The following is a 56,195-nucleotide window of genomic DNA, read 5'->3' on the forward strand; positions in this document are numbered from 1 at the left end:
CGCCAACGAGATCAGCTCCGCCAGCGAGGAACTGGCGCGCCTGGCCACAGAACTGCAGGGCCGGGTGTCGGGTTATCGGGTCTGAGGGGACTGCGGGGTATCCGCCGCGTCCATGAGCGCGGCGGTGAGTTCCCCCAGGGCCAGGGCCCGGGCCCGGGACTCCAGCCCGCCGGCCCCCGGCGTCAGGCGGGACCAGTCCGGATGCAGCCGGGCGCGGCGCAGGGGGGGCGGAAGCCGGCCGCGGCGCCAGGCATCGTCGGTGGGGGTGTCCAGCTCCAGGGCCTTTTCCGTGCCGTGCCCGCGGCGGGACAGGGCCCGGGCCAGTTGGCGGCCGCGCAGGGCCAATAGGCGCAGGGTGGCCTCGCCGGGACGCAGCTCCCGCCGCCCCCGCAGGCGCTGGGCCAGGCGCCGGCCGAGTCCCGGGGTGTGCCCCGCCAGGGCCCCGGCCGTGGCCCCGGTGGCGGTGCCCGCCCCCAGGGTCGTGCCCAGGGCCAGGATGTCCACCGCCAGCCCCACGGCCGCCCCCACCGCCGCACCCTCGCCGGTGCGCAGGCCGTAATGGCCCAGGGCCTCGGGGGTGAACAGGTCCAGCCCCCAGCACCCGTCCTCCAGGGGGAGCTGCCGCGCCGCGTAGTCGCCGGCGCGGAAGCGGTACAGGGCCAGCAGGGCCTGGGCGCATTCCTGTTCCCGCCGGCGGATGCGGGCCTGCAGGTCGGTCAGGGCACTGCCGTCCTGCACCGCCTGCACCGGTACCACCAGGGTGCAGGCGGCGGCGTCCATGAGCAGGTCGGCGACCAGTTCCGCCGCCGCCCGTTCCAGCCATTGGGCCTCCCGGGCCCGTGCCTCCATGAGCCGGGTGAGGGGATCCCGGAAGCGGTCCAGCAGGCTGCGCAGCTTCTCGTACAGGCGCAGTTCTTCCTGCAGGTCGTAGACCACCGAGTCGAAGCCGATCACGGCGTGCAGCCCCAGGCGCGCCAGGGCCTCCCGCCATTCGGCCTCGCGGGTGTCCGGGCCGGCCACGAAGTTGAGCACCGGCACCAGGGGGCGGGCGCATAGCCCGAGCACGCTCAGTTCATCGCGGTATTTGCCCAGCACCGGTTCGCGGGCGTCGATGACGTAGAGCCCCACGTGGCTGGCGCGCAATTGGCGCAGCACCTTGCCCTCCTGTTCGAAGCGCCGGATCGCCTCACCGGATTCCAGGAAGGCTTCCAGGGTCTCCGCCCCCGGGGCACGGGGGCCGCGCCGGGCCTCCATCCAGTCCAGGATCCCGGGGGCATCCTCCAGCCCCGGGGTGTCGTAGAGGGCCATCACCGCCTCGCCGTCCACCAGGATGCGGGTGCTCTCCACATGGCGGGTGGTGGCGGGTGCATCGCACACCTCGCCGAAGTCCGTGTCCCGGGAGAGGGTGCGCAGCAGGGAGGTCTTGCCGGTATTGGTGTGGCCCACCACGGCCACCTGAAGCAGTTCTTCGCTCATGGCTGGGGTTCCTCCGGCTGTTCCAGTGCCTCGAGCAGGGTCCCGGCGTCTTGCAAGTCCTTCTCGGGTGTCCGCTGCGGCAGACAGCGTTCGGCCCCGGCCCGCAGGGCCAGATCCCGCCAGACGGCGTGACGCGCCTGGGGGTCGATGCCCCGTTCCCGGGCCGTGCCCGCCTGGTCCAGCAGCACCCAGAGGGGCACCCCCGCCCGGGCCTTCAGGTCCGACAGGAAGCTCTCGGCGCCGCGGTCGGGGGTGCGGGCCAGGGAGCAGACCGCCACCACGGCCGCGGGGGCCGGGTCCAGGGCATCCAGGGCCGCCAGCACGTCCCGCCGGCTGGCACGGTCGTCCACCTGCCCCAGGGGCAGGCAGCGGCTGCCGTCGGCCCGCTGCAGCCAGTGATCCGGGGCATGCTCCAGTTCGTAGCCCACCAGGGCCAGCGGGGCGCCCCGCCCCGGGGGAGGGCGGGGGCGGCGCCTTTGGGGTAGGGCGGGGGGGTCCACGGGCCGCGGGTCGATGATGCCGATGCGCTGATGGTCCTCCTGCAGCCTCGGCACCAGGCGGGCGTAGCCCGGGGCGGTGAGATCCAGGGGCAGGCGCGCCGCCAGGCGGCGGGAGATCCCGGCGCAGAGCAGGGCCAGGAGCAGGCGCGGGATCACGCCGTAGATCAGCAGGCAGCCCAGCAGGAAGCCGGACCACTGGATGCGGCCCTCGGCCGGCAGGGGGTCCCCCAGACGGCTGGCCCGGATGAGGGCGTCGTCGGGCACCGGGATGCCGAGTGCGGCGGGTAGGCTGCCCAGGGCGGTGACCAGGGAGACGAAGTCGGCCTCGGACAGGAGCGTGGTACCCCAGAGGAAGTCGTACTGGCGCACGCTCAGGGTCCACAGGCAGGCCAGCAGGGCCCCGACGCCGAAGGCGGCCCAGAGGGCGTGGGTGAGGGCGCCCGCCGTGCACAGCCCCAGGCGCCTGCGGCCGAGGAGACGCAGCAGGGCCCGCAGGGCGAGGATATGGGCCTGGCGGCGCAGCAGGCGCCGCCCCAGGGTGCCGGCGGCCTGGAGGGCGGCCCGTCCCAGGAGTCCGCCGCCCCCGGAGGGCAGCAGGAAGGTCCCGGCCCAGGCGGCCAGCATGAGGGTCTGCACCCCCAGGAGCCCGCCCAGGGCCCAGGCGATGTTCACCTGTCCGCCCCGGTCCGGCAGGGGGGCCCCCAGGGCGGCCCCGGCGGCCCCGGTGCCCAGCAGCAGGGCGAGGGCCAGGGCCGCCACCAGCATCCAGCGTGCGCCGGTGAGGACGCCCTCCGCCGCCTGACGGATCTCCCCACCGAGGCGGGTGGCCCCGGCGCGGGCGATGATGCGCCGCTCCAGGTCCCCGCCGCTGCGGCGGCCGGCATCCCAGGCCCCGTCCTCGTCCAGGACGCGGCCGGTCTGGTCTTCGTGGATGCGCACCGCCTCCGCCGTCAGGCGATCGGCGAAGGTCGGGCGGGGCAGGGCGGTTTGGGGGGTGGTCAGGTTCATGGCGGCGTCACTATACGGCGCCCCCCGATCCGCGCCAAGCGGGCCGGGGATCGCCACGCGGCCCCTTTGCTGTCATCATGGGAGTGAATCCAACCCCGCAGAGGTCGCGCATCATGGACAACGTCAACGGCATGACCCAGTCCCTGAAGAACTTCCAGTCCGGCATGGGCATGATGAAGTCCGAGGCCCGGGACACCATGACCGCCTTCAACGGCTTCATGGAAAAGGCCCTGGAGGACGATGTGCTGGACAAGAAGACCAAGGAGCTCATCGCCCTGGGTATGGCCATCACCGCCCGCTGCAAGTACTGTATCGGCATCCACGTGCAGAAGGTGCTGCAGGCGGGGGGCACCCGCGCGGAGATCGTGGATGTGTGCAAGGTGGCCATCCTCATGGGGGGCGGTCCGGCCATGACCTATATCGCCGAGGTGCATAACGCCCTCGAGGCCTTCGACAAGTAAGGCCGCCCCATGCTGCGCTGGCTGTTGATCCTGCTGGGGGGCGTGCTCCTCGTGGGGGCGCTGGGACTGGCCATCGGGCCGTTCTTCATCCCCACGGCGCCCATCCAGGGCCTGGAGACGGCTGCCGAGGTGGCACCGCCCCAGAGCCGGTTCATACAAGTGGAGTCCCCGGGTACCGATGGCCTGAAGCTCCACTATCTGGAGGCGGGTACGGCGGGGGAGGGGCCCACCTTCGTGCTGCTGCACGGCTTCACCTTCAATGCCTTCACCTGGAATCGGGTCATGGACGACCTGGCCCGCCAAGGCCGCGTGCTGGCCTATGATCAGGTGCCCTATGGCCTGAGTGCCAAGCCGGTGCCCGGGGAGTGGTCCGGCCCCAGTCCCTACACCAAGGCGGCGGCCCTGGATCATCTGTTCGCCTTCCTGGACGCCCAGGGGGTGGAACGGGCGGTGCTGGTGGGCAACTCCGCCGGCGGGACCCTGGCCCTGGAGGCGGCCCTGCAGCGTCCGCAACGGGTAGAGGGCCTGATCCTGGTGAACCCCTGGGTCTACGTGAACCGGCCCACCTTCCCGCAGTGGCTGGCGGAATCCCCCCAGATGGGGCGTCTGAGCCTGTTCCTGGCCCGACAGATGGGTCGCCGCGCGCCATTGCTGGAGCTGTCCTATGCCCATCCGGAGCGCATCGACCCGCAGCGCCGGGCCCTGACCCTGATCCATACCCGCGTGCGCCACTGGGACCTGGCCTGGGGCGAGCTCTTCCGCCAGTCCCTGACCCAGCCTGTGAACGTGAGCGATCATTTGGGGCAGATCCGCCAGCCCGCCCTGGTGCTGGTGGGGGCGTCGGACCGGGTGGTGGACCCGCAGGACTCGCTGCGGGCGGCCGGGGCCCTGCCCCGGGCGCAGACCGCGGTGATCCCCGATTGTGGCCACGTGCCCCAGGAGGAGTGTCCGCGGGCCGTGGTGCGCGAGGTGGAGGCCTGGCTGGAGACGGATACGTCCCCCTGAGGGGCGGCCGCCCCCGGGATTCACGCCGGGGTGCTGCGGATCACCCCCACGCCGATGCCCTCGATGGCCAGTTCCTGCCGGCGCAGGTCCACGCGGATGGGTTCGTGATCCGGGTGCTCCGGCATCAGTTCCACCCGGGGGCCCTTGCGCTGCAGGCGCTTGACGGTGACCTCATCCCCGAGCCGGGCCACCACGATCTGGCCGTTACGGGCCTCGGGGGTGCGGTGCACCACCAGCAGGTCGCCGTCCAGGATGCCCGCACCGGTCATACTCTCCCCCCGCACCCGCAGCAGGTAGTCGGGACGGGGATGGAACAGATGGGGGTCCATCTGGAAATGCTGCTCGATATGGGCCTCCGCCAGGATGGGGGCACCGGCGGCCACGCGTCCCACCAGGGGCAGTCCCGGCGGGTCCGGCAGGCGGATGCCGCGGGAGGTCCCCGGCAGGATCTCCAGGGCCCCCTTGCGCGCCAGGGTGCGCAGGTGGCATTCGGCGGCGTTGGGGGAGCGAAAGCCGAAGGCCCGCATGATGTCCTCACGGGTGGGCGGCATGCCGTGGGACTGCATGTAATCGCGCACGAAGGTCAGGACCTCGGCCTGCCTGGGGGTCAGCTTCTCCATGGGCATCTCCATCTCTATACCCATGCACAGTAGGGCAATGCCTGCGCCGCGGCAAGGGGCGGAGTGATGGGGATGGCCGTGAAGGCGGTGTGCATCGCCGCCGGCATCTGGGCCTGCCCCCGGGTTCCCGTGCGAGGAGGACCGGGCGCGGCGACCAAGGGTGTATCGGGATCGCCAAGCGGTGGAACCCCCGCATGGGACGGCCGCTCCAAACCAGGTACGAAACCAGGACACGGCAAAGCCCCGCTCAACCCCAAAGGAGTCCTCCCGTGCGCCCCGAACCGGATCCAGTCGTCTCCTCGGTGGACCCCGCCGAGGTGGCCCGTTACACCCGATTGGCCGAGCGCTGGTGGGACCCGCAGGGGCCCTTCTGGCCGCTGCATACCCTTAACCGTCTGCGCACTGCCTGGATCCGGGACCACCTGTGCCAGCGCCTGGGCCGGGATGCCCAGGCCCCCCGGCCCCTGGCGGGGCTTTCCCTGGTGGACATCGGTTGCGGCGGCGGCCTCCTCAGCGAGGCCATGGCGCGCATGGGGGCCCGGGTGCACGGGGTGGACGTGACCGCGGATAACATCGCCGTGGCCCGCCGGCATGCCCGGGACAGCGGCCTGGACCTGACCTATGAGGTGGGGACCGCCGAGGCCTTGGCCCATCGCGGCGCCCGCTACGACGTGGTGCTCAACATGGAGGTGGTGGAGCATGTGGCGGACCTGCCCGGCTTCATGGCGGCCTGCAACCGTCTGCAGCGCCCCGGGGGATACGGCTGTATCGCCACCCTCAACCGCACACCGGCCTCCTTTGTCGCCGGGATCCTCGGCGCCGAATACCTGCTGCGCTGGTTGCCCCGGGGCACCCATCAGTGGCGGCGGTTCCGTAAGCCCCGGGAGCTTCAGGCCCTGCTGGCCCGGGACGGGATCCGGGTGGCGGAGGCGACCGGTGTGCGCGTCAACCCCTTCACCCGCCGCATGACCCCGAGCCGCTCCATGGCGGTCAACTACATGCTCATGACCCATCGCCCCGAAGGAGATGTCCGATGACCGATACACTGTCCCCCACCGACGGCCGCCCGGAGGTCTTCTATGACGGTGGCTGTGGCCTCTGCCGGCGGGAGATCCGCCACTACCAGCGCCTGGACCGGGACGGTCGGGTGTGCTGGCTGGACATCCACGCCGATCCCGCTGTGCTGGAACGTATCGGCGTAGACTGGGAGACGGCCATGCGGCACATGCATGCACGGGATGCCTCGGGCCGGGTGGTCACCGGGGCACGGGCATTCGTCCTCATCTGGACCCATCTGCCGGGATACCGCTGGCTGGCCCGCGGGGTGTGCCTGGTGCCGGGTGTGCTGCCCCTGATGGAGATGGGCTACAAGGTCTTCGCCCGCTGGCGCGGTCGGCGGCGGGGGGTCTGTTCGGTCTGAGCCGTTGCCGCCCCCGGGTGGGGCCACCCGGGGGCGCGTCTTCAGGCCCCGTCCCCCGGGGTGCGGGGGTTGTCCCCGTCCCGGGAGGCCATCTCCCGGCGCATGGCCTCCAGGCCCAGGAGGACGGCGTTCACCAGGATCAGGGCGATGATCAAGCGCTGGACGCGGCGGGATTCCACGAAACGGCCCGCACGGGCGCGCAGGGGGACAGGGGCGGTATGCTCCATGGGGTGTTCGCTTAGGCTCCAGGAACGTTTCGGGCGCGGGGATTATACCCGCCGCCCCCGCCGAATCCAGGGGATCAGCCGATCACCATCCCCTCCAGGCTGTCCCGGAGGATGCGGGCGGAACGCACCATGCCCTGGTGCTCGGCATCGCTGATCACCGGGGCCACCAGGCCCTCCATGCCGCTGGCGCCGATGATGCAAGGGATGCTCAGGCATACCTCCCGCAGGCCGTATTCCCCCTCTGGGTCCACGCTCACCGGCAGCACGCTCTTCTGGTCCTCCAGGATCACCCGCACCAGGTAGGCGATCACCAGGCCGATGGCGGTGTTGGTGTAGCCCTTGCGGGAGATGATGTCGGCGGCGGCGGTGCGCACCCGCTGGAACAGGGCCTCCATGGCCCCCTCGTCGAAGGGCCGGCCGTGGACGGTCTGGCGGTACAGGCTCAGCCCGCCCACCTTGGCGGTGCTCCAGATGGGGACCTCGGAATCCCCATGCTCGCCCATGATATAGGCGTGCACCGAGCGGGGGTTCACGCCGTAGTAGTCCCCCAGGGCGGCCCGGAAGCGGGAGGTGTCCAGCATGGTGCCGGTGCCGATGATGCGTTCCGCCGGGCGCGCGCTGAGGCGCTGCATCACGCGGGTGAGGATGTCCACGGGATTGGTGGCGATCACCAGCACCGCCTCCGGTGCGTGCCGGTCCAGTTGGGCGGCGATCTCCCGGAACACGGCGGCGTTGCGGTTGAGCAGGTCCAGGCGGGACTCCCCGGGTTTCTGGTTCACCCCGGCGGTGACGACGATGACGCGGCACCCCTTCAGGTCCGCATAGTCGCCGGCGCGGACCGTGACCCGGCCCACCAGGGACTGGCCGTGCATCAGGTCCATGGCCTCCCCCTCGGCGCGTCTGGGGTCCTTGTCCAGGAGCACCAGCTCCCCGGCGATCTGGCGCTGGAAGAGGGCATAGGCGGCGGCCACCCCCACGTTGCCCGTGCCGATGATGCCCACCGCATGGCTGAAGCTGGTCATGGTGTTTCCCCTCGGGCTTGGCCGACCGCGGCGGCCGTGGACAAAGTCCGGAAGGGATCACAGAATGGCTCCCTGTCCGGCGTCATAATTCCCGACAGGCAGCGGAACGGAGATACCGTGGCGCCCGCCACCTGCATTCCAGAGGATTGTGCGCAATGAAACCATCCCCGGGCAACGACCCCCATGCCGAGCAGGAGGACAACGCCCCCACCCAGCGGATCAGTGCGGAGGACGTGCGCAAGCTCTATGACCTCAACGCCCGCATGGGGTTCTCCTTCCACGGTAAGGAGACCGCCTTCACCGCTGCCGACCGGGTCTTCGTCATGGGGCGCAGCACCGACTGCGATCTGGTGGTGATGGTGCCCGTGGCCTCCCGTCACCACGCCCGGGTGATCTACCGCAAGGGCAAGTTCATCCTCATCGACCAGAGCACCAACGGCACCTACGTGAGCATCCACGGCTCCGAACCCATCTGCCTGCTCAACGGGGAGGAGGTCCCCCTGGTGGGGGAGGGGGTGATCAGCCTGGGGCGGCCCATCCGCGAGGGGGACCCGGACCTGGTGGCCTTCCACGTGCCCCACTGAGGGGCCATGACCCCGTCCGACCCTAGGCCAGTACGGGCCGTCCCGCCTGCTCCAGCATCTGCGTGAGCCGGATCAGGGGCAGGCCCACCAGGGCGGTGGGATCCTCCCCCTCCATGGCTTCGAACAGGGCGATCCCCAGGCCCTCCGAGCGGATGCTGCCGGCGCAGCGGTAGGGCCGCTCCCGCTGCAGGTAGGTTTCGATCTGTTCCGGCGTCAGTTCCCGGAAGCGGATGGGGAAGGGAATCACCGCCTCCTGGGTCCCGCCGCTGCGCCCGTCCAGCAGGCACAATCCCGTATGGAAGACCACGCGGCGGCCGGAGAGGGCCATGAGCTGCTCCACCGCCCGTTCGTGGCTTCCCGGTTTGCCCAGGATGCGCCCGTCGCATGCGGCGCATTGGTCCGAGCCGATGACCAGGGCCCCGGGATGGAGCTTTGCCCCGGCGCGGGCCTTGGCCACCGCCAGGCGCCGCACCATCTCCTCGGGGGGTTCCCCGGGGACGGGGGTTTCGTCCACCTGCGGGGCGCAGGTGGTAAAGGGCAGCATGAGCCGCTCCAGCAGCTCCCGCCGGAAGGGGGAGGTGGAGGCCAGGACCAGCGCGGGGGCATGGTCGTGCATGGATCCGCCTCAGGCCTCCTCGATCTCCACCAGGGCGTCGTCCGGGTTGACGCTGTCCCCCTTGGCCGTGTGCACCGCGCGTACCACGCCACCCACCGGGGCCTGGACCTCGGTCTCCATCTTCATGGCCTCCAGGATCAGGATCCCGTCGCCGGGCTTCACCTCGTCCCCTTCCTTCACCAGCACGTCGATGATGGTGCCGGGCATGGAGGTGCTCACGTGGCCGGGCTTGGTGGCGCGGGGGCGGACGCTGCCCTGGGCCCCGCCGCGGCGGGCACCACCACTGCCGTCCACCTCCAGCTCGTCCAGGGTCTCCACCACGATCTCCTCGGGCATGCCGTCCACGGTGACGTAGAAGGGGCGTTCGTGGTCCCGCTTGTGTCCGGTGCCGGTGACCTGGATGTGGTAGGTCTCGCCGTGCAGGGTGGCCTTGAATTCCACCGGGGCGGTCTTGTCCTCCTTGGAGGCGCCCACGGGCTCCAGGGGTTCGGGCACCAGCTTGCCGTCGCGGCGGTGCTCCAGGTATTCCTGCCCCAGTTCCGGGAACATGGCGTAGATGAGCACATCCTCCTCACTGCCAGCCAGGTCGCCCACCTCGGTGCGCAGCTTGTCCATCTCCTGGCCCAGCAGGTCCGCCGGGCGGCATTCGATCACCTCGGCGTCGCCGATGGCCTTGCGCCGCACCACGGCATTCACCTGCCCCGGGGTGCGGCCGTAGCGGCCCTGGAGGTAGCTCTTCACCTCGTTGGTGATGGTCTGGTAGCGCTCCCCGGTGAGTACGTTCATCACCGCCTGGGTGCCCACGATCTGGGAGGTGGGGGTCACCAGGGGCGGGTAGCCCAGGTCCTCGCGCACCCGCGGGATCTCCTCCATGACGGCCCCCACCTTGTCCAGGGCCCCCTGGGCCTTGAGCTGGCTGATGAGGTTGGAGATCATGCCGCCGGGCACCTGGGTGGTCTGCACCCGCGTGTCCACGCCGGTGAATTCGCTCTCGAACTGGTGGTATTTCTTGCGCACCTCACGGAAATAGAAGCCGATCTCCTGCAGGGCCGCCAGGTCCAGGCCGGTGTCGTATGCCGTGCCGCGCAGGGCCGCCACCATGCTCTCGGTGGGGGCGTGGCTGGTGCCGCCGGCGAAGGCGGACATGCAGGTATTGATGTTGCTGGCGCCGTGTTCCACCGCCTTGAGATGGCACATCTCCGCCAGGCCGGCGGTGGCGTGGGTGTGCAGGTGGATGGGCACGTCCACCGCGTCCACCAAGGCAGAGACCAGTTCCCCGGTGGCATAGGGGGTGAGCAGGCCGGCCATGTCCTTGATGGCGATGCTGTCGCAGCCCATCTCCACCATCTCCCGCGCCATGGCCACGAACTGCTCCGGGGTGTGCACGGGGCTGGTGGTGTAGCTGATGGCCCCCTGGGCGTGCCGGTTCTCCTTCTTCACCGCCTCGATGGCCACGCGCACGTTGCGGGTGTCGTTCATGGCGTCGAAGATGCGAAAGACGTCCATGCCGTTGTCGGCGCAGCGGGCCACGAAGGCGCGCACCACGTCGTCGGCGTAGTGGCGGTAGCCCAGCAGGTTCTGGCCCCGCAGCAGCATCTGCAGGCGGGTGTTGGGCAGGGCCTCGCGCAGTTGGCGCAGGCGCTCCCAGGGGTCCTCCTTGAGGAAGCGCAGGCAGGCATCGAAGGTGGCGCCGCCCCAGACCTCCAGGGACCAGAAGCCCGCCGCGTTCATCTTGTCGCAGATGGGCAGCATGTCCTCCGTGCGCATGCGCGTGGCGATCAGGCTCTGGTGGCCGTCTCTCAGGGTCAGGTCGGTGATCGTTACCTTGGACATGATTCGGGATACCTTCTGGTCTTAAAGACCCTTGTGAGCGGAAATCGCGGCGGCGATCACGGCCGCCAGCTCCCGGGTGGGGCGGCGGACGGAGTATCCGGTGAGTTCCGGATGGACGTCCACGTAGCCGGTGTCGAAGGCCCCCCGGCGGAAGGCCTCGCTGTCCAGGATCTCCAGGTGATAGGGGATGGTGGTCTTCACGCCGTAGACCCCGATGTCATGGAGGGCGCGGCGGGCACGCCGGATCAGGGACTCCCAGTCCAGGGCCCAGACGATGAGCTTGGCGCACATGGAGTCGTAATGGGGCGGGATGTGGTAGCCGGTGTAGATGGCCCCGTCGGTGCGCACACCGGGCCCGCCGGGGGCGAAGTAACGGGTGATGCGCCCGAAGCTGGGCAGGAAGTCGTTCTTCGGGTCCTCGGCGTTGATGCGGAACTCCACGGCGAAGCCCAGCCGGGTCACCTGGTCCTGGCGGTAGCTCAGGGACTTTCCGGCGGCGATGCGGATCTGTTCCTGCACGATGTCGATGCCGGTGATCATCTCCGTCACCGGATGCTCCACCTGCAGGCGGGTGTTCATCTCCATGAAGTAGAAGCTGCCGTCGGCATCCATGAGAAACTCCACCGTGCCGGCGTTCTCGTAGCCCACCGCCCGGGCGGCGCGGATGGCCAGTTCGCCCACGTACTCCCGCTGGGTGTCGTCCAGCTGGGGGGAGGGGGCGATCTCCACCAGTTTCTGATGGCGGCGCTGGATGGAGCAGTCCCGCTCGTAGAGGTGGATGACATTGCCGTGGCCGTCGGCCAGGATCTGCGCCTCGATGTGGCGCGGATTGAGGATAGCCTTCTCCATGAAGATCTCGGTGCTGCCGAAGGCCTTGGTGGCCTCGGAGCGCACGCGCTCGTAGTTGCGCCGCAGGCTGGGCTCGTCGTCACAGCGGCGGATGCCGCGCCCGCCGCCGCCGCTGGTGGCCTTGAGCATCACCGGGTAGCCGATCTCTGCGGCCAGGGTCACGGCCTGCTCCACGTCCGCCAGGTTGCCCTCGCTTCCGGGCACCACGGGTACACCGGCGGCGATCATGGCCTCGCGGGCGGCCACCTTATCCCCCATGCGCCGGATGACCTCGGCATCGGGGCCCACGAAGCGGATGCCGTTCTGGGCACAGACCCGGGCGAACTCCGGGTTCTCCGAGAGGAATCCATAGCCGGGGTGGATGGCGTCGCAGCCGGCGCTGCGGGCGACGTTGACCAGGCGATGCACATTCAGATACCCGGACAGGGAATCGGGGCCGAGGGAGTAGGACTCGTCGGCCTTCTTCACGTGCAGTGCATGGCGGTCCGCGTCGGTGTACACGGCCACGGAGGTGATGCCCATCTCCGCGCAGGCGCGGATGATGCGCACGGCGATCTCACCGCGGTTGGCGATCAGCAGCTTCTTTATCACGTGCTCGTCTCGCGCCCATGGATCCGGGCGGTTGGGTGGTCGGACGCCCCGGGGCGGGAGCCGGCCCCGCCCATCGGCACACGGGCCGTGGGGGCAGGTACCCGCACGGCCCGTGGGAGGCAAACCAACAGTATCCTTGAACCCAGGCGGGATTTTCAAGACAGGTCCTGCGACTTGTTTTGACACCCTCCATGGAAGGCCTCTAGAATTGCGCGCTTATGTCCGACTCACCCTTGCCTGAACGGGTCGATCCCCTGCGCCTGGCGAACCGGGACGGCACGCTGCAGGGCGTGCTCGGCCTGGACTCCATGCCGCGCCTGCGCGAGGCAGTGCGGGCCATGGACCGCCCGGCCCATGTGGGGCTGCGGTTCGTGCGCGAATACGGCCGCATGCGTGTGGAAGGGGAGGTGCGGGCCCAGGTGGAACTGCTCTGCCAGCGCTGCCTGCAGCCCGTCTCCTGCGATGTGGCGACCACCTTCCAGGTGGTGCCGGCGGCGGACATGGACGCGGCCTGTGCCCTGGAGGCGGATGCGGAACCGGTGCTGCTGGACAACGGTCTGCTGGCGGTGCACGCCCTGGTGGAGGAGGAGATCCTCCTGGCGCTGCCTGCCGTGCCCGTGCATGGGGATGGGACCTGTGCGGTTCGGTCCAGCCGGGAATTCACCACCGGCGAGGTGGAGGCCGCCCGAAAGGAAGAACGCGGTAACCCCTTTGCGGTCCTCGGTCGCCTCAAGGGAGACCCCGGGGACGGGGATTGATGTGTACAATGGGCCGCCGCCCTTGGGCCGGCGGCCTTTGGTTGGTTTGAACGTCATCGGAGAGAGATCATGGCAGTTGCACAAGGTCGTACCACCCGCTCCAAGCGGGGCATGCGCCGTTCCCACGACGGCCTCAAGGCCCCGACCCTGTCGGTGGAACCCACCACCGGCGAACTCCATCGCCGCCATCACGTCAGCGCCGACGGCTTCTACCGCGGCCGCCAGGTGATCCAGCCCAAGGACCTGGAAGACGACGAGGAATAAGCCGGCCGCCCCGGGCTCCCCGCGCAAGGAGAGGCGGGGCCATGGCGGTGATCCGGACCGGACCCGGCGAGGCCCGGGCCGGATCACCGACCTCCCGTTGTGTCCCGATCAGAGACGAGTCTACCCATGAGCGGTCTGTTCACCATCGCACTGGATGCCATGGGCGGCGACCACGGCCCCCAGGTGGTCGTGCCGGCGGCCCTCAAGGCCCTGGCGGAGTTTTCCGATATCCATCTCATCCTCGTGGGGGACAAGGAGCGGCTGAGCCGCGAACTGTCCGCCAGCGGCGGGGCCCCTTCCAACCGCCTGCGCATCCACCATGCCGCTCAGGTGGTGGGCATGGACGAACCCCCCAGCCAGGCCCTGCGCAACAAGAAGGATTCCTCCATGCGCGTGGCCGTCAACCTGGTCAAGCACCAGCAGGCGGACGCCTGCGTCAGCGCCGGCAACACCGGCGCCCTCATGGCCACGGCCCGCTACGTGCTCAAGACCCTGCCGGGGATCGACCGCCCGGCCATCATCACCGCCATCCCGGCCCTGAACGGTCACACCCACATGCTGGATCTGGGGGCCAATGTGGACTCTACGGCCAATCATCTGTACCAGTTCGCCGTCATGGGGTCGGAGCTGGCCAGCGCCGTGGACAATCTGGATGCCCCCAGGGTGGGCCTGCTCAACATCGGCGAGGAGGACATCAAGGGCAACGACCAGGTGAAGGAGGCGGCCCACATGCTGGAGCACAGCCACCTGAACTACGTGGGTTTCGTCGAGGGCAACGACATCTATTGCGGCGATGTGGACGTGGTGGTGTGCGACGGCTTCGTCGGCAACGTGGCCCTCAAGACCAGTGAAGGCGTGGCGCGCATGGTCTCCCACTACGTGCGCAGCCAGTTCAGCAGCGGCCTCTATGCCAAGATGGCCGGGCTGGTGGCCATGCCGGTGCTCAAGGCCCTGCGCCGGCGCATCGACCCCCGTGCGTACAATGGCGCCAGCCTCCTGGGGCTGCAGGGGATCGTCATCAAGAGCCATGGCGGCGCCGATGCCGTGGCCTTCCTCAACGCCATCCGCATCGCCCGCATCGAGGCCGAGAAGAAGGTCCCGCAGCGCATCGACAAGCGGCTGGAGGAACTGCTGAGCAGAGAGGGGAGCGCACCGTGACCTACTCCCGGATCACCGGTACCGGGGGTTATCTTCCGGAAAAGATCCTCACCAACCACGATCTGGAGAAGATCGTGGAGACCTCCGACGCCTGGATCCGGGAACGCACCGGCATCGGTCAGCGCCATGTGGTGGGGCCCGAGGAGACCACCTGCGACCTGGCGGAAAAGGCCGCCCGGGGCGCCCTGGAGATGTCGGGACGAAGCGCCGAAGAGATCGACCTGATCATCGTGGCCACCACCACGCCCGATCAGGTCTTCCCCAGCACCGCCTGCCTGCTGCAGCAACGCCTGGGCATCCACAACGGCTGCCCGGCATTCGACGTGCAGGCGGTGTGCACCGGCTTTGTCTACGCCCTGGGGGTGGCGGATCAGTTCATCCGCGCCGGTTCCGCCCGCCGTGCCCTGGTAGTGGGGGCGGAGAGCATCTCCCGCATCCTGGACTGGACCGACCGGGGCACCTGCGTGCTCTTCGGGGACGGCGCCGGGGCGGTGGTGCTGGAGGCCTCGGACACCCCGGGGATCCTGGCCACCCATCTGCACGCCGACGGCCGTTACGAGAGCCTGCTCAACGTCCCCGCCGGGGTGGGCAAGGGCTATCCGGCCGTGATGGCCGGGGAGGCCTATCTGCAGATGAAGGGCAATGAGGTCTTCAAGTGGGCGGTGAACACCCTTGGGCAGATCGTCCAACAGACCCTGGAGCAGGCAGGCGTGGACCAGACGCAACTGGACTGGCTCATCCCCCATCAGGCCAATATCCGCATCATCCAGGGCATCGCCCGCAAGGTGAAGCTGCCCATGGAGCGGGTGGTGGTGACGGTGGAGCAACACGGCAACACCTCCGCCGCCTCCGTGCCCCTGGCCCTGGATACGGCCGTGCGCGACGGCCGCATCCGCCCCGGCCAGCTGCTGCTGCTGGAGGCCTTTGGCGGGGGCTTCACCTGGGGGTCGGCCCTAGTGCGGTTCTGACGGTCCCGCCTCCCGGGAAACGTGTTACGATCCCGGGCATCCGTGCAGAAACCCAAACCCCCGAGGCCCGATGGCGCAAGAGATCGAGAAGAAATTCCTTGTCGTGTCCGATGCCTGGAAGGACCAGGTGACCCAGAGCGTGTCCCTGCGGCAGGGCTATCTCTGCGGCAACACACAGGCCTCGGTGCGGGTGCGCCTGGCCGGGGAGAAGGCCGACCTCAACATCAAGAGCGCCACCCTCGGGGTGGAGCGGCAGGAATTCGAGTACGCCATCCCGCCCCAGGAGGCGCGGGAGCTGCTGGATACCCTGTGCATGCGCCCCATGATCGAAAAGACCCGCCACTACGTCCCCCATGCCGGCCATGTCTGGGAGGTGGATGTCTTCGAGGGAGACAACGCCGGCCTGGTGGTGGCCGAGGTGGAACTGAACGCGCCCACGGATGAGCCGCAGCTGCCGTCCTGGGTGGGACAGGAAGTCTCCCACGATCCCAGGTACTACAACACCAGCCTGGTGCAGCACCCGTTCAAGAACTGGTGAGGCCTGTAGAGCCGGGAGGTTTCCGCCGTGCCCGATAGCGCCGGTCCGGCCCCGTTGATGATCGATGTCCTGCTGGTGGATGACCACGAGCTGGTGCGCACCGGGGTGCGCGGTCTTTTGGAGCGCCATGGCGAGCCGGCCGGGATCCGTGTGGCCGGGGAGGCCGCCTCCGGCGAGCAGGCCCTGGAACTCCTGCCCCGGCTCAGGCCCGACGTGATCCTCATGGATCTGAACATGCCGGGGCTTGGTGGACTGGAGACCACCCGCCGCGTGCTGGCGGCGGACCCCCGGGTGAAGGTGATCGTCCTCACCGTGCAGGACGAGGGACCCTATCCCCGCTGGCTCCTGGACAGCGGGGCCGCCGGTTACCTCACCAAGGGCTGCCCGGTGGAGGAGCTGATCCACGCCGTGACCACCGCCATGCGCGGGGATCGCCACGTCAGTCCCCGTTTCCATGAACAACTGGACGCCCAGGCCCTCCCGCCCGGTCCCCTGGAGCGGCTCTCGCCGCGGGAGCGGCAGATCCTCCTGCTGCTGGTGCGCGGCCTGCGCCAGCAGGAGATCGCCGCCGAACTGGGGGTGAACGTGAAGACGGTGAGCACCTACAAGGCCCGCCTGCGGGAGAAACTGGGCTGCGAGAGCGATATGGACCTGCTGCGCCTGGCCATGGAACAGGGCATCACCCGCAGCCATTCCCCCGTCCATCCCTGATGGCCGAAATGCCGTTCGATCCCGTGTGCCAGCGTTGCCCGCGCCTCGTGGCGCTCCGCTCCCGGGTGCGCAGCGCCCACCCCGACTATCACGCCGCCCCGGTGCCCCCCTTCGGCGACCCCAAGGGGCGTCTGCTCATCGTCGGCCTGGCCCCGGGGATGCACGGGGCCAACGCCAGCGGGCGTCCCTTCACCGGGGACCATGCCGGCATCCTGCTCTTTCGCACCCTCTATGAGATGGGTCTGAGCAACCGGCCCGAGGTGTCGGGGGCGGAGGACGGCCTGGTCCTGCAGGGCTGCCGCATCACCAACGCCGTCAAGTGCCTGCCCCCGGAGAACCGTCCCACCACGGCGGAGATCCGCCAGTGCAACGGCTATCTGGCGGCGGAACTGGCGGCCCTGCCGGAGCGCCCCCTGGTGCTGGCCCTGGGCACGGTGGCCCACCAGGCGGTGCTGCGGGCCCGGGGGCTGACCCTGTCCGCCCACCCCTTCGCCCATGGCCGGGTGCACGAACTGCCGGGCGGGTTCACCCTGGTGGATTGCTACCATTGCAGCCGCTACAACACCCAGACGGGGCGTCTCACGCCGGAGATGTTCCGGGCGGTGTTCGCGCAACTGGTGCGGCGTCTGCAGCGGGGGTGAGCATGGGCGGTGAGGACACACACAGCCCCGCAGAGGCGTTCGATCCGCGGGCCTTTATCGCCGATCTCACCACCCAGCCCGGGGTCTACCGCATGATCGGCGAGGACGGCGAGGTGCTCTATGTGGGCAAGGCCCGCAACCTGCGCCGCCGGGTGTCCAGCTACTTCCGCAGCAACCTCTCCAGCCCCCGCATCCGCGCCATGGTGGCCCAGATCCGGGACATCCAGGTGGCGGTCACCGCCACGGAGGCGGAGGCCCTGCTGCTGGAAAACAACCTCATCAAGGAGCACCGCCCCCGGTACAACGTGCTCCTGCGGGACGACAAGGGCTATCCCAATATCTTCCTGTCCCAGCACACCTACCCCCGCATCGCCCTGCACCGGGGGGCGCGCCGCCAGCCCGGGCGGTACTTCGGTCCCTATCCGTCCTCCCCGGCGGTGCGCGAGACCCTGAACCTGTTGCAGAAGCTCTTCCTCATCCGTCCCTGCCGGGACAGCTTCTTCGAGAACCGCAGCCGCCCCTGTCTGCAGTATCAGATCAAGCGCTGCAGCGCCCCCTGCGTCGGCCTCATCAGCCCCGAGGCCTACGCCCGGGACGTGGCCCACGCCGTGGACTTCCTGGAGGGGCGCAGCGCGCGGGTCATCGAGGACCGGGTGCGGGAGATGGAGGCCGCCGCCGCGCGCCTGGATTTTGAGCAGGCCGCCGTCCTGCGGGACCAGATCGCCCGCCTGCAGGAGGTGACCCAGCGCCAGTACGTCAGCGGCGACGGGGGGGACGTGGACATCGTCGCCGCCGCCACCGCCGGGGGGGAGACCTGCGTGCAGGTCTTTTCCATCCGCGGCGGCCTGAACCTGGGCAACCGGGCCTATTTCCCCCAGGGCCCCGAGGAGGACGATCCCCGGCCCGGGGCCCTGCTCACCGCCTTTTTGGGCCAGTACTACCTGGCCCGGGAGGTGCCGCCGCAGATCATCCTCAGCCACGCCCCCCAGGACCGTGCCGTGCTGGAGGAGATGCTGGGCCTGCGCCGCGGTCAGAAGGTGAGCCTGTCCTGGAACGTGCGCGGGGAGCGCGCCCGCTGGCTGCAGATGGCCGTGCACAACGCCCAACTCTCCCTGGAGACCCGTCTGGCGGGACGCAGCGGCATGCGTGCGCGCCTGGAGGCCCTGCGCCAGGCCCTGGGGCTTGAGGCCCCGCCCACACGCATGGAGTGCTTCGACATCAGCCACGCCCAGGGGGAGGCCACCGTCGCCTCCTGCGTGGTCTTCAACCAGGACGGGCCGCTGAAATCCGACTACCGGCGCTTCAATATCCGCGACATCACCCCGGGGGATGACTATGCCGCCATGCGCCAGGCCCTGGAACGGCGCTACGCTCGCCTCAAGCGCGGCGAGGCGCGGCTGCCGGACGTGCTCTTCATCGATGGCGGCCGCGGCCAGGTGCACCAGGCCCTGGAGGTGCTGGAGGCCCTGGAGATCCAGGGGGTCCGGGTGGTGGGGGTGGCCAAGGGGGAGTCGCGGCGCGCGGGCATGGAGACCCTTGTGTTGAGCGACGCCACGGCACCGACTATACTGCCGCCGGCCTCCAAGGCGCTGCATCTGATCCAGCAGATCCGCGACGAGGCCCACCGCTTCGCCATCACGGGCCACCGCCAGCGCCGGGCCAGAAGCCGCAACACCTCCCCGCTGGAACAGATCCCCGGCATGGGTCCGAAACGCCGCCAGCAGCTGCTCAAGCACTTCGGCGGCCTCAGGGGCGTCAGCCGTGCCGGCGTGGAGGATCTGGCCCGGGTGCCCGGCATCAGTCGCAAGCTGGCGCAACAGGTATTCGACTCGCTACATGACGACTGAGCCATGACCTTCTCCATCCCCAATCTGCTCACCTGGCTGCGCATCGCCCTGATCCCCCTGATCGTGGTGACCTTCTACTCTCCCCATCCCTGGGCGGGCCCGGTCAGCGCCCTGATCTTCGCCCTGGCGGGGGTCACCGACTGGCTGGACGGTTACCTGGCGCGCCGCCTGGGGCAGACCTCCCACTTCGGCGCCTTCCTGGACCCGGTGGCCGACAAGCTCATGGTGGCCACGGCCCTGGTGCTGCTGGTGGACGAGCCCGGCGGCATTGCCCTGGCCCTGGCCGCGGTGGTGATCATCGGCCGCGAGATCGCCATCTCCGCCCTGCGGGAGTGGATGGCCAAGATCGGCCAGTCCGGCGCCGTGGCCGTCTCCTGGATCGGCAAGTTCAAGACCACGGCGCAGATGATCGCCATCTTCCTCCTGCTCTACGGCCTGCCCCTGCTGGGCCTGCCCAGCACCGGCATCGGCCTGGTGCTGCTCTACGTGGCCGCCGTGCTCACCCTGTGGTCCATGTTCCACTACCTGCGGGCCGCCCTGCAGTGGGCCGAGGACTGAGGGCGAACCCCGCCGAAGGTCCCATCCCCGGTCCCGCCTGGACTGGCCCGCCGGGGAACTGCTGCCCCGCATCTGCTGATGACCCCTGGGGGCGCCGGCATTGTGCACCGCGCCCGGGTCGGTTAGCGTTTTCCCCATGCAGGATTTCGGTAGGACAGGGACCATGGCCACCCCGGCGCAGACAACGGACATCACCCCCGGCTTCATGGCGGTGCACGGCAACCACCTGGAGGACCTGCGGGCGTTGGCGGTGGCATGGATGCGGCGCTATCCCCTGAAGCCGCTGGATAACGAGGTGATCCTGGTGCAGAGCAACGGGATCGCCCAATGGCTGCGCCTGGCCCTGGCGCGCCACCCCGGGGAGGGGGAGGGCGGGGTGGGCATCGCCGCCGCCCTGGAGGTGGATCTGCCGGCGCGCTTCCTCTGGCGGGCCTACCGCGCCGTGCTGGGGGACGCGGCGGTACCGGAGACCTCCCCGTTGGCCCGGGACCCGCTCATCTGGCGGCTCATGCGCCTGCTGCCCGACTGCCTGCGCCAACCCGCCTTCGCCCCTTTGCGGCGGTTCCTCGAGGACGACCACGACCTGCGCAAGCGCCATCAGCTGGCCCAGCGCCTGGCGGACCTGCTGGACCAGTATCAGGTCTATCGCGCCGACTGGCTGCAGGACTGGGCCCGGGGGCAGGATCACCTGCGGGATGCCCGCGGCGGCCTGCACCCCCTGAAGGAGGATGAGAACCTGTGGCAGCCCGCCCTGTGGCGCGCCCTCATCACGGACCTGGGGCCCGGGGCCGATGCGGGCAGCCGCGCCGGCATCCACACCCGCTTCATGGAGCGGATCCCCCAGCTGGACACGCGCCCGCCGGGATTGCCCCGGCGGGTCATGGTCTTCGGGGTCTCCAGCCTGCCGGCGCAGATGCTGGAGGCCCTGGCGGGAATCTCCCGCTTCACCCAGGTGCTTTTGTGCGTGCACAATCCCTGCCGCCACTACTGGGCCGACATCATCGCCGACAAGGACCTGCTGCGGGCCCCGCGCCGGCGCCAGGCACCCAAGGCGGGCATGCCCGGCGATCTCCCCGAGGAGGACCTGCATCACCACGCCCATCCGCTGCTGGCGGCCTGGGGCCGGCAGGGGCGGGACTACATCCGCATGCTGGACGCCCACGACGACCCGGGCCGCTACCGGGGGCTCTTCGCGGACCTGCCCTGGGAGCGCATCGACCTGTTCGAGTCCCACGGCGGACACACCCTGCTGCAGCAGCTCCAGGACGACATCCTGGAACTGCGCCCCCTGGCGGAGACCCGGGAACACTGGCCCCCGGTGGATGTGGCGAGGGACGATTCCCTGCGCTTCCACGTGGCCCACGGCCCCCAGCGGGAGGTGGAGGTCCTGCACGACCGGCTGCTGGACCGCTTCTCCCGGGACCCCTCCCTGCGTCCCCGGGATGTCATCGTCATGGTGCCGGACATCCAGCGCTATGCCCCCCATTTCCAGGCGGTCTTCGGCCAGATCCCCCCGGAGGATGCCCGCCACATCCCCTTCACCCTGGCGGACCTGGGGCAGCGGGGGCAGGATCCGGTGCTGGTGGCCCTGGAGCGATTGCTGCACCTGCCCGAATCCCGTCTGGGGGTGAGCGAATTGCTGGACCTTTTGGACCTGCCGGCGGTGCGGGCGCGCTTTGGTCTCACCCGGGGGCAGGTGCCGCAACTGCAGGAGTGGATCCGCGGCGCGGGCATCCGCTGGGGGCTGCACGCCCGTCAGCGGGCCGCCCTGGACCTGCCCGGGGATCTGGAGCAGAACACCTGGCGCTTCGGCTGGCGGCGCATGCTCCTGGGCTATGCTGCCGGCGGCGAGGGGCCCTGGTGCGGCATCGAGCCCTACGACGAGGTGGCCGGGCTGGATGCCGCCCTGGCGGGCCCGCTGACGGACCTGCTGGATGCCCTGGAACGCTGGTGGGAGATCCTCTCCCGCCCGGCCCCCCCTGCCGAGTGGGGGCTTCGTCTGCGGAATCTGATGGCGGACTTCTTCGCCCCCGACGAGGAGGCCGGGCGCATCACCCTGATGCGGGCGGACGAGGCCCTGGAACAATGGGAGACGGACTGCACCGCGGCGGCCATGGACGCGCCCCTGCCCCTGGGGGTGGTGCGTGAACACTGGCTCGGGGCCCTGGAGGGGCCGCGCCTCACGCAACGCTTCCTCACCGGCGGCGTCACCGTCTGCACCCTCATGCCCATGCGGGCCATCCCGTTTCGCATCGTCTGCCTGCTGGGGATGAACGACGGCGACTATCCGCGTTCGCGCCCGCCCCTGGACTTCGATCTCATGGCCCGGGATCCGCGCCCCGGTGACCGTTCCCGGCGGGAGGACGACCGCTACCTGTTCCTGGAGGCCCTGCTCTCGGCCCGGGACCACTGCCACGTGAGCTGGGTGGGCCGGGATGCCCGGGACAATGCCGAGCGTCCCCCCTCGGTGCTGGTGGGCCAGTTGCGCGAGCACCTGGCCGCGGGCTGGACCCCGGCACAGGCGGACACGGACCTGCTGGCCTCCCTCACCACGGTGCATCCCCTGCAACCCTTCGCCCGGGTCCTCTTCGAGGCGGGGGAAGGTCAGTACACCTACGCCCGGGAATGGGAAGGGGTGCACGCCCCGGCCCCGGAGACAGCGCAGTCCAAGGCCGCCCCGCTGCCCTGGCAGCCCCCGGAGGAGGCGCTGGATACGGACACCCTGGGGGATTTCCTCAAGGACCCCGTGGGGGCCTTCTTCAGCCATCGCCTGCGGGTGCGCTTCGACCAGGACGCGGACGTGGCCGAGGACCAGGAACCCTTTGCCCTGGACGGCCTGGGTCACTGGCAGGCCGTGTCCCATCTGGTGGAGGCGGCCCTGTATCCCCCGCCGGACCCGGACACCCCGCAGGGGGTCATCGAGGACCGGCTGCAACAGGCCCTGGCGGCGTGGCGGCGGGCCGGGCATCTGCCCCCCGGGGGCATGGGGGGCTATGTGGCGGAGCAGGTATGCGCCTCGGCCCGGGATCTGCTGATGCGCCACCAGGACCTGGTGCGCGCCCATGGGCGCATCCTCGACACCCCGCGGCGCCTGCGCCTGCAGTGGCAGGACCTGGTCCTGGAGGACTGGCTGCCGCCGCTGCGGGAGGATGCGGACGGGAAGCGCCTGTGCCTGCGCCACGAGCCGGGGCGCCTGCGCACGGGGCAGACCCCCTTTCTCCGTCTGGACAAATGCTGCCGCCCCTGGGTGCTGCACCTGCTGGCCCAGGCCGAGGGGGTGGCCATGGACACCGTCCTGGTGGGGGTGGACGCCACCCTGCACATGCCGGCCCTGGATGCGGGCACCGCCCGCAGTCATCTCCACTCCCTGCTGCGGGCCTGGCGCGAGGGGCAGACCCGTCCCCTGCCGGCCTACTGCCAGGGCACGGCCGCCTGGCTGCGGGTGCAGGAAAAGGGCCCGGCCAAACAGGAGGAAGACCTGCGCAAGGTCCATGAGGGCGACGGGAACCGCATGGGGGAACGGGACCGCAATCCCGCCCTGGCCCGGGCCTGGCCCGGGGCGGAGGATCTCCTCTCGGACCCGGAGTTCCCGCACTGGGCCGGGGTCCTCTATGCACCCCTCCAGGAAGGCGTGAAACACGGCCCCATGCCGGAGGGCGGGCAATGAACCGGCCCAGCATCCTGGATCCCATGAACTTCCCCCTGCACGGCAGCCGGCTCATCGAGGCCAGCGCCGGCACCGGCAAGACCTTCACCATCGCCGCCCTCTATGTGCGCCTGGTGCTGGGCCATGGCAACGGAGATACGGGGCCTGCCGCGCCGCTGCTGCCACCGCAGATCCTGGTGGTGACCTTCACCGATGCCGCCACCCGCGAGCTGCGCGAGCGCATCCACACCCGGCTCATGGAGGCCGCCCGGCATTTCCGGGGGGAGGCGGGGCAGGCCCCCGATCCCTTCCTGGAGGACCTGCTGGCGGCGCATCCGGATCCGGCGCAGCGGGCCCGCTGCGCCCGGCGCCTGGATCTGGCGGCGCAGTGGATGGACGAGGCGGCGGTGTCCACCATCCATGGCTGGTGCTACCGCGTACTGCGGGAACATGCCTTCGACAGCGGTAGCCTCTTTACCCAGGAACTGGAGACGGACACCACGGAGGCGATGCTGGAGGCGGTGCGGGACTACTGGCGCACGCTGGTGCATCCCCTGGATCCGGGGCGGCTGGGGCTGGTGCTGCCCGTGCTGGGGCAGGATCCCCAGGCCTTGTACCTGCGCCTGCGGCCCCTGCTGCAGGGGGACGCCCCGGTGCCGGATCCAGGCGGCCTGGAGGCGGTGCTGGCCCCGGTGGAGGCCCGTCTGGAGGCCCTCAAGGCCCCCTGGCGGGACGACTTCGAGGCCGTGGTGGACAGCTTCCGGGCAGTCCGGTCCAGCCTCAACGGCAACACCTACCGCAGCGCCGATCCGAACCTGGAGTGCATGCGCCAATGGGCCTGCACCCCGGGCATGCTCCACCCCGAGCCGGTCTCTAAAGGCTCCCGCTCCCCCCTGGAGCTGTTCAGCCGCGCCTTCATGGAGACGGCGCTGAAGAAGAACGCCGCCCTGCCGGAGGATCTGCATCAGGCCTTTGCCCTGCTGGACGGGCACGGGGACCTGGATGCCGGCCTGACCGGCGGATTGCTTTCCCACGCCGTGGCCTGGATCCGCCGCCGCTTCGATCGCGCCCAGCGCAGCCGCGCCCGCCTGGGTTACGACGATCTGCTCACCCGGGTACGGGACGCCCTGGATGGACCCGCCGGGGAGCGCCTGGCGGCGACCCTGCGGGGCCGCTTCCCCGTGGCCCTGATCGACGAGTTCCAGGACACGGATCCGGTGCAGTACCGCATCTTCGAGCGGGTATATCAGGTGGAGGCGGGCACCCCGGAAGGGGGATTGTTCCTCATCGGGGACCCGAAGCAGTCCATCTACGGCTTCCGCGGGGCCGATATCCACACCTACCTGCAGGCCCGCCGGGCCACCGCCGGGCGGCATTACACCCTGGGCACCAACTACCGTTCCACCCACGCCATGGTGGCGGCGGTGAACCGCCTGTTCCAGCACGGCGAGGAACACCATCCCCGGGGGGCCTTCCTCTTCGCCCGGGAAGGGGAGGGGGACCATCCCGTGCCCTTCATCCCCATGCAGGCCCGGGGCCGCACGGATCCCTTCCAACTGGACGGGGAGACGGTGCCGGCCCTCCAGTTCTGGTGCCTGGATCCCGGCAAGCCCATGGCCCGGGGGGACTATATCGCACGCATGGCGGACCATTGCGCCGGTTTCATGGCCGGCCTGTTGCAGGCGGGGCGGGAGGGCCGCGCCGGATTCGCCGCCCCCCCGGGGCAGGAGGGGCGGTCCCTGCTGCCCCGGGACATGGCCGTGCTGGTGCGGGACCGCCAGGAGGCCCGGGCCATACAGTCGGCCCTGGGGGCGCGGGGGGTGCGCAGTGTCTACCTCTCCGACCGGGAATCGGTCTATGCCACCCCGGAGGCGGAGGATGTGCTGCGCTGGATGCGTGCGGCGGCCGAGCCCGCCTCCGACCGCCTGCTGCGGGCCGCCCTGGCCACGCCGCTGCTGGATCTGCCCCTGGAGGCACTGGATCGCCTGGGCAGCGACGAGATCCATTGGGAGGAACGGGTGGAGCAGTTCCGGGGCTACGGGGAGCTCTGGCGCGGCCAGGGTATCCTGGCCATGCTGCGGCGGCTGATGCACGATTTCCACCTGCCCCGGCGCCTCTCCGGCAGCGCCGATGGGGAACGCCGGCTCACCAACCTCCTGCACCTGAGCGAGCTGCTGCAGTCCGCGGCCGCCGCCCTGGACGGGGAACACGCCCTGATCCGCTTCCTGGCACAGCACCGGGCGGAGCAGGGCACCGGTCAGGCCCCGGCGTCGGAGGAGCAGATCCTGCGCCTGGAGAGCGATGGCGACCGGGTGCAGGTGATCACCATGCACAAGTCCAAGGGGCTGCAATACCCCCTGGTATTCCTGCCCTTCGCCGCCGCCTACCGGGAGGTGGCGTTGGACGGCCGCCCCCTGGTGCGCAGCCGGGAGGACGGCCGGCGGGAGGTGCATTTCGAGCCGGATGCATCCCTGCGGGAGGCGGTGGACGACGACCGTCTGGCGGAGGACCTGCGCCTGCTGTACGTGGCCCTGACCCGGGCCTGTCACGCCTGCTGGGTGGGGGCGGCCCCGGTGACCCGCGGTGGGGGCAAGGTCTCCCGTGTGCACCGCGGTGCCCTGGGCTGCCTGCTGGGGGGCGGCGAGCCCATCCCGGACGGCCGCCTGGAGGCGGCCCTGCGGGCCCTGGAGGTCCCCGGGGACGGGGTCATCCAGGTGGCGCAGCCGCCCGGGGAGGCGGTCATCCCCGGCCCCGCCGGGGACGGGCCCGTGCCGCCGCCCCGGGGCGGCGCCCGCATCCCCGTGCGCCCGGCCCGGGAGCACTGGTGGATCGCCAGCTACAGCGCCCTGCGCCTGGGCGGGGCAGACGCCGCCCGGGTGCCGGAAACGGTGTGGGACGAGGTGGCCGGGGAGACGGGCGCGGACGCGGAGGAGGGGGCCCGGGATCCCGGCACGGCCACCGGGGAGTCCGGTGGGCCCCTGGCCGGTTTCCCGCGGGGCCCGGAACCGGGGACCTTCCTGCACGGACTGCTGGAGTGGGCGGCCGTGCAGGGCTTTGCCCGGGTGGCCTCGGACCCCGCCGCCCTGCGGGATGCCCTGGCGCGCCGCTGCCGCCGCCGGGGGTGGGAGCCCTGGATCGATCCCCTGGTACAGTGGCTGCAGCGTCTCCTGCAGACGCCGCTGCCCCTGGGGGCTTCGGCGGGGCTGCGGCTCGCGGGCCTGGAGACCTATCAGGCGGAGATGGAGTTCTGGTTCGAGGCCTCGCAGGTGGACACCCGCACCCTGGATGCCCGCGTGACGGCGGCCACCCTGGACGGGGCCCCCCGGCCACCGCTGCAGGCCGACCGCCTCAACGGCATGCTCAAGGGCTTCATGGACCTGGTCTTCCTGCACGAGGGGCGCTATTACGTGGCCGATTACAAGTCCAACTGGCTGGGGCCGGGGGCGGCGGACTATGGCGCCGGGGCCCTGCGCGCGGCGGTGCTGCACCGGCGCTACGAGATGCAGGCGGTGCTCTATGTGCTGGCCCTGCACCGGCTGCTGCGCGCCCGCCTGCCGGATTATGACTACGACCACCATCTGGGCGGGGCCGCCGTGGTCTTCCTCCGCGGCCTGGAGGCGGACACCTGCGGGGTCCACTTCGAACGCCCGCCGGCGGATCTGGTGCGCGGTCTGGACCGCCTCTTCGGCGGTGAAGGGGAGGTGGAATCGTGAAGGCCGCAGGTGCAGGGGAGGCCCCGCTGGCCGGGCAGGAGGTCCTGCAGGGGTTGTTGCAGGGCTGGGTGGACCGGGGCTGGCTGCGCCCCCTGGACCGGGCCCTGGTGGTGTTCCTGCAGGAACAGCTGCCCGCGGCATCCCCCACGGCGCTGCTGCTGGCGGCCCTGGCCAGCCATCAGGTGGGGCGTGGTCATGTCTGCCTGGACCTGGAGGCGACCCGATCGGATCCGGACCGGACCCTGTCCCTGCCCCCGGAGGGGGAGATGCCCGCGGACGGGCCCCCGCCGCCGCGACCCTCCCAATGCCTGGCGGGCCTGGGGATGGCGGACCTGGTTTCGGCCCTGGAAGATCCCGATCTGGTGGGTACGGGGCCGGGGTGCACCCCGCTGGTGCTGCAGGGGCGGCGCCTCTACCTGCGCCGCTACTGGGCCTGTGAGCAGCGGGTGGCCGGGGCGCTGGCGCAGCGCCTTGGGCGTGGCACGGCGCTGCGCGGGTCCATGGATGAGGAGCGGTTGCGCCCCTGGCTGGACCGGCTCTTCGGCCCCCCGGATGCACAAGGGATCGACTGGCAGCGTGCCGCCTGCGCCCTGGCGGCCTCCGGCGCCTTCGCCGTCATCACCGGCGGACCGGGCACGGGCAAGACCACCACTGTGGTGCGGCTGCTGGCCCTACTGCAGGCCCTGCACCTGGAGGCGGGGGCGGAGGTCCCGCTGCGCATCCGTATGGCGGCGCCCACGGGCAAGGCGGCGGCGCGCCTGAATGCGGCCGTCGCCGGGGCCCTGGGGGGGCTGGCCCTGCCCCAGGACGCCTTCGGCCATGCGGTGCGGGAGGCCATCCCCGCGCGGGTGACCACGTTGCACCGGCTGCTGGGGAGCCGGCCCGGCTCCCGTCATTTCCGCCACGATGCGCGCCGCCCCCTGGCGCTGGACGCCCTGGTGGTGGACGAGGCCTCCATGATCGACCTGGAGCTCATGGACGCCCTGCTGCAGGCCCTGCCCCCCGAGGCGCGCCTGATCCTGTTGGGGGACCGGGACCAGCTGGCCTCGGTGGAGGCGGGGGCGGTGCTGGGGGAACTGTGCGCCCGCGCCGGGGAGGGGCACTACACCCCCGAGCGCGCGGCCTGGCTGCAGGCGGTCACCGGACAGCGCACGCCGCCGGAGCAACAGGACCCCTCCGGGAATGCCCTGGATCAGCATGTGGTCATGCTCCGCCACAGCCACCGCTTCGGCGCCGACAGCGGCATCGGCCGGCTCGCCCGCGCCGTGAATGCCGGGGATGCGCAGGCGGTGGCCGCCGTCTGGGCGCAGCCGGGGCGGGATCTGGCGCGCTGGGGCCTGGAGGGCCCCGACGATCCGGCATTGCCGGCGGTGTGCGTGGATGGTGGCACCCACCGTTCCGCCGGGGGGGATGGGGCACACCCCGGGGGCTATGGCCGTTACCTGCGGGTCATGGCCGCGGCGGACCCGGGCCCCGGGGCCGATGCCACGGCGCGGGATGCCTGGGCCCGGGAGGTGCTGGCGGCCCTGGAGGACTTTCAGGTGCTGTGCGTCCTGCGCCGGGGTCCCTGGGGCGTGGAGGGGATGAATCATCGCATCGCCGGTTTCCTGCAGGAGCGGGGGCTGCTGGATCCCCAGGGGATCTGGTACCCGGGGCGGCCGGTGATCGTCACCGGCAACGACTATGGCCTGGGGCTCATGAACGGGGACATGGGGGTGGCCTTGAGGGTCGCGGACGCCACCCGCAACCCGGTCCTGCGGGTGGCCTTCCCGGCGGGGGATGGCAGTGGCCGCATCCGCTGGGTGCTGCCCAGCCGCCTGACGGCGGTGGAGACGGCCTTCGCCCTGACGGTGCACAAGTCCCAGGGTTCGGAGTTCCGCCATACGGCCCTGGTGTTGCCGGACCGGGCGGGGCCCCTATTGACGCGGGAGCTGGTCTATACCGCCATCACCCGGGCCAGCCGCTGGTTCACCCTGCTGGAGCCCCGCCGCGGGATCCTGGAGGAGGCGGTGACGCGGCGGGTGCTGCGCAGCAGCGGCCTGCAGGCGGCCCTGGAGGGGCGGCTGGGACGGGGGGAGTGAGCCGGGCCGTGTTCAGGGTCGGTGCGGCGCGTGCAGGTAGTCCCGGGTGCGCATCTCCTGCAGGCGGCTGACGCAGCGGCCGTATTCAAAGCGCAGCCGTTGTCCCCGGTAGAGCCCGTGCGGCGGCGCCTCGGCCGTGAGCAGCAGGTTCACCCCCCGGTCGTAGAGGGTGTCCACCAGGGCCAGGAAGCGCCGGGCGGTGTCCTCCCGGTCCGCATCCATCACCGGCACCCCCGAGAGCAGCAGGGTGTGGAAGCGGCGGGCCAGGGCCACGTAGTCCGCCGTGCCCCGGCCGTCCCCGCACAGGGTGCGGAAATCGAACCACGCCGCCTCCCGGGCCAGGCCCCGCACCGGGATGGGGCGTCCCTCCACCTCCAGGCTGCCGGTCCCCGCCGCCTCCTCCCCGGCCAGGGCGCGGAAGGTGTCCGCCAGCCGGGCCTCGGCGGCCGCATCCGCCGGCACCTGATAGACCCCGTCCTCGGGCAGGGCCCGCAGCCGGTAATCGCAGCCGTCCGCCAGGTGGAAGACCGTGAGCTGCTCCTGGATGAGGCGGATGGCGGGCAAGAAACGTTCCCGCTGCAGCCCGTCCTGATACAGGGCCTCCGGCGGCAGGTTGGAGGTGGTCACCAGGGTGACCCCCTGCGCCAGCAGCCCGCGCAGGAGCCGGTCCAGGATCATGGCGTCGGTGATGTCCGAGACGAAGAACTCGTCCAGGCACAGCACCCGCGCCCGGGCCAGACGGCGGGTGACCAGCGCCAACGGGTCCGGCTGGTCCTTGAGGCCGGCCAGTTCCTCGTGGACCCGCTGCATGAAGCGGTAGAAGTGCAGCCGCAGCTTTGCCTCGAAGGGCAATGCGTCAAAGAAGCGGTCCATCAGCAGGGTCTTGCCCCGGCCCACGCCGCCCCAGAGGTAGAGCCCGCGCACCGGCACGGCGGGGGTCTCCCGGGCGAGCCAGCGGCCGATGCCGCGCCGCGGTGTCCGGGGCCTGCCTTCCAGGGCCTCCCGGATGCGCTGCAACTGCCCCCAGGCCCGTTCCTGGGCCGGATCCAGGATCCGCTGCGGGTGCGCCGCGGGGGGGTGGGGTTGCGGTCTGGATGATGACATGTGCCTGGGGTTTCAACCGGTTGGTGTGGGGCAAAGTCCAAAGCATAACCCGATCCCTGCATCATTTCCGACCCCGGGGCCGGGGCGAGTGTCGACGGTTGTGCCCCGCAGCAGCATCCATTTCGCTGTGCTTGTGTTGATCCGGGGCACTGTTCAGGGCCGGGTCCGCGGGGGTAGCATTGACTGCATCGCCTCTTTTTCAGTCCAACGAGCCACGCACCATGACGCAACGCCCGGAATCCGAACTGCGCACCCTGCTGGAACAGCCCATGCCCGATGCCCAAGGGCATTTCGGCCCCTATGGCGGGCAGGCGGTGCCGCCGCAACTCAAGGCCATCATGGACGACATCGCCCAGGCCTATCTCGCCATCCGTGAGACCCGTGCCTATCAGGAGGAGCTGGCGGATCTGCACCGGCACTACGTGGGCCGGCCGAGTCCCGTCTACCACGCGCGGCGCCTGAGCGAGCACTGCGGCGGCCGGGCGGAGATCCACCTCAAGCGGGAGGACCTGAACCACACCGGCGCCCACAAGATCAACCACGCCCTGGGGGAGGCCCTGCTGGCCAAGCACATGGGCAAGACCAAGGTCATCGCCGAGACCGGGGCGGGGCAGCACGGCGTGGCCATGGCCACCGCCTGTGCCCTGGTGGGGCTGCCCTGCGAGATCCACATGGGCGAGGTGGATATCGAGAAGGAGCATCCCAACGTCACCAAGATGAAGATCCTGGGGGCGGATCTCATCCCCGTGGACCGGGGCACCCGGACCCTGAAGGACGCCGTGGACAGCGCCTTTGAGGAGTACATGAAGGATCCGGATCATTTCTTCTATGCCATCGGCTCCGTGGTGGGTCCCCATCCCTTCCCCATGATGGTGCGGGACTTCCAGTCGGTGGTGGGCCGGGAGGCCCGGGCGCAGTTCCTGGAGGCCCACGGCCGTCTGCCGGATTGCGTGGTGGCCTGCGTGGGGGGCGGTTCCAATGCCCTGGGCCTGTTCAGCGGCTTTCTCACGGACCTGGAGGTGGAACTGGTGGGGGTGGAGCCCTGCGGACGCGGGCTGGGTCTGGGGGATCATGCCGCCACCCTGACCTACGGTCAGCCGGGGACCATGCACGGCTTCCATTCCTACATGCTCCAGGACGAGGCCGGTGAGCCCCAGCCGGTGTACTCCATCGCCTCGGGCCTGGACTACCCCTCCGTGGGGCCGCAGCACGCCTATCTCAAGGACATCGGCCGCGCCCGCTACCACGCGGTGGACGACAACGCCTGTCTGGAGGCCTTCCTGGAGCTCTCGCGCCTGGAGGGGATCATCCCCGCCCTGGAGTCGGCCCATGCCCTGGCCTGGGTCATGCGCGCGGCGGAGAAGGCCGAGCCCGGCACCCGTTTCCTGGTGAACCTCTCCGGTCGGGGGGACAAGGATGCCGACTTCGTGGCGCAGCGGCTCAGTCTCTGAGACCTGCACCGGGGCGGCCAGGCCGCCCCGGACCTAGAGCCGGCCCTGGCGCTGGCGCAGGGTGCGCAGGCGGTCGATGTCGGCGTAGTGGCGGCCGGCGCAGTAGTCGATCTTCCAGAAGTGCAGGAGATTGAGCAGGCGGCGCAGCAGGCAATGGGCCTTGTGTCCCTCGATGCACAGGCGGTAGGCCCTGCCCGCCAGGGATTCCTTCCATTCCGGGGTGTCTGTGGCTTCTTCCTGGGACATGTGGGATGGGCCGTGTTCGGGGTGGGCTGGGCCCGGTGCGGGCCGTTGTCAGGCTAATCCCCACCCCTTGCGGGGTCAAGGCATGCCGGGCCGTCCTGGCCCGGGGTACTGGAATGGCCGGGCCGGCGCCGGCCGGGATCAGCCCCCACTCAGGGCCTGCAGGAGCCTTTCCATGCGTCCCTGCAGGTCCATCTGCCGTTCCATGGATGCCTCACGGAAGCGGGCGTCCTGTTCGCTCAGGGCCTGCAGCAGCCGCCCCGCGGATGCCCGGGCCTGTTCCAGGAACTGCAGCTCCGGCCGGTCGAAGCGCTCCGCCAGGGTCTCCAGGTATTGCCCCAGCCGCTGTCCCGGGGCCTGGGGGGTCTCCAGTTGCCGGGTCTGCTCATAACGGCTGGCCAGGCTGTACTGCTCCGTGCGGGTCATGTCCAGGCGCATCTCGGCGAGTTCGCCGCCATCGAAACGCAGATCATCCACCCGGGCGAAGGCGGCCTGGATGTCACCGTTGAAGAACTCCCCGGCCAGGGCGGTCACGTCCTGCACCAGGGCCTGGATGGCCTGGCGTTCCCCCTCGTCCAGTTCCCCCTCTACGGAGAAACGGTAGCCGGTCTCTTGATGGCGGCTCACCTCCAACCAGGCGGCGGAGGCCTCCCCCTGGGCCATGGCCCCGGCCTGGACCTGGCTCCCCTCCTGTTGGCGGAAACGGATGCGCACCTGGTCCCCGTCCCGGGTGGTGAGGGCCAGGTCCAGGCTGCGGGCCTGTTGGTAGCGTTCCGCCATCTGCAATGTGGTGGTAGTGGCCGGGGGCTCCGGCATCCCAGGGAGGGCGTCCAGGGCCTGGAGGGTGAGGCGTTCGGTCCGGTCCACGTCCTCGGCGATGCGGCCGTTGAGCAGGTCCAGACCGGCGAGGATCTCCCGGGCGTCGGCGAATCCCTTCTCCACACCCCGCAGGGCGGCTTCGCGCAGGGATTGGATGTCCGCCTCCGAGGCCCCGCGGGAACGGGCGCTGGCGAGCCCCGTTTCGACAAAGCCGGCGATGCGCTGGGAGACCTTTTCCGGTGTGAAGTCATCCGGGTTCAGGCGTTTGAGCCCGGCGGCGTCCATCTGCGGGATCTCTGCCGCGAGCTGGTTCAGGATCCGGTTCTGGACCAGGGGAAGACCGTTTTTCGCAGCGTTTCCAGGGGAGGGGACGGGGCCTTTCGGCCCGCCGCGCAGGTCCGGGAGGGGGGTGGGGGTGTGCAAGAGAGAAGAAGGAAGAAGGGATAGGGCCATGGCGGCGGCTCCTGCTCACGGGGGATGGGCAGGGTATCGGCCAGGACGTGGCGTTCTGCAGGGGATCCCGACGAACGGTAGGCCCCTCTCCGGTTAGGGCATGAGCCGCTGGATATCCCAGCCGTCCTGGTTGCGGGTATAGAGGAAACGGTCGTGCAGGCGGTTCTCCCGCCCCTGCCAGAACTCCAGGCGCTGGGGCACCAGGCGGTAGCCGATCCAGTGGGGGGGGCGGGGTACCGGGCCCTCGGGATACTGCCGGCGCACCGCCTCCAGGCGCTGCTCCAGGGCCTCCCGGCTGTCGACGGGGGCGCTCTGCCGCGAGGCGACGGCCGCCAGCCGGCTCTCCCGGGGACGGCTATGGAAATAGGCCTCCGCCTCCGCCTCCGGCAGGCGTTCCACCCGGCCCTCCACCCGGATCTGGCGCTCCAGGGCGGCCCAGAAGAAGAGCAGGGTGGCGGCGGGGTTCTCCGCCAGTTGCCGCCCCTTGGGGCTCTCGTCGTTGGAGTACCAGCACAGGCCGCGGGCATCCACGTGCTTGAGCAGCACGGCCCGGGCATGGGGCTGGCCCTGGGCGTCGGCGGTGGCCAGCACCATGGCGGTGGCATCCGGCAGGTGGGCGGCCTCCTCCAGCCAGCGGCCCAGTTGCTCCAGGGGGTCGGCCGACAGGTCCGCCCGGCGCAGGCTGGCGCGGCGGTAGCTGCGGCGGGTGTGGCGGTGGTCGATGTCCGCCATGGTCTCAGGCCCCCTGGCCCAGGATCTGGTCGGCGGCGATGACCCCGGAGAGGATGGAAGGGGGCACGCCGGGTCCCGGCACCGTGAGCTGGCCGGCGTAGAAGAGGTTCTCCACCTTGCGGTTGCGCATGCGCGGCTTGAGCACGGCGGTCTGGGTGAGGATGTTGGCCAGGCCGTAGGCGTTGCCCTTGAAGGCGTGGTATTCCTCGTCGAAGTTGCGGTGGGCATAGGAGCGGGAGAAGACCAGGTGATCCCGGATGGGCTGGTCCAGCACCGCCTCCAGGCGGTCCAGCACCCGCTCCTTGTAGTGACGCCGCACCTCCGGGGTGTCCTCCAGGCCGGTGGCCACCGGGATCAGCACCATGAGGTTCTCCTGACCCTCGGGGGCCACGGAGGGGTCGGTCTTGGAGGTGGCGCTGACGTAGAGGCAGGGATCGCTGGGCCAGCGCGGGTTGCCATAGATCTCCCCGGCGTGGGTCTCGAAGTCGGTATCAAACAGCAGGGTGTGGTGGCGCAGTCCCTCCACGGGCCGGTCCACCCCCATGTAGTAGATCAGGGAGGAGGGGGACATGGTGCGTTTCTCCCAGTAGCGGCGGCTGTAGTTGCGCGCCGCCTCGGGCAGCAGTCCCTGCTCCACGTGGTGGTAGTCCCCGGCGCCGATGACCTGGTCCGCCTCCAGGCGGCCCTGGTCGGTGTCCACGGCCACGGCGCGGCCACCCTGGAGCTGGATGCCGGTGGCCTCGGTGCCGAAGAGGAAGCGGGCCCCCATCTCCTCGGCCAGCTGGTGCATGGCCTTCACCAGTTGGTACATCCCCCCCATGGGGTACCAGGTGCCCAGCTTCAGGTCGCCGTAGTTCATGAGGCTGTACAGGGCCGGGGTGGTCTTGCCGGTGCCCCCCAGAAAGAGGATGGGGAACTCCAGCATGCGGTGCAGCCGCGGGTTTTTGAAGAAGCGTTGCACATGGCTGCGGTAGGAGCGCAGCAGGTGCATGGACAGCAGGTAGCGCAGCAGCCGGGGCTGGGCGAATTCCGCCAGGGACAGGCAGGGCTTGTTGGCGAACTCGCCGATGCCCACCTTGTACTTGATCTCCGCCTCCGCCAGGAACCGTTCCAGCTGGAAGCCGGCGCCGGGTTCCATGGATTCGAACAGCCGCACCGTGTCCTCCACCCGGGCGGGGATCTCCACGTGGTCGTCCCGGCCGAAGTAGATGCGGTAGGCGGGATCCAGGCGCTCCAGCTGGAAGTAGTCCGAGGCCTTGCGGCCGAAGTCCGCGAAGAAGCGGTCGATGACATCGGGCATCCAGTACCAGCTGGGCCCCATGTCGTAGGTGAAGCCCTTGGCGGAGAACTGGCGCGCCCGCCCCCCGGGGGCGTCGTGGCGTTCCACCACGGTCACGTCCATGCCCTCCCGGGCCAGGGTGGCGGCGGCGGCCAGGCCGGCGAAGCCGGCGCCGATGATGACGATCTTGTTGTTCTTCATGGGGGACGCAAGGAAAGCAGTCGGTGAGCGAGCAAATTACTCTGGTATCGCCACTGCTGGCAAGCATGGCCGGGCCCTGTCAGGGGGCGGGGCCGGGGCTGGCATCCGCCCCGGTATGCGGGCACAATCCGCAGCGCCTGGATCCGACCCCTGGGGTGCCCATGCCCGATATTGTGGTGATGTTCTTCCTGCTCGGCCTGGTGGCCGGGCTGCTCAAGTCCGACCTGACCATCCCCCGTGCCGCCTACGACACCCTGAGCCTCCTGCTCATGCTCACCATCGGCCTCAAGGGGGGCATGGCCCTGCATGGCAACGTCAGCCTGTCGGTGGTCCTGGAGCTTTTGGCCGTGGCGGCCCTGGGGGGGCTGATCCCCCTGCTGCTGATGCCGGTGCTGCAGCGGGTGGTGCGGCTGCCGGCGGCGGACAGTGCCAGCCTGGCGGCCCACTACGGCTCGGTGAGTGCCGGCACCTTCGCCGTGGCCCTGGCCTTTGCCGAGGCGTTGGATCTGTCCATCGGCCCTGAGGTCACCCTGTATCTGGTGATGATGGAACTGCCGGCCATCCTGGCGGCCATCATCCTCCACCGTCTGCACAGCGGGGATCATGCCGGCGGCAGCCTGCGGGGCCTGTGGCGGGAGACCCTCACCAACCGGGGGGTGATCCTGCTGGTGGGCGGGGTCATCATCGGTCTGCTCTACGGTCCTATGGAGGGGGCGACGGTGACCGATCTCTTTACCGGTGCCTTCAAGGGGGTGCTGGCCCTGTTCCTGCTGGAGATGGGGCTGACCGCCGCCGAGACCCTGCGCCCCTTCCCCTGGCGCCACTGGCGGCTGGTGGCCTTCGCCCTGACGGCCCCCTTCGTGCTGGCGGGTCTGGGGCTGCTCACGGGCCTGCTGCTGGGGCTGCCCGCAGGCTCCCTGCTCATCCTCACGGCCCTGGCCGCCAGTGCCTCCTATATCGCCGCCCCGGCGGCCATCCGGGCCGCCATCCCCGATGCCGATATCGGTCTGGCCATGCTGGCCTCCCTGGGGCTCACCTTCCCCCTGAACGTGATCCTGGGGATCCCGCTGTATCACCGGGTGATGCAGGCCCTGGGGGTGGGTTGAGGGGGGGTATGCATTGATTGACAATGGTCATTCCACGCAAACCCCGGATACCTGCCATGAAGACCCTGATCGTCATCAATGATCCGCCCTACGGCACCGAACGCCTGTACAACGGCCTGCGCCTGGCGCAGACCCTGCTCCAGCGCGGCAACGAGGTGACCGTCTTCCTCATGGGGGATGCGGTTGCCGGGGCCAAGCGCGGTCAGAGCACACCGGACGGTTTTTACAACGCCGAGCGCATGGTGAAGGGGATCACCACCAAGGGGCGGGTGCTGCTCTGCGGTACCTGTATGGATGCCCGTGGCCTCACCGAGGAGGAGGTGGTGGAGAGGGCCGAACGCAGCACCATGGATGCCCTGGCCGAGGCCACCGAGCAGTCGGAGCGGGTCCTGGTGTTCTGAGCCGGCTCCCCCGGCCGGCGTGCTGGATGGGGTATCATGCATCCACCATCCAAATCCCGCTGAAGACATGCACACCCTCTCGCAAAGCATCGCCCGGGAACTGGGCGTGAAGGTCGCCCAGGTGGAGGCGGCCGTGGGGCTCTTGGACGCCGGCGCCACCGTGCCCTTCGTGGCCCGCTACCGTAAGGAGGCCACCGGCGGCCTGGACGATACCCAGCTGCGCCACCTGGAGGAACGCCTCACCTACCTGCGGGAGCTGGAGGCGCGGCGGCAGGTGGTGCTCAAGGCCATCGAGGAGCAGGGCAAGCTCACCCCGGAGCTGGCCGCGGCCATCCGCGGCGCGGAGACCAAGACCCGGCTGGAGGACCTGTACCGGCCCTACATGAAGAAGCGCCGCACCAAGGCGCAGATGGCCCGGGAACGGGGCCTGGAACCCCTGCTGGACGCCCTGCTGGAGGATCCCTCCCGGGATCCGCAGGCCCTGGCGGCGGAATACGTCCGGGACGATCTGGACCGGGATGCGGCCCTGGAGGGGGCGGGCCAGATCCTCATGGAGCGCATCAGTGAGGACGCGGACCTGATCGCCGAACTGCGGGACTACGGCTGGGAGCACGGCCATCTGGTGAGCCGGGTGGTGGAGGGCAAGGAACGGGAAGGGGCCCGCTTCCGGGACTATTTCGATCATGCCGAACCCCTGAAGGGGATCCCCTCCCACCGGGCCCTGGCCATGTTCCGGGGCCAGGCCGAGGAGGTGCTGCGCCTGGAGGTGGTGTGGAGCGCGGCCCAGGCCCGGGGGGAGGCCTGCGATGCCCCGTCCCCGGGGGAGGCGGCCATCGCCCGGCGCTTCGCCCTGTCGGACCAGGGACGCCTGGCGGACGCCTGGCTCGCCCGCTACGCCCGCCTGGCCTGGCGGGCCAAGCTCTCCGTCCACCTGGACGTGGCCCTGAAGCGCCAGCTGCGGGACCAGGCGGAGGAGGAGGGCATCCGGGTCTTTGGCGCCAACCTCCAGGACCTGCTGCTGGCGGCCCCGGCGGGGGGGCGGCCCACCCTGGGGCTGGACCCGGGTCTGCGCACCGGGGTGAAGGTGGTGGTGGTGGACGCCGCCGGGGCGGTGGCGGCCACGGACACCGTCCACCCCTTCGCGCCGAAGAAGCGCTACGACGAGGCCATCCACACCCTGGCGCAGCTGGCCGCCCGCCACCGGGTGGAGCTGGTGGCCATCGGCAACGGCACCGCCTCGCGGGAGACGGACGCCCTGGTGGCGGAGCTGATGCGCCGGCATCCGGAACTGGGCCTGACCCGGGTCATGGTCTCCGAGGCGGGGGCCTCGGTGTATTCCGCCTCGGAGGCCGCCTCCCGGGAGCTGCCGGAGCTGGACGTCTCCCTGCGCGGGGCGGTCTCCATCGCCCGGCGCCTGCAGGACCCCCTGGCGGAGCTGGTGAAGATCGAACCCAAGGCCATCGGCGTGGGCCAGTACCAGCACGACGTGAACCAGAGCCGGCTGGCGCGCAAGCTGGATGCGGTGGTGGAGGACTGCGTCAACGCCGTGGGGGTGGACGTGAACACCGCCTCGGTCCCCCTGCTGGCCCGGGTCTCCGGCCTGGGCCCGGGGCTGGCGGAGAACATCGTGCGCCACCGCAGTGAGCAGGGGCGTTTCCGCACCCGGGCCGATCTGCGGGCGGTATCCCGCCTGGGGGACAAGGCCTTCGAGCAGGCCGCCGGATTCTTGCGCATCCCCGCCGGGGACGACCCCCTGGACGCCTCCGCCGTGCACCCGGAGGCCTATCCGGTGGTGCGGCGCATCATGGAGCGCACCGGGCGCGGCGTGCGTGAGCTCATCGGGGACGAGTCCTTCCTGGCCACCCTGGACCCGGCCGCCTTCACCGACGACCACTTCGGCGAGCCCACGGTGCGGGACATCCTCTCGGAACTGGCCAAGCCGGGCCGGGATCCCCGGCCGGAGTTTCGTACCGCCGCCTTCCGCGAGGGGGTGGAGACCCTGGAGGACCTGACCCCCGGCATGATCCTGGAGGGGACGGTGACCAACGTGGCCAATTTCGGGGCCTTCGTGGACATCGGCGTGCATCAGGACGGCCTGGTGCATATCTCCGCCCTGGCCGAGCGCTTCGTGCGCGATCCCCGGGACGTGGTGCGGGCCGGTGACGTGGTGAAGGTGAAGGTCATGGAGGTGGATCGGGAGCGCCGCCGCATCGCCTTGAGCATGCGCCTGGGGGACGAACCGGGGGCGCGCGGGGCGTCTTCCGGTCCCGGCGCCGGGAAGCGGGGTCGGGGGGATCCCCGCCGGGATCCGGGCAAGGCCGCGGCCAAGGGGGTCCGGGGGGGCAAACCCCGGGAGGAGGCCCGCCCGGAAGGTGCCCTGGCCGCGGCCCTGAAGGCGGCGGTGGACAAGGGTTGAAGGGGCGCCCCGGGGGCGGCGGATGCACGAGGTATCGCTGGCGCGGGAGATCCTTCGCATCCTGCAGCAACAGGCCCGGGAGCGGGGGTTCGAGCGGGTCCACCGGGTGCATCTGGAGCTGGGCCCCCTGAGCTGCGTCGACCCCGAGGCCCTGGCCTTCGCCTTCGGGGCCGTCAGCGCCGGCACCCTGGCCCGGGGGGCGCACCTGGAGTTGCACCGCCCCCCGGCCCGGGGGGCTTGCCGCCTTTGCGGCTGCGGGTACACCATGGATTCCCTGGTGACCCCCTGTCCCCGCTGCGGTGGGCCGGGCCGGATCCTGAGCGGTCTGGAGATGCGGGTGCGGGACCTGGAGGTGAGCGGGGGGGATCCGGGGACATCGAGGGAGGGCTGAGGCATGTGCACCACCTGTGGCTGTGACGACCATTCCCCCCTTCGCATCGACGGGGGCCCCCTCCATTCCCACGGGCAGGAGCAGACGCGCAGCGTCCCCGTGGAGGCGGATCTGCTGGCGCGCAACGACGCCCATGCCCGGGCCAACCGGGAACGCTTCGACAGCTCGCGGGTGCGGGCCCTGAACCTGGTGTCCAGCCCCGGTTCCGGCAAGACCGCGCTGCTGGTGGCCACCCTGGAACGCCTCTCTGGAGAGATCCCCATGGCGGTGATCGAGGGGGATCAGGAGACCCAGCGGGACGCCGACCGCATCCGCGCCACCGGCGTGGCGGCGGTGCAGATCAACACCGGCAAGGCCTGTCACCTGGACGCCCACGGCGTGGGGCATGCCTGCGAGCACATGAACCTCCCCAAGGGTGGGCTGCTGTTCATCGAGAACGTGGGCAACCTGGTCTGTCCCGCCGCCTTCGATCTGGGGGCGCATCAGCGCGTGCTGGTGCTCTCGGTCACCGAGGGGGATGACAAGCCCTTCAAGTATCCGGACATGTTCCGCACGGCCGACGCCCTGGTGATCAACAAGCTGGACCTGTTGCCCCATGTGGATTTCGACCTGGCGGCCTGCGAGGCCCAGGCCCGGCGGCTGAATCCGGACATGGTCGTCTTCCGGCTCTCGGCGCGCACCGGGGAGGGGCTGGAGGACTGGATGGACTGGCTGCGCGCCCATGGGCACCAGACCGGGAGCGTTGAAGAGGATGAACTGGAGACCCTGCGCCGCCGGGTGGCGGAACTGGAGGCCCGCCTGCAGCGGGCCGGTCTCATGTCCTCCTGAAGGGGTGGCATGACGGTGAGCGCAGAACGCCTGCGGCTGATCCTCCAGGGGCGGGTCCAGGGGGTGGGGCTGCGGCCCTTCGTGCGGGACCTGGCCTGGGCCCTGCACCTCTCGGGCTGGGTGCGCAACCGCGGGGACCAGGTGGAGCTGGAGGTGCAGGGCCCCGTGACGGGGCTGGAGACCTTCATCCAGCGCCTGCTGCAGCACCCGCCCCCGGGGGCACGGGTGGAGACCCTGGTGCGGCGCACCGTGCCCGCCGAGGCGGGGGCGGGGGATTTTCTTGTCCTGGGGAGTGTCCCCGGGGCCATCACCCGGGGCCCCGGCGCGGACCGCGCCGTGTGCGGGGACTGCCTGGCGGAACTCTTCGATCCGGGGAACCGGCGTTATCGTCATCCCTTCATCCACTGCACCCGCTGCGGTCCGCGCTACAGCCTGATCACCGGGCTGCCCTATGACCGCGCCCGCACCACCCAGGCGGACTTCCCCCTCTGCGCGGCCTGTGGGGCGGAATATGCCGATCCCGCAAACCGTCGCTGCCACGCCCAGACCCTGGCCTGTCCCGACTGCGGCCCGCGGCTGCGGCTGCGGGACGCCCGGGGCCGTGATATCGACGGTGACGACCCCGTGGCCGCCGCCATGGCGCGGCTCGCGCAGGGGGCGATCCTGGCCCTCAAGGGGGTGGGGGGGTACCAGCTGCTGTGTAACGCCCGTGATGCCGAGGCGGTGGCGCGCCTGCGCCGGCGCAAGCGGCGTCCCGTCCAGCCCATGGCGCTGATGGCGGCGGGCAGCGCGTCCCTGGGGGCGGTGGCGGAGGTGGGCCCGGAACGGGTGCGGCGGCTGCTGGAGGATCCGGCCCGGCCCATCGTGCTGCTGGAGAAGGCGCCGGGGGCGGATGCGGCCCTGCCGGGGGTGGCGCCGGAGGTGCCCTGGCTGGGGGCCATGCTCCCCGCCAGCCCCCTGCACTACCTGCTGTTCCACGAGGCGGCGGGCCGGCCCGCGGGCACCGACTGGCTGCAGGCAACGCAGGGGATGCTGCTGGTGTGCACCTCCGGCAACCTCCATGGAGATCCCCCGGTGCTGGAGGATGGGGCGGCCCTTGAATGCCTGGGGACGGTGGCGGACCTCTTCCTCGGCCACGACCGGCCCATCCGCCACCGGGTGGACGACAGCGTCATGCAGTTGCGCGGCGCCCGCCGCGTGATGGTGCGCCGCGCCCGGGGCTACGCCCCAAAGCCGCTGCCTCTGCCCATGGAGGGGCCCTCCGTGCTGGCCCTGGGTGGGGCGCTGAAGAACACCTTCTGCCTGACCCGGGGCGACCGGGCCTTCGTTTCCCCCCACCAGGGGGACCTGGATACGCCCCAGGCCTGCCGGGCCCTGGAACGGGCAGTACGGGACGCCCTGGACCTGCTGCAGGGAGCGCCCGAACTCATCGCCTGCGATCTGCACCCGGATTTCTTCAGCACACGCCTGGCGGTGCGCCTGGCCAACGAACGGGGGGTGCCGCTGCTGGCGGTACAGCATCATCATGCCCATCTGGCGGCGGTGCAGGCGGAACACGCCCTGGAGGGGCCGCTGCTGGGGCTGGCCCTGGACGGCTACGGGCTGGGCACCGACGGCGGTGCCTGGGGGGGTGAACTCCTGCTGCTGGAGGGTACGGACTTTTGGCGCCTGGGGCATCTGCGCCCCCTGGCCCTGCCCGGCGGGGACCGGGCCGCCGTCCAGCCCTGGCGCATGGGGGCCTCGGCCCTGCACGCCCTGGGCCGGGGCGGGGAGATCCCGGGGCGCTTCCGCAGCCAGCGCCTGGCGCCGGACATCCGCAGGCTGCTGCACCGGGGCGTGGGCTGCCCCGAGACCACCAGCCTGGGGCGGCTGTTCGATGCCGCCGCGGGCCTTTTGGGGGTGCTGGAGGTCTCCGGGTATGAGGGGGAAGCGGCCCTGCGCCTGGAGGGCCGGGCCCAGGGGCACGGCCCGATGCCGCCGTTGTCGGGGGGATGGCATCTGCAGGGCGGGGTGCTGGATTTCGCCCCGCTGCTGGAGTGGCTCAGCACCCCGCAGCGGGATGCGGGGGAGGGGGCCGCGGTGTTCCACGCCACGGTGGCCCAAGGGCTGGCGGCCTGGGTGCTGCAGACGGCTGGGGAGCGGCGGCTGGGGAGGGTCGCCCTGGCCGGTGGGTGTGTGCTCAACCGCCTGCTCATGACGGACCTGCGCAGCCGTCTGGAGGAGGGCGGCCTGCGGGTCTACGAGCCGGTGGCCCTGCCCCCGGGGGACGGGGGGCTGAGCCTGGGGCAGGCCTGGGTGGGGATCTGTCATCTGCGGGAACTGTAACGGGGCGGTGACCGCCGCTGCGTATCACCATCGGAGGTGCCCCATGTGCCTGGCTGTGCCGGCTGAGGTGAAGGAACGACTGCCGGGGAATCACGCCCGGGTGGACCTGGGAGGCGTGTGCAAGACGGTGAGCACCGTCCTTTTGGAGCAGGTGGCGGTGGGGGATTATGTCCTCGTGCACGTGGGTTTTGCCATCAGCCGCCTGGATCCGGAGGAGGCCAGTCGTACCCTGGAGACGATCCGGGCCCTGGGGGAGATGGGCGATGGGGGTTCACCCCCCACTTGCGATCCTCCCCACGGCTAAAGCCGGGGTTCCCGGGCAACACGGGCGTGTCCGCGGCCCCAGGTGAAAGGGAAGGGCCCCTGCGGGCACCCTGTGCACGGGTTTGGGCCAACAAAAAAGGGCCGGGAGGGGTCGTCCCTCCCGGCCCTTGCCGATCCCGGGCCGCCCCGGGGACATCCCCGGGGCGGCGGGTTTGCACGGGATCAGCGTGCCGCGGCGGCCAGGGCCTCGGCGCGGTCGGTGCGCTCCCAGGACACGCCCAGGTCCTCGCGGCCGAAGTGGCCGTAGGAGGCGGTGGGGCGGTAGACCGGCTTTTCCAGCTCCAGCATGGTGAGGATGCCGAAGGGACGCAGGTCGAAGTGCTCACGCACCAGATCGGTCAGGCGCAGTTCATCGATCTTGCCGGTGCCGAAGGTCTCCACGGCGATGGAGGTGGGCTCGGCCACGCCGATGGCGTAGGAGACCTGGACCTCGCAGCGGTCGGCCAGTCCGGCGGCGACGATGTTCTTGGCTACGTAGCGGGCGGCGTAGGCCGCGGAACGGTCCACCTTGGACGGGTCCTTGCCGGAGAAGGCGCCGCCGCCGTGGCGGGCCATGCCGCCGTAGGTGTCCACGATGATCTTGCGGCCGGTGAGCCCGCAGTCTCCCAGGGGACCGCCGGTGACGAAGCGGCCGGTGGGGTTGATGTGGAACTTGGTGTCCTTGTGCAGCCACTTGTCCCCCAGCACCGGCTTGATGATCTCTTCCATCACCGCTTCCTGCAGCTTCTTCTGGTCGATCTCGGGGTCATGCTGGGTGGACAGCACCACGGCGTCGGCGGCCACGGCCTGGCCCCCCTCGTAACGGAAGGTCACCTGGCTCTTGGCGTCGGGGCGCAGCCAGGGCAGGGTGCCGTTCTTGCGCACTTCGGCCTGACGGCGCACCAGGCGGTGGGAGAAGTGGATGGGGGCCGGCATGAGCACGTCGGTCTCGTTGCAGGCATAGCCGAACATCAGGCCCTGGTCGCCCGCGCCCTGATCTTCGGGGCGGGTGCGGTCCACACCCTGGTTGATGTCCATGGACTGGGCGCCGATGGAGTTGAGCACGGCGCAGGTGTTGCCGTCGAAGCCCTTGTCGGAGCTGTCGTAGCCGATGTCCAGCACCACTTCACGCACCAGATCTTCCACGTTGATGGTGGCGGTGGACTTCACCTCACCGGCCAGCAGCACCATGCCGGTCTGGGTGACGGTTTCGGCGGCGACGCGGGCCTTGGGGTCTTGGGCCAGGTAGGCGTCCAGCACGGCGTCGGAGATCTGGTCCGCCATCTTGTCGGGATGGCCCTCGGACACGGATTCGGAGGTGAACAGGTAGGTTTTGCTCATGTTGTTGGCTTCTCCTGGGATGGTGTTGGGATCGGGGCGAAGGATGCCTTACGCCTTGCGGAAGCGGAAGATGCCCCAGCAAAGATAGCCGGCATTGCCGCCGTCGACCCAGTGTTGCAGACCTTTCTTCATGCGGCTGATGTAGTCGTCGGAGATCAGGCCCTTGAGGCTGTCCTCACGGGATTCCAGCTCCTTGAGCACGCGGCCGTAGTGGCGCGGCAACTGGCGGGTGTGGTCCTCGAAACCGATCTCTTCCAGACCCGCCTTCTTCGCGGCCTCGCGGTAGAACCCGGGGGAGCCCAGGGTCTCCAGGTGGATGCGGTCGTAGATGGGCTGCAGCTTGTCCTTGGGGGCGTCATCGGTCTGCATGGGGTCGGTGAAGATGAAGACCCCGCCGGGCTTGAGCACCCGGGCCACCTCTTCCACCACCTTGGTGCGGTTGCCGCTGTGCAGGATGGCGTCCTGGGACCAGACGATATCGAAGCTGTTGTCCTTGGCCGGGATGTCCTCGAAGCTGCCATCCCACACGTCGATGAGGTGGTCCAGCTTCTGGGCCTTGTTCATCTCACGGTCGCGCTCGTTCTCCACCTCGGAGAGGTTCAGCGCGGTCACGTGGCAGCCGAAGGTGGAGGCCAGGTAGCGGGCGGCGCCGCCGTAACCGGCGCCCACGTCCAGGACCTTGGCATCCTTGGAGGGCTCGCCCAGCAGGTCGCCCATGTGGGCCACGGTGCGGCGGCTGGCGTCGGGGATCGGCTCGTCGTCGGATTCGTACAGGCCGATGTGGATGTCCTCACCGCCCCAGACGCGGAAGTAGAAGTTGTCGGCGTCTTCGCTGTTGTAGTAGTCGCGGGCGGTGGCGACGGCACCATCATACTGATTGCTCATCATTTCTCTCCCATATAGCGTTTGTCGGCCACGTGGATGAAGAAGTCCGGTTCGGCTTCGTGGTAGGTCTCCTTGAAGTCACCGAAGGTCTCGATGTTCTGGAAACCCACCTCGCGCATCAGACGGCGCACGTAGGCCTTGCGCAGGGGGTACATGTTCAGGTGATACACGGAGTTGTCGGGGAAGGCGTAGCGGAAGCGGGCCAGGCCGTCATCCACGTGCTCGGGATGCACCGAGACGTTGTCGCCGCAGTAGTAGAAGGTGTGGGCGCTGGAGTAGCCGTGGTCCAGGATGGCGTCGTAGTTGCGCTGGTCCAGGATGAGCACGCCGTCGTGGTTCAGGGCGGCGTAGAACTCGGCCAGGGCCTTGCGGCGGTCATTCTCGTTGAACAGGTGGGTGAACGAGTTACCCAGGCAGACCACGGCGTCGTAACGGCCGTAGATGTCGCGGTTGAGTTCGCGCCAGTCGGCCTGGGTAGTGCGCAGGATGTGGCCCCGCTTGCGACCGTTCTCGAAGGCCTTGACCAGCATCTCGGGGGCGCCGTCGACGCTCACCACGTCGAACCCGGCCTCCAGCAGACGGATGGAGTGGAACCCGGTGCCCGTGGCCGCGTCCAGCACGCGCTTGGCGCCGCGCTCCTTGAGGACGTCGATGAAGAAGCTGCCTTCGCTCTTGGCGCGGCTGTCCCAATCGATCAGGTCATCCCACTTGTCGACAAAGGAGTCCACGTACTCGTTGACGTAGTTGTCGGTGTCCCGGCGCTCGATGGGCTTGTCGCCGAAATCCTGTTCTGTGTTGGCTGTTGCGTTGGACATAGTGCTCTCCCGCCATGTGCTGTGGCTTGATGTAAGGCGAGGGGCGCAAGGCGCCCTCGATGTCGGCCACGCCGACCCCGGAGGGGGTCGCGCAACCCAAGGCCGGCGCAGTCATGCGTCGGCGATGGTGTCCGCCGTGCCCGATGATCCTTGTTGTGCTGACACGTTTTCTCGCCCGGCGAGGATGTACGGCCTGCGGCGGGTCGCCGCGGGGACATCTCGTCGCGAATCGGTTCTCGCGGCCGGGTCGTGGGGCACGACCGTCTGGGGCCTTCGGGTCAGGTGGCCCGAGTGCGCAGAAACCGACGGCGTATTGCTGGCAGGCGTGCCGTCCCTGACGGCACTACGAAAGAAGACGAAGACAACGTAAGCGCTCGCGCCAAAGCCCTGCCTGGTTGCGGTTTGATGCCGGTGTATGTGGCGGTCACCGTATGCACCCGTAAGGTCTTGCGCTGATGCATCCCTAATACCTTGGGGGACTTTTCCGAGGATTGCAAGTCTTGCTTGCGGTTCGTCATGGCAGATTCATATCCCGGGCAGGTGAAAGCGGGCCGGCATGGGGCCTGTGGCAAAGCCGACACGATGTGGCATTTGCTGCATAAGCGGGAGTCTTCAAGGCGGGGTCAGCATCCATGTTGAAACCTTTAAAAGTTTAATAAAAACAATAATATGCAAGATCTATTTTTGGTCTTCCTGCAGACGGCATGATCGTTGCCAGAATCCTCCTTGGTGATATTCCGATCCTCCCGGTGTCCCCCTGGATGGGCGCGGGGAGCGGCCCTTGATCCCGAAACCCATGGAGGCACGCAAATGGCACATGTCGGCGTCTTTTTCGGTACCACTTCCGGAAATACACGCAAGATTGCGAAGATGATCCAGAAACGCTTCGGTGAGGACTGGATCGACAAACCAAAGAACGTGAATCGTGTCACGGCGGAAGAGATCGCCGCCTATGATCGACTCATCCTCGGCACCCCCACCATGGGCTCCGGCCAGCTCCCGGGGCTCTCGGCGGACTGCGAGGAGGAGAGCTGGGAGGAGTTCCTGCCTGAACTGGAGGAGATCGACTTCTCCGGCAAGACAGTGGCCCTGTTCGGCCTGGGGGATCAGGTGGGTTATCCCGATGAGTTTGTGGACGGGCTCATGGAGCTCTACGAGGTGGTGACCGAGCGGGGCGGACGCGTGGTGGGGGCCTGGCCTGCCCAGGGGTACACCTTCCAGCAATCCCAGGCCCTGGTGGATGGTCATTTCGTCGGCCTGGCTCTGGATCAGGACAACCAGGGCGAACAGACCGAGGCCCGTCTCGAGGCCTGGTTGCGGCAGATCGCCCCGGAGATGGGGCTGCCCCTGTAAACCATGGGCCCGCCGCCGGGGGAGGTGGCGGGCCCAAGGCCGTGATCGTCGCCATGGCGCGTTGAGGGGGTATGACCCCTCTGGTATCCTTGCGAGCCATCCCGCGCTCAAGCGCCGCCATTCCATTCCCTGACGATCACTTCATGACGCGATACGTTTTCATTACCGGGGGCGTGGTGTCCTCCCTGGGAAAGGGCATTTCCGCCGCCTCCCTGGGCACCATCCTCGAGGCCCGCGGCTTCCGGGTCACGCTGATGAAGCTGGACCCCTACATCAACGTGGATCCGGGTACCATGAGCCCCTTCCAGCACGGGGAGGTGTTCGTCACGGAGGATGGGGCGGAGACGGACCTGGATCTGGGCCATTACGAGCGTTTCGTGCGCATCCGCACCAGCCGCCGCAACAACTTCACCACCGGCCAGATCTACGAGAACGTCATCCGCAAGGAGCGGCGGGGGGACTACCTGGGCGGCACGGTGCAGGTGATCCCCCACATCACCGATGAGATCAAGCGCTGCATCCGGGCCGGTGCCGACGGGGCGGACATCGCCCTGGTGGAGATCGGGGGCACGGTGGGGGACATCGAGTCCCTGCCGTTCCTGGAGGCCATCCGTCAGATGGGGGTGGAACTGGGTCAGGATCACGCCCTGTTCATGCACCTGACCCTGGTGCCCTACATCGCCGCCGCCGGCGAGATCAAGACCAAGCCCACGCAGCACTCCGTGAAGGAGCTGCGCTCCATCGGCATCCAGCCCCAGGTGCTGCTGTGCCGCTCCAGCCATCCCCTGCCGGACGGGGAGCGGCGCAAGATCGCCCTGTTCACCAACGTGGAGGAACGGGCGGTGATCTCCGCGGTGGACGTGGACAACATCTACAAGATCCCCCTCTGGCTGCACTCCCAGAAGCTGGATGAGATCGTCCTGCGCAAGCTGCGCCTGGAGGAGGCCCCGCAGGCGGACCTCTCGGACTGGAAGAACGTGGTCAACGCCATGGAATTCCCCGAGGCGGAGGTGACCATCGGCATGGTGGGCAAATACGTGGAACTCACCGAGTCCTACAAGTCCCTGAACGAGGCCCTCACCCATGCCGGCATCCACACCTCCACCCGGGTCCACATCCGCTACATCGACTCGGAGAAGCTGGAGGGTCCGGACGCGGAGGAGCTGGCGGGGGTGGACGCCATCCTGGTGCCCGGGGGCTTTGGCGAGCGGGGGGTGGAAGGCAAGATCGCCGCCGTGCGCTACGCCCGGGAGCACCAGGTGCCCTATCTCGGCATCTGCCTGGGCATGCAGGTGGCGGTCATCGAATACGCCCGCAACGTGGCCGGTCTGCAGGAGGCCCACAGCACGGAGTTCCGCCCGGACACCCCGCACCCGGTGATCGCCCTGATCACCGAATGGCAGGATGCCGAGGGCAGACTGGAACGCCGCGGCGAGGACGACGATCTGGGGGGCACCATGCGCCTCGGCGGGCAGCAGGCCCTGCTGAAGGCGGATACCCTGGCCCGGCGCATCTACGGCCAGGAGGTGATCCGCGAGCGCCACCGCCACCGCTATGAGTTCAACAACCAGTACCTGGAGCGGCTGCAGGCGGCCGGTCTGGTGATCTCCGGCACCTCCATGGACGGGGCCCTGGTGGAGGTGGTGGAACTGCATGACCATCCCTGGTTTCTGGCCTGCCAGTTCCACCCCGAGTTCACCTCCACCCCCCGGGATGGCCATCCCCTGTTCTCGGGCTTCGTGCGCGCCGCGCGGTTGCAGCACGACAAGATGCTCAACCTGGACGAACGCCATGAAGCTCTGTGACTTCGATGTTGGCAACGACCGGCCGCTGTTCCTCATCGCCGGTCCCTGCGTCATCGAGGGCCGGGAGCTGGCCCTGGAGACGGCGGGCCGGCTGCGGGAGATAACCGCCCGCCTGGGCATCCCGTTCATCTACAAATCCTCCTTCGACAAGGCCAACCGCTCCTCGGTGAAGAGCTACCGGGGGCCGGGGCTGGACGAGGGGCTGAAGATCCTCGAGGCCGTGCGCGAGCAGATCGGCGTGCCGGTGCTCACCGACGTGCACGAGGACACCCCCCTGGAGGCGGTGGCCGCGGTGGTGGATGTCCTGCAGACCCCGGCCTTCCTGTGCCGGCAGACGAATTTCATCCAGCGGGTGGCGGCTCAGGGGCGGCCGGTGAACATCAAGAAGGGCCAGTTCCTGGCCCCCTGGGACATGACCCATGTGGTGGACAAGGCCCGCGCCGCCGGCAACGACCAGATCATGGTCTGTGAGCGCGGTGTCTCCTTTGGCTATAACACCCTCATCTCCGATATGCGCGGCCTGGCGGTGATGCGCCGCACCGGCTGCCCCGTGGTGTTCGATGCCACCCATTCGGTGCAGCAACCGGGCGGGCGGGGCGACGCCTCCGGCGGCCAGCGGGAGTTCGTCCCGGTGCTGTCCCGGGCGGCGGTGGCCGCCGGAGTGGCGGGCCTGTTCATGGAGACCCATCCGGATCCGGAGCGGGCCCTCTCCGACGGTCCCAATGCCTGGCCGTTGCAGCGCATGGAGGTGCTGCTGACCACCCTCAAGGCGCTGGACGAAGTAGCCAAGCGCCAGGGCTTCATCGAGGATCAGGATCTGATCTCGGACATAGATTGAGCACACAGGGGAATCACGACCCATGACAGACATCGTCGACATCCATGCCCGTGAAGTGCTGGATTCCCGGGGCAACCCGACCGTGGAGGCAGAGGTGCGCCTGGTCTCCGGGGCCCTGGGCCGCGCCGCCGTGCCCTCCGGGGCCTCCACCGGATCCCGCGAGGCCCTGGAGCTGCGCGACGGCGGTACGCGCTACTGCGGCAAGGGCGTGCTACAGGCCGTCGCCCATGTCAACGGCGAGATCCGCGAGGCCCTGCTGGGCATGCCCTCGGACGATCAGGCGGCGGTGGACCGGCGCATGATCGAGCTGGACGGCAGCGACAACAAGGGCCGCCTGGGGGCCAACGCCCTGCTGGCGGTCTCCATGGCCGTGGCCCATGCCAATGCCGCGGAGTGTGGTTATCCCCTCTACCGTCATCTGGGGGGGGAACAGGCCCACACCCTGCCGGTGCCCATGATGAACATCCTCAATGGCGGTGCCCACGCCAGCAACAGCGTGGACCTGCAGGAGTTCATGATCCTGCCGGTGGGGGCGGGATCCATGGCCGATGCCGTGCGCTACGGTGCCGAGGTCTTCCATGCCCTGAAGAAGGTGCTGGGCGGCCGCGGCCTGGCCACCACGGTGGGGGATGAGGGGGGGTTCGCCCCGGACCTGCCCTCCAACGAGGCGGCCATCGAGGTCATCCTCGAGGCCATCCACCAGGCGGGCTTCACCCCCGGCCGGGAGATCCACCTGGGCCTGGATTGCGCCGCCTCCGAGTTCTACCGCAACGGCCGTTACGAGCTGGCCTCGGAAGGGCGCACCCTGGACGCCGAGGGCATGGTGGACTACCTGGCGGGCTGGGTGGAGCAATATCCCATCCTTAGTATCGAGGACGGCATGGATGAAGGGGACTGGGAGGGCTGGAAGCGGCTCACCGAACGTCTGGGGGATCGCGTGCAACTGGTGGGGGATGACCTGTTCGTCACCAACACCCGCATCCTGCAAGAGGGCATCGACCGGGGCATCGCCAACTCCATCCTCATCAAGCTCAACCAGATCGGCACCCTCACCGAGACCCTGGAGGCCATCCGCATGGCCCACGACGCCGGCTATACGGCGGTGATCTCCCACCGCTCCGGCGAGACCGAGGACGTGACCATCGCCGATCTGTCCGTGGCCACCGGCGCCGGGCAGATCAAGACCGGTTCCCTGTCCCGCTCGGACCGGGTGGCCAAATACAATCAACTCCTGCGTATCGAGGAGCATCTGGGACAGGCGGCGCGTTACGCCGGTATGGAGGCCTTCCGCCAGTTGGCCTGATCCCCGGTGCGGGCTGCCCAGGCGGCCCGCACCCCGCCGGGCCCGCAGGGCGGCAGGATCCACTGAGCGGGCACGCCCACGTCCCGACGCACAGGACCGCATCCATGCGATGGCTGACGGCGCTGCTGCTGGCACTGCTTTTGGGCCTGCAGTACAAATTGTGGTTCGGCGAGGGCGGCCTGCTGGAGGTGTACGAGTTGAACCGGGCCCTGGAGCGCCAACGGGCGGAGAACCGGGAGCTACGCAGCCGCAACGAGGCCCTGGAGGCGGAGGTGCGGGACCTGAAGACGGGCCTGGAGGCCATCGAGGAACGGGCCCGCCGGGACCTGGGGATGATCGCCGAGGACGAGGTCTTCTTCCAGGTGGTGGACCCCGAGGATATTCGCAACGATGAACCCTGATCCGCGTTTCTGGGCGGTGATCCCCGCCGCCGGGGTGGGCAGCCGCATGCAGGCGGACCGCCCCAAGCAATACCTGCCCCTGGCGGGGGAGACCGTGATCCAGCACACCCTGGGGGTCTTCCTGCGTCATCCCGCCGTGGCCGGGGTGGCGGTGGCCATCAGCGCCGGGGATCCCTATTTTCACCGCCTGGGCATCACGGCGCACAAGCCCCTGCGGGTGGTGGACGGTGGCGCCGAACGCTGCCACTCGGTGCTCAACGCCCTGCGGGGCCTTGCGGAACTGGCCCACCCCCAGGACTGGGTCCTGGTGCACGACGCGGCGCGTCCCTGTCTCAGCGACCGGGACCTGGAGACCCTGATGCAGACCCTGCGGGACGACCCGGTGGGGGGGATCCTGGCCACGCCGGTGCGGGACACGAAGAAACGCGCCACCCCCGACGGGCGCATCGCCGCCACCGTGGACCGATCCCAACTGTGGCGCGCCTTCACCCCGCAGATGTTCCGCCTGGACCCCCTGCGCCAGGCCCTGGAGCGGGCCCTGGCGCAGGGTTTTCTGGTGACGGACGAGGCCTCCGCCATGGAGTACGCCGGCCTGGCGCCGCGCCTGGTGGAGGGCAGCGCCGAAAACATCAAGATCACCCGCCCGGAGGACCTGCCCCTGGCGGAATTCTACCTGGCCCGCCGCCGGGCGCCCCACACGGAGGAGACCCCATGAACCTGCGCATCGGCCACGGCTTCGATGTCCACGCCTTCACCGAGGGGGATCACCTCATCATCGGTGGGGTGCGCCTGGAACACGACCGCGCCTTCGCCGCCCATTCCGACGGGGATGTCCTGGTCCACGCCGTGTGTGACGCCCTCCTGGGGGCGGCGGCCCTGGGGGATATCGGCCGCCATTTCCCGGACACGGACCCCGCCTACCGGGGGGCCGACAGCCGCGTCCTGCTGCGCCGGGTGGTGGAGGAGATCCAGGCCCGCGGCTGGCGTGTGGGCAACGTGGACGCCACCGTGGTGGCCCAGGCGCCGAAGATGGCCCCCTACGTGGAGCGCATGCGCGCCCATCTGGCCGAGGATCTGGGGGTGACCCCCGCCGAGGTGAACGTCAAGGCCACCACCACCGAACGCCTGGGTTTCGAGGGGCGCCGGGAGGGCATCTCCGCCCACGCCGTGGCCCTGCTCCAGGGGCGGGACTGAGGGCTCAGCGCTCCAGGTAACGGCGCTTGTCCGGGCGCCCGTTCCACTCGTCCGCGTCCGGCGGCGGGTCCTTGCGCCGGTGGATCACCGGCCATTCCCGGGCCAGCTCGGCGTTCAGGGGGATCATCGGCTCCTGCCCCTCGGGTACCTCGTCCTCGGGCACGATGGCATGGGCGGGGCACTCCGGCTCGCACAGGGCGCAGTCGATGCATTCATCGGGATCGATCACCAGGAAGTTGGGCCCCTCGTGGAAGCAGTCCACGGGGCACACCTCCACGCAATCGGTGTACTTGCAGCGGATACAGTTCTCCAGCACCACGAAGGTCATCGCGCGCCTCCCGTACTCCTGCGGTGCGGTCCACCCCGCCGGGGATGCCCCGGGCGGGGTCCACGCCCCGCGGGATGTGCGCGGGGCTAAGCAGAGCATAGTCCCCGGCCGGGGGGATTTCGAGGCGCCGCCCCGTCAGGGGGTGTCGGTGTCCGGGGCGTCCAGCAGCCGGCGCAGGCGGTAGAGGGCCTCCAGGGCCTGGCGCGGGGTCATCTCATCCGGGTCCAGGCCCTGCACCGCCTCCCGCAGGGCCTCGCAGGCGGGATCGGGGGTCGCGGGCGGCGCCTGTGGCGGGAACAGGCTGAGCTGGGCCGTGTCTCCGGCATCCCCCAGGTTCTGGCGCTCCAGCTCCGCCAGGCGCTCCCGGGCCCTTCGGATCACCCCCGCGGGTACCCCCGCCAGGGCGGCCACATGCAGGCCGTAGCTCTGGTTGGCGGGGCCTTCCTTCAGGGTATGCAGGAAGATGATGCGCTCGCCGTGCTCCACGGCGTCGATGTGCACGTTGGCGATCCCCGGCAGGGTATCGGGCAGGGCCGTGAGCTCGAAGTAATGGGTGGCGAACAGGGTGAAGGCCCGGTTGTGCCGCGCCAGGTGCTCGGCGCAGGCCCAGGCCAGGGAGAGCCCGTCGAAGGTGCTGGTGCCGCGGCCGATCTCGTCCATGAGCACCAGGCTGTGTGCGCTGGCGTGGTGCAGGATGGCGGCGGCCTCGGTCATCTCCACCATGAAGGTGGAGCGGCCCGAGGCCAGGTCGTCGGCGGCCCCGATGCGGGTGAAGATGCGGTCCACCGGGCCCAGGCGGGCATGCTCCGCCGGTACAAAACCCCCGGCATGGGCCATGAGCACGATCAGGGCGGCCTGGCGCATGTAGGTGGATTTGCCGCCCATGTTGGGGCCGGTGATCACCAGCATGCGCCGCCCCTCGTCCATGACCAGGTCGTTGGGCACGAAGGGATCGTCCAGGACCTGCTCCACCACCGGATGGCGTCCCCCCCGGATATCGAGCCCGGGGGTGTCGTCCAGCTCGGGGGCGGTGTAGCCCAGGGCCTGTGCCCGCTCCGCCAGATTGGCCAGCACGTCCAGTTCCGCCAGCCCCTCGGCGCTGCGCCGCAGTGCGGCCAGGGGCTCCAGCAAGGTCTGCAGGAGTTCCTCGTAGAGCCGTTTCTCCCGCGCCAGGGCCCGTTCCCTTGCCGACAGGACCTGGTCCTCGAAGCGCTTGAGTTCCGGGGTGATGAAGCGTTCCGCCCCCTTCAGGGTCTGGCGCCGGGTGTAGTCCTCCGGGGCCCGCCCGGCCTGGGCGCGGCTGATCTCGATGTAATAACCGTGGACGCGGTTGTAGGCCACCTTGAGGTTGGGGATGCCGGTGCGCTCCCGCTCCCGCTGCTCCAGATCCAGCAGGAACTGGTCGGCGTTCTCCGACAGGGCCCGCAGTTCGTCCAGTTCCGGATCGTAGCCCGCGGCCATGACCCCGCCGTCGCGGATCAGCACCGGGGGCTGGGGGAGGATGGCCCGGTTCAGCAGATCCACCACCCCGGGATGCCGACCCACCTGGTCGGCCAGGGCCCGCAGCCGCGGGGCCTCCAGGTCCGCCAGGGTGGACTGCAGCGCGGGCAGCTGGGCCAGGGAGTCCCGCAGGGTGGCCAGGTCCCGGGGGCGGGCCGAACCCAGGGCGACCCGGGCAAGGATGCGCTCCAGGTCCCCGATACCCTCCAGGAGCTCCCGCAGGGGCTCCAGGGTGCCCCGGTCGCGCAGTTCGCCCACGGCCTGATGCCGCGCCCGCAGGGCGTCCCGGTCCCGCAGGGGCTGGTGCAGCCAGCGGCGCAGCAGGCGGCTGCCCATGGCCGTGACCGTGCGGTCCAGCACCGCGGCCAGGGTATTCTCCCGACCGCCGGACAGGTTGGTGGTGATCTCCAGGTTGCGCCGGGTGGCGGCGTCCAGGATGATGCCGGCCCCCCGCTCCTGTACGCTCAGCCCGTCGATGTGGGGCAGGGCGCTCATCTGGGTCTCCTGGACGTAGTGCAGCAGCGCCCCGGCGGCGGCGACGGCCCGATCCATGGATTCGCAGCCAAAGCCCGCCAGGTCCCGGGTGCCGAACTGGCGGGTGAGGCGTTCCCGGGCCGCCCCGACCTCGAAGTGCCAGGGGGCATAATGCCGCACCCCGGGGCGCTCCCCGCCGGGCAGGTCAGCCCCCTCGGGCAGGAGGATCTCCGCCGGCTGCAGCCGTTCCAGTTCCCCCTGCAGGGCCTCCTCCCCCTCCAGTTCCTGCACCTGGAAACGGCCCCCGCTCAGGTCCAGGACCGCCAGTCCGGTGCGTTCCTTCGCGGGGCACAGGGCCACCAGCAGATTGTCCTGGCGTTCGTCCAGCAGGGCCTCTTCGGTGACCGTGCCCGGGGTCACCACCCGTACCACCTTGCGTTCCACCGGCCCCTTGGCGGTGGCCGGGTCGCTCACCTGCTCGCAGATGGCCACCGATTCCCCCTGGCGCAGCAGCCGGGCCAGGTAGGACTCCACGGCGTGGACCGGCACCCCGGCCATGGGGATGGGCGCGCCGGCGGACTGGCCCCGCTTGGTGAGGGTGATGTCCAGCAGCGCCGCCGCCCGGTGGGCGTCCTCGTAGAAGAGTTCGTAGAAGTCCCCCATGCGGTAGAACAGCAGGGTGTCGGGGTATTCGGCCTTGATGGCCAGGTACTGGCGCATCATGGGGGTATGGGCGGAGAGGTCTTGCGGATCGGTCACGATGGGCCCTGGTTGTGCGGTATGGGAACGGATCGCGGTGCGGGAGCCGGGC

The 56,195-nt window shown here is 70.1% G+C and carries 51 protein-coding genes (1 of these 51 running past the window's edge); 33 read left to right on the plus strand and 18 right to left on the minus strand.

Features of this window, described 5'->3' with window-relative positions; translation table 11 throughout:
- On the plus strand, positions 1–85 hold the 3' portion of the coding sequence (locus tag BM214_RS01930; RefSeq protein WP_090483516.1) for a methyl-accepting chemotaxis protein. It extends 1,571 nt beyond the left edge of the window; only the last 85 of its 1,656 coding nucleotides appear in the window; the start codon falls outside the window, past its left edge; the stop codon is at positions 83–85.
- Here the strand turns inward: BM214_RS01930 and BM214_RS01935 are convergent.
- Positions 73–1,476 (minus strand): GTPase/DUF3482 domain-containing protein, encoded by a 1,404-nt coding sequence (locus BM214_RS01935; RefSeq protein WP_090483517.1) that lies wholly within the window; start codon positions 1,474–1,476, stop codon positions 73–75. The genes BM214_RS01930 and BM214_RS01935 overlap by 13 nt on opposite strands.
- A complete protein-coding gene (locus tag BM214_RS01940; RefSeq protein ID WP_090483518.1) occupies positions 1,473–2,984 on the minus strand; it encodes a DUF2868 domain-containing protein in 1,512 nt (503 codons plus the stop codon). Before BM214_RS01940 ends, BM214_RS01935 begins: the two co-directional genes overlap by 4 nt.
- Before the next feature lie 113 nt (positions 2,985–3,097).
- Between BM214_RS01940 and BM214_RS01945 the strand changes: the two genes are divergently transcribed.
- Both BM214_RS01945 and BM214_RS01950 read left to right on the plus strand, forming a co-directional pair.
- Positions 3,098–3,445 (plus strand): carboxymuconolactone decarboxylase family protein, encoded by a 348-nt coding sequence (locus BM214_RS01945; protein ID WP_218149023.1) that lies wholly within the window; start codon positions 3,098–3,100, stop codon positions 3,443–3,445.
- A 9-nt stretch (positions 3,446–3,454) separates the two neighbouring features.
- Entirely contained in the window at positions 3,455–4,450 is a 996-nt protein-coding gene (locus BM214_RS01950; RefSeq protein WP_090483519.1) for an alpha/beta fold hydrolase, read from the plus strand.
- 20 nt (positions 4,451–4,470) lie between these two features.
- Here BM214_RS01950 and lexA read toward each other — a convergent pair whose 3' ends face one another.
- Positions 4,471–5,070 carry a transcriptional repressor LexA gene (gene lexA, locus BM214_RS01955; RefSeq protein WP_090483691.1) on the minus strand — a complete coding sequence of 200 codons (600 nt, stop codon included), beginning with the start codon at positions 5,068–5,070 and terminating at the stop codon, positions 4,471–4,473.
- A gap of 269 nt (positions 5,071–5,339) precedes the next feature.
- Here lexA and ubiG point away from each other — a divergent pair, with 269 nt between their 5' ends.
- Both ubiG and BM214_RS01965 read left to right on the plus strand, forming a co-directional pair.
- Positions 5,340–6,107, plus strand: coding sequence for a bifunctional 2-polyprenyl-6-hydroxyphenol methylase/3-demethylubiquinol 3-O-methyltransferase UbiG (gene ubiG, locus BM214_RS01960; protein WP_244887812.1), 768 nt, complete (start codon positions 5,340–5,342; stop codon positions 6,105–6,107).
- On the plus strand, positions 6,104–6,490 hold the full coding sequence (locus tag BM214_RS01965; protein ID WP_090483521.1) for a thiol-disulfide oxidoreductase DCC family protein: 387 nt from the start codon (positions 6,104–6,106) through the stop codon (positions 6,488–6,490). The genes ubiG and BM214_RS01965 overlap by 4 nt, the downstream gene beginning before the upstream one ends.
- 41 nt (positions 6,491–6,531) lie before the next feature.
- Here the strand turns inward: BM214_RS01965 and BM214_RS13075 are convergent, their stop codons facing one another.
- A complete protein-coding gene (locus tag BM214_RS13075) occupies positions 6,532–6,717 on the minus strand; it encodes a hypothetical protein (RefSeq protein WP_090483522.1) in 186 nt (61 codons plus the stop codon).
- Between the two features lie 74 nt (positions 6,718–6,791).
- Positions 6,792–7,739, minus strand: coding sequence for an L-lactate dehydrogenase (locus BM214_RS01975; RefSeq protein ID WP_090483523.1), 948 nt, complete (start codon positions 7,737–7,739; stop codon positions 6,792–6,794).
- Positions 7,740–7,894: 155 nt separating this feature from the next.
- Between BM214_RS01975 and BM214_RS01980 the strand changes: the two genes are divergently transcribed.
- Entirely contained in the window at positions 7,895–8,323 is a 429-nt protein-coding gene (locus tag BM214_RS01980; RefSeq protein WP_090483524.1) for an FHA domain-containing protein, read from the plus strand.
- Positions 8,324–8,345: 22 nt separating this feature from the next.
- Here BM214_RS01980 and BM214_RS01985 read toward each other — a convergent pair whose 3' ends face one another.
- Genes BM214_RS01985 through BM214_RS01995 form a run of 3 tightly spaced genes read right to left on the minus strand, consistent with a single transcriptional unit; the run spans position 8,346 to position 12,212 of the window.
- The gene (locus BM214_RS01985; protein ID WP_090483525.1) at positions 8,346–8,939 is read right to left on the minus strand and encodes a Maf family protein; all 594 of its coding nucleotides are present in this window, start codon (positions 8,937–8,939) and stop codon (positions 8,346–8,348) included.
- A 9-nt stretch (positions 8,940–8,948) separates the two neighbouring features.
- A complete protein-coding gene (oadA, locus tag BM214_RS01990) occupies positions 8,949–10,772 on the minus strand; it encodes a sodium-extruding oxaloacetate decarboxylase subunit alpha (protein WP_090483526.1) in 1,824 nt (607 codons plus the stop codon).
- A 21-nt stretch (positions 10,773–10,793) separates the two neighbouring features.
- Entirely contained in the window at positions 10,794–12,212 is a 1,419-nt protein-coding gene (locus tag BM214_RS01995; RefSeq protein WP_090483527.1) for an acetyl-CoA carboxylase biotin carboxylase subunit, read from the minus strand.
- A 218-nt stretch (positions 12,213–12,430) separates the two neighbouring features.
- Here BM214_RS01995 and BM214_RS02000 point away from each other — a divergent pair, with 218 nt between their 5' ends.
- From BM214_RS02000 to recD, 12 genes are all read left to right on the plus strand, one after another.
- Positions 12,431–12,970, plus strand: a complete 540-nt coding sequence (locus BM214_RS02000; protein WP_090483528.1) for a YceD family protein — start codon at positions 12,431–12,433, stop codon at positions 12,968–12,970.
- A gap of 69 nt (positions 12,971–13,039) precedes the next feature.
- The gene (gene rpmF, locus BM214_RS02005; protein WP_090483529.1) at positions 13,040–13,234 is read left to right on the plus strand and encodes a 50S ribosomal protein L32; all 195 of its coding nucleotides are present in this window, start codon (positions 13,040–13,042) and stop codon (positions 13,232–13,234) included.
- A 126-nt stretch (positions 13,235–13,360) separates the two neighbouring features.
- Positions 13,361–14,392, plus strand: coding sequence for a phosphate acyltransferase PlsX (gene plsX, locus BM214_RS02010; RefSeq protein ID WP_090483530.1), 1,032 nt, complete (start codon positions 13,361–13,363; stop codon positions 14,390–14,392).
- Positions 14,389–15,360 (plus strand): beta-ketoacyl-ACP synthase III, encoded by a 972-nt coding sequence (locus tag BM214_RS02015; protein WP_090483531.1) that lies wholly within the window; start codon positions 14,389–14,391, stop codon positions 15,358–15,360. The genes plsX and BM214_RS02015 overlap by 4 nt, the downstream gene beginning before the upstream one ends.
- A gap of 70 nt (positions 15,361–15,430) precedes the next feature.
- Positions 15,431–15,898 (plus strand): CYTH domain-containing protein, encoded by a 468-nt coding sequence (locus BM214_RS02020; RefSeq protein ID WP_090483532.1) that lies wholly within the window; start codon positions 15,431–15,433, stop codon positions 15,896–15,898.
- Between the two features lie 27 nt (positions 15,899–15,925).
- Positions 15,926–16,609, plus strand: coding sequence for a response regulator (locus BM214_RS02025; RefSeq protein WP_238619013.1), 684 nt, complete (start codon positions 15,926–15,928; stop codon positions 16,607–16,609).
- An 8-nt stretch (positions 16,610–16,617) separates the two neighbouring features.
- The gene (locus BM214_RS02030; RefSeq protein ID WP_090483534.1) at positions 16,618–17,250 is read left to right on the plus strand and encodes a uracil-DNA glycosylase; all 633 of its coding nucleotides are present in this window, start codon (positions 16,618–16,620) and stop codon (positions 17,248–17,250) included.
- Between the two features lie 2 nt (positions 17,251–17,252).
- Complete coding sequence (uvrC, locus tag BM214_RS02035) at positions 17,253–19,097, plus strand: excinuclease ABC subunit UvrC (RefSeq protein ID WP_090483535.1); 1,845 nt, start codon at positions 17,253–17,255, stop codon at positions 19,095–19,097.
- Between the two features lie 3 nt (positions 19,098–19,100).
- Positions 19,101–19,655: a CDP-diacylglycerol--glycerol-3-phosphate 3-phosphatidyltransferase gene (gene pgsA, locus BM214_RS02040; RefSeq protein WP_090483536.1), complete on the plus strand. Its 555-nt coding sequence runs from the start codon at positions 19,101–19,103 to the stop codon at positions 19,653–19,655.
- A 163-nt stretch (positions 19,656–19,818) separates the two neighbouring features.
- Positions 19,819–23,322, plus strand: a complete 3,504-nt coding sequence (recC, locus tag BM214_RS02045) for an exodeoxyribonuclease V subunit gamma (protein WP_090483537.1) — start codon at positions 19,819–19,821, stop codon at positions 23,320–23,322.
- Positions 23,319–27,014: an exodeoxyribonuclease V subunit beta gene (gene recB / locus BM214_RS02050; RefSeq protein WP_090483538.1), complete on the plus strand. Its 3,696-nt coding sequence runs from the start codon at positions 23,319–23,321 to the stop codon at positions 27,012–27,014. The genes recC and recB overlap by 4 nt, the downstream gene beginning before the upstream one ends.
- Positions 27,011–29,095: an exodeoxyribonuclease V subunit alpha gene (gene recD, locus BM214_RS02055; protein WP_177217552.1), complete on the plus strand. Its 2,085-nt coding sequence runs from the start codon at positions 27,011–27,013 to the stop codon at positions 29,093–29,095. The genes recB and recD overlap by 4 nt, the downstream gene beginning before the upstream one ends.
- A gap of 12 nt (positions 29,096–29,107) precedes the next feature.
- Here recD and zapE read toward each other — a convergent pair whose 3' ends face one another.
- A complete protein-coding gene (zapE, locus tag BM214_RS02060; RefSeq protein ID WP_090483539.1) occupies positions 29,108–30,199 on the minus strand; it encodes a cell division protein ZapE in 1,092 nt (363 codons plus the stop codon).
- 221 nt (positions 30,200–30,420) lie between these two features.
- Here zapE and trpB point away from each other — a divergent pair, with 221 nt between their 5' ends.
- Complete coding sequence (gene trpB / locus BM214_RS02065; RefSeq protein WP_218149025.1) at positions 30,421–31,650, plus strand: tryptophan synthase subunit beta; 1,230 nt, start codon at positions 30,421–30,423, stop codon at positions 31,648–31,650.
- A 33-nt stretch (positions 31,651–31,683) separates the two neighbouring features.
- Here trpB and BM214_RS02070 read toward each other — a convergent pair whose 3' ends face one another.
- The 4 genes from BM214_RS02070 to BM214_RS02085 form a co-directional block, all read right to left on the minus strand.
- Entirely contained in the window at positions 31,684–31,896 is a 213-nt protein-coding gene (locus BM214_RS02070) for a hypothetical protein (protein WP_090483540.1), read from the minus strand.
- 138 nt (positions 31,897–32,034) lie between these two features.
- Positions 32,035–33,045, minus strand: a complete 1,011-nt coding sequence (locus tag BM214_RS12920; protein WP_425319149.1) for a DUF5610 domain-containing protein — start codon at positions 33,043–33,045, stop codon at positions 32,035–32,037.
- Positions 33,046–33,258: 213 nt separating this feature from the next.
- Positions 33,259–33,897, minus strand: a complete 639-nt coding sequence (pdxH, locus tag BM214_RS02080) for a pyridoxamine 5'-phosphate oxidase (RefSeq protein ID WP_090483542.1) — start codon at positions 33,895–33,897, stop codon at positions 33,259–33,261.
- A gap of 4 nt (positions 33,898–33,901) precedes the next feature.
- Positions 33,902–35,377 carry a phytoene desaturase family protein gene (locus tag BM214_RS02085; RefSeq protein WP_090483543.1) on the minus strand — a complete coding sequence of 492 codons (1,476 nt, stop codon included), beginning with the start codon at positions 35,375–35,377 and terminating at the stop codon, positions 33,902–33,904.
- Positions 35,378–35,538: 161 nt separating this feature from the next.
- Between BM214_RS02085 and BM214_RS02090 the strand changes: the two genes are divergently transcribed.
- The 7 genes from BM214_RS02090 (at position 35,539) to BM214_RS02120 (ending at position 43,148) form a co-directional block, all read left to right on the plus strand.
- Complete coding sequence (locus BM214_RS02090; RefSeq protein ID WP_090483544.1) at positions 35,539–36,483, plus strand: sodium-dependent bicarbonate transport family permease; 945 nt, start codon at positions 35,539–35,541, stop codon at positions 36,481–36,483.
- Positions 36,484–36,539: 56 nt separating this feature from the next.
- A complete protein-coding gene (locus BM214_RS02095) occupies positions 36,540–36,884 on the plus strand; it encodes a DsrE/DsrF/TusD sulfur relay family protein (protein ID WP_090483545.1) in 345 nt (114 codons plus the stop codon).
- Between the two features lie 67 nt (positions 36,885–36,951).
- Positions 36,952–39,300: a Tex family protein gene (locus tag BM214_RS02100; RefSeq protein WP_090483546.1), complete on the plus strand. Its 2,349-nt coding sequence runs from the start codon at positions 36,952–36,954 to the stop codon at positions 39,298–39,300.
- A gap of 22 nt (positions 39,301–39,322) precedes the next feature.
- Positions 39,323–39,691, plus strand: coding sequence for a hydrogenase maturation nickel metallochaperone HypA (gene hypA / locus BM214_RS02105; protein WP_090483547.1), 369 nt, complete (start codon positions 39,323–39,325; stop codon positions 39,689–39,691).
- Positions 39,692–39,694: 3 nt separating this feature from the next.
- Positions 39,695–40,519, plus strand: a complete 825-nt coding sequence (gene hypB / locus BM214_RS02110) for a hydrogenase nickel incorporation protein HypB (RefSeq protein WP_090483548.1) — start codon at positions 39,695–39,697, stop codon at positions 40,517–40,519.
- Between the two features lie 9 nt (positions 40,520–40,528).
- Positions 40,529–42,844 (plus strand): carbamoyltransferase HypF, encoded by a 2,316-nt coding sequence (gene hypF, locus BM214_RS02115; protein ID WP_090483549.1) that lies wholly within the window; start codon positions 40,529–40,531, stop codon positions 42,842–42,844.
- A 43-nt stretch (positions 42,845–42,887) separates the two neighbouring features.
- Positions 42,888–43,148 (plus strand): HypC/HybG/HupF family hydrogenase formation chaperone, encoded by a 261-nt coding sequence (locus tag BM214_RS02120; RefSeq protein WP_090483550.1) that lies wholly within the window; start codon positions 42,888–42,890, stop codon positions 43,146–43,148.
- A 182-nt stretch (positions 43,149–43,330) separates the two neighbouring features.
- Here BM214_RS02120 and metK read toward each other — a convergent pair whose 3' ends face one another.
- Genes metK through BM214_RS02135 form a run of 3 tightly spaced genes read right to left on the minus strand, consistent with a single transcriptional unit; the run spans position 43,331 to position 46,188 of the window.
- Positions 43,331–44,488: a methionine adenosyltransferase gene (metK, locus tag BM214_RS02125; protein ID WP_090483551.1), complete on the minus strand. Its 1,158-nt coding sequence runs from the start codon at positions 44,486–44,488 to the stop codon at positions 43,331–43,333.
- Between the two features lie 48 nt (positions 44,489–44,536).
- Positions 44,537–45,373, minus strand: a complete 837-nt coding sequence (locus BM214_RS02130) for a methyltransferase domain-containing protein (RefSeq protein ID WP_090483552.1) — start codon at positions 45,371–45,373, stop codon at positions 44,537–44,539.
- On the minus strand, positions 45,373–46,188 hold the full coding sequence (locus tag BM214_RS02135) for a glycine/sarcosine N-methyltransferase (protein ID WP_090483553.1): 816 nt from the start codon (positions 46,186–46,188) through the stop codon (positions 45,373–45,375). The genes BM214_RS02130 and BM214_RS02135 overlap by 1 nt, the downstream gene beginning before the upstream one ends.
- 810 nt (positions 46,189–46,998) lie before the next feature.
- Here BM214_RS02135 and BM214_RS02140 point away from each other — a divergent pair.
- The 7 genes from BM214_RS02140 (at position 46,999) to ispF (ending at position 53,082) form a co-directional block, all read left to right on the plus strand.
- Positions 46,999–47,541, plus strand: coding sequence for a flavodoxin (locus BM214_RS02140; RefSeq protein ID WP_090483554.1), 543 nt, complete (start codon positions 46,999–47,001; stop codon positions 47,539–47,541).
- Between the two features lie 143 nt (positions 47,542–47,684).
- Positions 47,685–49,346 carry a CTP synthase gene (locus BM214_RS02145; protein ID WP_090483555.1) on the plus strand — a complete coding sequence of 554 codons (1,662 nt, stop codon included), beginning with the start codon at positions 47,685–47,687 and terminating at the stop codon, positions 49,344–49,346.
- A complete protein-coding gene (gene kdsA, locus BM214_RS02150) occupies positions 49,333–50,184 on the plus strand; it encodes a 3-deoxy-8-phosphooctulonate synthase (RefSeq protein WP_090483556.1) in 852 nt (283 codons plus the stop codon). Before BM214_RS02145 ends, kdsA begins: the two co-directional genes overlap by 14 nt.
- 22 nt (positions 50,185–50,206) lie before the next feature.
- Positions 50,207–51,487 carry a phosphopyruvate hydratase gene (gene eno / locus BM214_RS02155; RefSeq protein WP_090483557.1) on the plus strand — a complete coding sequence of 427 codons (1,281 nt, stop codon included), beginning with the start codon at positions 50,207–50,209 and terminating at the stop codon, positions 51,485–51,487.
- A 104-nt stretch (positions 51,488–51,591) separates the two neighbouring features.
- On the plus strand, positions 51,592–51,888 hold the full coding sequence (ftsB, locus tag BM214_RS02160) for a cell division protein FtsB (protein ID WP_090483558.1): 297 nt from the start codon (positions 51,592–51,594) through the stop codon (positions 51,886–51,888).
- The gene (gene ispD, locus BM214_RS02165; protein ID WP_090483559.1) at positions 51,878–52,603 is read left to right on the plus strand and encodes a 2-C-methyl-D-erythritol 4-phosphate cytidylyltransferase; all 726 of its coding nucleotides are present in this window, start codon (positions 51,878–51,880) and stop codon (positions 52,601–52,603) included. Before ftsB ends, ispD begins: the two co-directional genes overlap by 11 nt.
- On the plus strand, positions 52,600–53,082 hold the full coding sequence (ispF, locus tag BM214_RS02170; protein WP_218149026.1) for a 2-C-methyl-D-erythritol 2,4-cyclodiphosphate synthase: 483 nt from the start codon (positions 52,600–52,602) through the stop codon (positions 53,080–53,082). Before ispD ends, ispF begins: the two co-directional genes overlap by 4 nt.
- A gap of 4 nt (positions 53,083–53,086) precedes the next feature.
- Here ispF and fdxA read toward each other — a convergent pair whose 3' ends face one another.
- Both fdxA and mutS read right to left on the minus strand, forming a co-directional pair.
- On the minus strand, positions 53,087–53,410 hold the full coding sequence (fdxA, locus tag BM214_RS02175; protein WP_090483560.1) for a ferredoxin FdxA: 324 nt from the start codon (positions 53,408–53,410) through the stop codon (positions 53,087–53,089).
- Positions 53,411–53,545: 135 nt separating this feature from the next.
- On the minus strand, positions 53,546–56,107 hold the full coding sequence (gene mutS, locus BM214_RS02180) for a DNA mismatch repair protein MutS (RefSeq protein WP_090483561.1): 2,562 nt from the start codon (positions 56,105–56,107) through the stop codon (positions 53,546–53,548).
- Positions 56,108–56,195 lie beyond the last annotated feature (88 nt).

The organism is Ectothiorhodospira mobilis (genome assembly GCF_900114895.1).
In the GTDB taxonomy this organism is placed as follows: domain Bacteria; phylum Pseudomonadota; class Gammaproteobacteria; order Ectothiorhodospirales; family Ectothiorhodospiraceae; genus Ectothiorhodospira; species Ectothiorhodospira mobilis_A.

What these genes read in the sequence shown, in the direction of transcription:
- BM214_RS01935 (WP_090483517.1), bottom strand. Translation starts at nt 1,476, where the DNA reads ATGAGCGAAGAACTGCTTCAGGTGGCCGTGGTGGGCCACACCAATACC.
- BM214_RS01940 (WP_090483518.1), bottom strand. Translation starts at nt 2,984, where the DNA reads ATGAACCTGACCACCCCCCAAACCGCCCTGCCCCGCCCGACCTTCGCC.
- BM214_RS01945 (WP_218149023.1), top strand. Translation starts at nt 3,098, where the DNA reads ATGGACAACGTCAACGGCATGACCCAGTCCCTGAAGAACTTCCAGTCC.
- BM214_RS01950 (WP_090483519.1), top strand. Translation starts at nt 3,455, where the DNA reads ATGCTGCGCTGGCTGTTGATCCTGCTGGGGGGCGTGCTCCTCGTGGGG.
- lexA (WP_090483691.1), bottom strand. Translation starts at nt 5,070, where the DNA reads ATGGAGAAGCTGACCCCCAGGCAGGCCGAGGTCCTGACCTTCGTGCGC.
- BM214_RS01965 (WP_090483521.1), top strand. Translation starts at nt 6,104, where the DNA reads ATGACCGATACACTGTCCCCCACCGACGGCCGCCCGGAGGTCTTCTAT.
- BM214_RS13075 (WP_090483522.1), bottom strand. Translation starts at nt 6,717, where the DNA reads ATGGAGCATACCGCCCCTGTCCCCCTGCGCGCCCGTGCGGGCCGTTTC.
- BM214_RS01975 (WP_090483523.1), bottom strand. Translation starts at nt 7,739, where the DNA reads ATGACCAGCTTCAGCCATGCGGTGGGCATCATCGGCACGGGCAACGTG.
- BM214_RS01980 (WP_090483524.1), top strand. Translation starts at nt 7,895, where the DNA reads ATGAAACCATCCCCGGGCAACGACCCCCATGCCGAGCAGGAGGACAAC.
- BM214_RS01985 (WP_090483525.1), bottom strand. Translation starts at nt 8,939, where the DNA reads ATGCACGACCATGCCCCCGCGCTGGTCCTGGCCTCCACCTCCCCCTTC.
- oadA (WP_090483526.1), bottom strand. Translation starts at nt 10,772, where the DNA reads ATGTCCAAGGTAACGATCACCGACCTGACCCTGAGAGACGGCCACCAG.
- BM214_RS02000 (WP_090483528.1), top strand. Translation starts at nt 12,431, where the DNA reads ATGTCCGACTCACCCTTGCCTGAACGGGTCGATCCCCTGCGCCTGGCG.
- rpmF (WP_090483529.1), top strand. Translation starts at nt 13,040, where the DNA reads ATGGCAGTTGCACAAGGTCGTACCACCCGCTCCAAGCGGGGCATGCGC.
- plsX (WP_090483530.1), top strand. Translation starts at nt 13,361, where the DNA reads ATGAGCGGTCTGTTCACCATCGCACTGGATGCCATGGGCGGCGACCAC.
- BM214_RS02020 (WP_090483532.1), top strand. Translation starts at nt 15,431, where the DNA reads ATGGCGCAAGAGATCGAGAAGAAATTCCTTGTCGTGTCCGATGCCTGG.
- BM214_RS02030 (WP_090483534.1), top strand. Translation starts at nt 16,618, where the DNA reads ATGCCGTTCGATCCCGTGTGCCAGCGTTGCCCGCGCCTCGTGGCGCTC.
- uvrC (WP_090483535.1), top strand. Translation starts at nt 17,253, where the DNA reads ATGGGCGGTGAGGACACACACAGCCCCGCAGAGGCGTTCGATCCGCGG.
- pgsA (WP_090483536.1), top strand. Translation starts at nt 19,101, where the DNA reads ATGACCTTCTCCATCCCCAATCTGCTCACCTGGCTGCGCATCGCCCTG.
- recC (WP_090483537.1), top strand. Translation starts at nt 19,819, where the DNA reads ATGGCCACCCCGGCGCAGACAACGGACATCACCCCCGGCTTCATGGCG.
- recB (WP_090483538.1), top strand. Translation starts at nt 23,319, where the DNA reads ATGAACCGGCCCAGCATCCTGGATCCCATGAACTTCCCCCTGCACGGC.
- zapE (WP_090483539.1), bottom strand. Translation starts at nt 30,199, where the DNA reads ATGTCATCATCCAGACCGCAACCCCACCCCCCCGCGGCGCACCCGCAG.
- trpB (WP_218149025.1), top strand. Translation starts at nt 30,421, where the DNA reads ATGACGCAACGCCCGGAATCCGAACTGCGCACCCTGCTGGAACAGCCC.
- BM214_RS02070 (WP_090483540.1), bottom strand. Translation starts at nt 31,896, where the DNA reads ATGTCCCAGGAAGAAGCCACAGACACCCCGGAATGGAAGGAATCCCTG.
- pdxH (WP_090483542.1), bottom strand. Translation starts at nt 33,897, where the DNA reads ATGGCGGACATCGACCACCGCCACACCCGCCGCAGCTACCGCCGCGCC.
- BM214_RS02085 (WP_090483543.1), bottom strand. Translation starts at nt 35,377, where the DNA reads ATGAAGAACAACAAGATCGTCATCATCGGCGCCGGCTTCGCCGGCCTG.
- BM214_RS02090 (WP_090483544.1), top strand. Translation starts at nt 35,539, where the DNA reads ATGCCCGATATTGTGGTGATGTTCTTCCTGCTCGGCCTGGTGGCCGGG.
- BM214_RS02095 (WP_090483545.1), top strand. Translation starts at nt 36,540, where the DNA reads ATGAAGACCCTGATCGTCATCAATGATCCGCCCTACGGCACCGAACGC.
- BM214_RS02100 (WP_090483546.1), top strand. Translation starts at nt 36,952, where the DNA reads ATGCACACCCTCTCGCAAAGCATCGCCCGGGAACTGGGCGTGAAGGTC.
- hypA (WP_090483547.1), top strand. Translation starts at nt 39,323, where the DNA reads ATGCACGAGGTATCGCTGGCGCGGGAGATCCTTCGCATCCTGCAGCAA.
- hypB (WP_090483548.1), top strand. Translation starts at nt 39,695, where the DNA reads ATGTGCACCACCTGTGGCTGTGACGACCATTCCCCCCTTCGCATCGAC.
- hypF (WP_090483549.1), top strand. Translation starts at nt 40,529, where the DNA reads ATGACGGTGAGCGCAGAACGCCTGCGGCTGATCCTCCAGGGGCGGGTC.
- BM214_RS02120 (WP_090483550.1), top strand. Translation starts at nt 42,888, where the DNA reads ATGTGCCTGGCTGTGCCGGCTGAGGTGAAGGAACGACTGCCGGGGAAT.
- metK (WP_090483551.1), bottom strand. Translation starts at nt 44,488, where the DNA reads ATGAGCAAAACCTACCTGTTCACCTCCGAATCCGTGTCCGAGGGCCAT.
- BM214_RS02130 (WP_090483552.1), bottom strand. Translation starts at nt 45,373, where the DNA reads ATGAGCAATCAGTATGATGGTGCCGTCGCCACCGCCCGCGACTACTAC.
- BM214_RS02135 (WP_090483553.1), bottom strand. Translation starts at nt 46,188, where the DNA reads ATGTCCAACGCAACAGCCAACACAGAACAGGATTTCGGCGACAAGCCC.
- BM214_RS02140 (WP_090483554.1), top strand. Translation starts at nt 46,999, where the DNA reads ATGGCACATGTCGGCGTCTTTTTCGGTACCACTTCCGGAAATACACGC.
- BM214_RS02145 (WP_090483555.1), top strand. Translation starts at nt 47,685, where the DNA reads ATGACGCGATACGTTTTCATTACCGGGGGCGTGGTGTCCTCCCTGGGA.
- kdsA (WP_090483556.1), top strand. Translation starts at nt 49,333, where the DNA reads ATGAAGCTCTGTGACTTCGATGTTGGCAACGACCGGCCGCTGTTCCTC.
- eno (WP_090483557.1), top strand. Translation starts at nt 50,207, where the DNA reads ATGACAGACATCGTCGACATCCATGCCCGTGAAGTGCTGGATTCCCGG.
- ftsB (WP_090483558.1), top strand. Translation starts at nt 51,592, where the DNA reads ATGCGATGGCTGACGGCGCTGCTGCTGGCACTGCTTTTGGGCCTGCAG.
- ispD (WP_090483559.1), top strand. Translation starts at nt 51,878, where the DNA reads ATGAACCCTGATCCGCGTTTCTGGGCGGTGATCCCCGCCGCCGGGGTG.
- ispF (WP_218149026.1), top strand. Translation starts at nt 52,600, where the DNA reads ATGAACCTGCGCATCGGCCACGGCTTCGATGTCCACGCCTTCACCGAG.
- fdxA (WP_090483560.1), bottom strand. Translation starts at nt 53,410, where the DNA reads ATGACCTTCGTGGTGCTGGAGAACTGTATCCGCTGCAAGTACACCGAT.
- mutS (WP_090483561.1), bottom strand. Translation starts at nt 56,107, where the DNA reads ATGATGCGCCAGTACCTGGCCATCAAGGCCGAATACCCCGACACCCTG.